The organism is Vibrio injensis, assembly GCF_001895205.1.
Taxonomy (GTDB): domain Bacteria; phylum Pseudomonadota; class Gammaproteobacteria; order Enterobacterales; family Vibrionaceae; genus Vibrio; species Vibrio injensis.
The window spans coordinates 1-52026 of the sequence record NZ_BDJF01000031.1 but is presented as its reverse complement, the minus strand read 5'-3'; the positions used below and the strand labels follow the sequence as shown (position 1 = coordinate 52026).

Below are 52026 nucleotides of genomic sequence, written 5' to 3'. Positions count from 1 at the left end.
CAAGATTACAGCTTTAAAAAGCCGAGTTATTCCTTTGCTCAGCAAGCGCACGGGCAAGGGATAGACTATCAGCGCGACACCTACGAACACTTTGATGCGCCGGGGCGCTTTAAAGACGATGTCAGTGGCAAAGCCTTTAACCAGATACGTTTAGAGTACCTACGTCGAGACGCGCGCACCGCAACGGGAAAAAGTAACCATCCAGCCCTACAAGCGGGCGCTAAGTTTGATTTACAAGACCATCTCGATGAGAGCGTGAACCGTGATTGGGTCGTGGTCCGCGTGCAGCATGAGGGTCATCAGCCCCAAGTGTTGGAAGAAGAAGGGGGCAGCGGCGCGACCACTTACAGCAACCAATTTACCCTTATTCCAGCCGAGGTGAACTGGCGTGCGACGCCTCAAGTGAAACCGCAAATGGATGGTCCGTGTATCGCGATGGTGGTCGGTCCGGAAAACGAAGAAATCTTCTGTGATGAACATGGCCGCGTTAAGCTGCATTTTCCGTGGGACAGATATTCGAACGGTGATGAGCACAGCTCTTGTTGGGTGCGAGTGTCACAAGGTTGGGCGGGCAGTCAATACGGCATGATGGCTATTCCGCGAGTGGGTCATGAAGTGATTGTAGAGTTTTTAAACGGTGACCCTGACCAGCCTATCGTCACCGGTCGTACCTATCACGCGACCAATCAACCGCCTTACCCTTTGCCAGAGCACAAAACCAAAACGGTGCTGCGCAGTGAAAGCCACCAAGGGGAAGGATTTAACGAACTGAGCTTTGAAGACCAAGCTGGGCAAGAGAAAATCTACCTGCATGCGCAAAAGGATGTTGAGGGGTTAGTGCTCAATGATGCGACGATGCACATTAAACACGATAAGCATCTGACGGTAGAGAACGACCAGTTTAGCCATATCCACCATCATCAGCATCTGACGGTGGATGGCGAGCGTCGCTTGAAAGTCGGTCAAGACCAAAGTGTCGAGGTTGGCGGCGCACTACAGCAAAAAGTAGCAACGCTGGTAGCGATAGAATCAGGGCGAGAAATAAGTTTAAAAGCGGGTGCAAAAATTGTGGTTGAAGCGGGTGCTGAAATCACCTTAAAAGCGGGCGGCAGTTTTGTCAAAGTCGATGGTGGCGGTGTGCATTTGGTGGGCGCGGCTATTAATTTAAACTCTGGTGGTAGCGCAGGCAGCGCAAGTCGTTACGCCGGTCAGTTGGCTCAGTTACCTCATCAACTAAAAGAGCAAGAGCCGCCGATGGCTGCTTTACCTTTGCAGCTCTCTGCCAGCATGTTCGGTATGATCTCTGTGGCTAATATTGATAAAGTGAAACTTTGTCAGCGTCAGGCTGATGGTTCTTGTTTACGTGAAGATTGCCCTTGTCTGTCTCAGGAGGAAGCATGAGCGAAAACGCCATCGGATACTGGTTAGTGATCGACACTGTACGCATTCCTGATGCGATGGAAGTCGTCAATCAGCACTTTACCGTTCAATACGCCAGCCCTTTATTTGCTGGCTCTGAATTTTCTCATTTATTAGAACTTAGTCCGTTACTCATCCATATTGGACACGATGCCAGTGTGCGTGAGCGTTGGCCTTTTTTAGTCCGGGGCCATTTTTCCTCAAGTGCGGTTTTATGTCATGTTCCTGAATCCGTTAGTCCAAATCAATTGTTGACGCACTGGCATTCTATTTTGCAGGTGACACTTAATCATCAACGCTACTTTATTCGCCCTTATAGCCCAATGTTTTGGCGAAATCATGCCGCACAGCTTAATCAAGATGACCAAAGTATTTTGCTTGGTCCGATACAAGCTCTGGAATGGATTAATGCGCAGCAACAAGTACAAAGCGTACTTAATCCAGCGCTTGAGGTAAAACAAACGTCCCCTTATACACTAACATCACCTGTTTTCAATGAGGTATCTTGATGAGCGATTTACGTTATGCTGCTTTTACACAAGAGTGTATCGCCCTGTTAAGTCGGCAATTTAATATCGACGAACCAACGTTGAATCAGCTTAACTGCACTCAGTTAAGCCAACTGGATGTAAACGTTAATCAAGACGGACAGCAAACACTAGCGATTCTTCCTGCGGTAGAAACCGAGCAAGAGCGAATCCCCTTGCCTACCGGTTTTGAAGTGTTGCATGGGAGTAACGATACCTGCTCCACGTCGCCTGAATACAGCGATATTTTGTATGTTCCTGCGCACCCTAAAACGGGAAAAAGGGCATGGTATGCTATCAGTGAGGAAGCGAAAGAAAAAATCAATCAAGAGCGAGCTACGTTAGCGGCGGCAGTGGTGGAGAATGATACCCAAGCCACCTTAAATAATTTAGAAAAGCTCGGACTGTTGTCGAAGTTTTCAGCCAAGCTGCATGAGCAGTTTATGACAGCGGAGCAACAAGAGCAGTATCGAGCATTGATTGCGGTAAAAAAAGTGATTGAACTTGATGCCCACAGTGCTGATGAAGCAACCCCCAATGCTTGGCTACTAAAGGTCGTAGAAGATTTTGATTTGGGTATAAGGTATCCCGCTGCTCGAACCCCTGCCTCGGTAAAAAGAGCAAATGCGCGCTTGACATCGCGAGTGCGAAGATCGGTAGAAAAAAAGATTAAAGACCTGGAAAAAACAGCAGAGCGGGCGGCTAGGCAAAGCACGGCGGACGATGGCAGTCGGTTTGTATTTGATCAGCGGCTCGAGTACTTTACGAGTACTCAGCAACAAGCGCTAGCCAACAGTGTGGCAATGCTCTATAAGAATCGTCGCAACGAGCAGGCGCTAATGTTTGCGCAGGATGGTCGCCGTTATCTTGAGCAGTGGCCAGAGCAGCTTAAACAGACCTATCAAGATTTCATTCGATCTCATGAGCTCTCTTTTGCAGAGAAAGAAGCTTTAGTTGCTAAACAAAATGAATTCGTCTGTGCAACTCATCTACGCTTATTAAATGCCGCGGGTTTGGCGATCCTCGAACAGTGCTTAAGCCTAGAGCAGTTAGAAGGTTCGCGCGGTGTGTCTCAAGGCCCCAACACACTGGCTAAGCAACCATGGCGAAATGCTCAATACGTTTTGCCGATTAATGATACGAAACTGATTGATGACTTATACCAAGAAGTGCAAGGTCAGGTTTACGACCGCCCTGACGTGACACCTGAGCATATCACTGGGCTGATTACCAACACCAGCATCGCTGGTTGGTCATACTACCCCGCTAAGGCCTTGATCGCGATAATGGATAACAGCATCGAGACCCATAAAGGGAGATTATCTCAGGTCATCGGGACTCATGTAGATAATACTCCGCTTGGTGAGATGTTTAAAAAACTGCTCTGGGTGAAAAAATTAGCACTCGCCAGAGTGGCCCATTTAATCGATTTGGCGAAGGAGAATGCGCAGCAAGGTGACAATAAACTCCGTTTTACTCTATTCAATGAGGATGAGAAGGCAAAATGGCCAGCATCATTGACTTTAATTGAAGATGAAGCGAACTTCACCCCTTCGCAAAAATCCAATCCTGGGTTTAAAAATCTGGCAGAATTCAATGATATTCAGGTCGTCGAGTGCTGTTTGCTTTCTGAAGGTGATGTCTTTTATTTGCGTGGGCCTTGGTGGTATTTTCCTGAGCAGTCTAATGACCGTTATGATTGGTGCGCCGCTTCACATGTAAAAGATATCACACGTCAATTGGCATTTAACGACCCTTCACACAGTGGGGAAGATACCGTAAAAGCCGAAACCGTGGCGCAAGCAATGAAGGCGTTAACGGAACCTAAAGTCACTATTGAATTGTCAGATATCGCCAAGAGCTTTGACAGTGTCTTTTGGCAAGATGCTTATCATTATCAAAGTGGAGTGGGGCCGAATGGCGATCAGCCGCTCTATACCGCTGATGCCGGCATCCAATTTTTACGCTTTAGTAGCAAAGCCGAAGGTCAGTTAAACAGTCAGCACACCGTGGCGCAACCTTTGATGCTGGGTGGAGAGGGCAAACTCTCGGCCTCTTTAACCGTATTACAAGGCCAATTGAGTGTGAGTGCATGGCTGCCTTTGCAACCTAATCAAGGCTTAACTAAGGAAAATAAAAAGGACGTAAAAGGGCAACCGCTTAATATTCGTTATTTTGATAACCAGTGGCAAGCGCAGAGCTATTCAGCCGGTGAGCTATTCGCGTATCTGGAAGGGAGTGTGTATGGTTTAGCCGCGGCGACGTGTCAATTAAGCACCGATATTCGCTTTGGGCCGAGTGATCAGCGTGAAGGCATCGGTATTAAGGGCAGCGCAGTGGGACTGTTTGATGCCAATATCCATGAGGCTTACCTACTGCCAGGTACGACATTACAATCGGTTGAGCGTGCGCGGTTAGCGGGGCAAGCGAAAGCCGAGGTGGATGTGTTTGCTGGCGTTCAAGCGGGTGGTGTGCTGAGTATCAGTGTCCACTGGTTGCCGCCATCGCCATCTCGTCGCCCAGCCACCGTAAAAAAACTGGGATCAGTAAAAGGCGAACTGGCAGGCTCATTCGGCGTGGGGGCTCATGCGGGGTTTCGTTTGATTGTTCAAGGAGGCCTGTTAGTGGTTGAGGCCTCTGCGGCTTGGGCATTGGGGCCGGGCTGTAAAGGTGGAGTGGCGATTGGGGTTGATGCCTTTGCAGCGGATGAATTTATCGGCTGTTTATTGGGGGCACTAAAACAAAGTGGCTTTAGGCAGTTAGCGGTCTTTGGTGAGGCGGGCGATAACGGCATTAATGACAGTTTTATGATGTTGAATGATATATTAACCTTCGCAGTCGGCATGGGGTTAACTGTCTCACAAGCCCTGCTGATGCCCGTGACCAGTTGGTCGGATTATCGTCAGCAGGTGATGAGCCGTGAGTATGCGCCGGTGTTGGCAGCCGAAATTATTAAAGGGAATAGCAACTCCAATATGCGCTTATGGGTAAATAAGCTACCCCCAGAAACATTAAGTAATCTACTGAATTGTTTAATTAAAAAACAAATAAAAGATAAGTTGGATCTACCAGCATTAGTTGCCAACCAAAGACAAACCCAAGCCATTGTCCAAATTATGCAATGGTTAGCAGCAGATACCCGCCAAGGTGAAGAGAACAGCCAACGGCAGTGGAAAGAGACCTTAATAAGAATGAGTCTTAACCCCGCTGCGGAGGCAGAGAAAAACTACCCCGAAGAATGGGCGGCGTATCTGCACAACTGGCAACAACTGGCTGAGTTGGTTAAAGCGTTTATTTCTGAAGAAGATGATTTAATTAGGGCTTTTAATAATAATTCTCAAACCTTATCTCGTAATATGATTGTGAGTCGTTTTGAGATTGTGGAACACATCAACACGTACTGGGGCGCCACCGAGCGTAAAGTGGCGCAGTATCGCGCGCACCCTATCAGTGAAGTCGCTAACCGAGCCCCTCAAGCTGGGCAGCCCCTGCTTTTACACTCAGGCAGCGAACACCCGAATGAAACCATCGTGAATTGGAGTATTTATGACCTTTTACCGTAATCCTTGGGCGCGCTGGGTAGCCTTAGGTTGCTTATTGATGATGATCACCGCCTGTAAGCCAAATCCGCAGAATGATATTCCCTATTTTCAAGCATTTATTCAAGAAAATAACCATCGTATCGCCGATGACCCTTACATTTCCAGCACGGTCAGGCCGGGCGATAAAATGTATGAGATATTGGTCAATATTCAGCGTGGTAACTGGCCGTTAGTTGAAGAGCTATTGATACCACTGGTAGAGAGTGAAGATCCCGAAGCCATGGTATGGTATGCAAGAATACATATCAATAATATTAATAAAAGACGTGATATTTTATTAATGCTTAATCAATCACTAGCTAAAGGAAATCCACATGCTTATTTTAGATTATCCAGTCAAGCATTTGAGTGTTTGTATTATCTGAAGTCTAGTACATTAAGTAGTGATGTTGCTGAATCATTAGGCATTGAATCGGTTAATGGGGGGCGGAACTGTTCTGATGAATACTTTAATTTGGCGATTAAAGGCTTTGAACAATTAGCCGAACAAGGTGATTTACGTGCCCAGTATTTTTTACTGCAACAAAAGCAGTGGGATCAGTCAACCAAAACCCGTGAACAGTATCTGAATGAAGTGATTCGCTTTGCCAAAGCGCACTATTATCAGCCATTAATGGATTATATTGATACCATTTTAATTCTACCTCAAGGTAGTAATAAATATCAATCTAAAACACCAGAGCAAAATCAGCTAGCCTTAGAACTATTAACCATAGCGGCGAATCATAATTATACACCAGCCATCAATAAGTTGATCCAAATTAAAAGATCTTACATAAAAAAAAATAACGATCTTATTCAACAAGGAGTACAGTTAGGTTCGACGAAAACGATATCTAGAAAATATACATTATTTACAGATTTTGTTGATTTATATCCCTCTCAAGAACAATATTTTGATGCACTACTTTTTAAAAAACTAACAGACAATAATAGATTGATAGGATTCTTTGAGTTTGATGGTTTGAAACTGGCAGATAAAGAGAAACAAGCAATCGAGTATGATGTCGATACTTTTATCAAAACCATCACTCCAATGGTTTATATCGATGGATTTACTCACCAATTTAATTGGGTTGAACAGCCATAATCAATCCCGAGTGGTTGCCTCAACGACTGCGGTTTTAGGTCGTTGAGGGGACTAGGGGCGTAAATGATAACGGGGTTAACTGGAATGGGAGTATTGATGTAACCCTTGGGCACGCTGGGCAGCCTGATGCGAAGGCTTCGACGAGGGCATTTGATCGATGTGGCGAAGTAGCACGCGCAATAAGGTGAAAGTAAACTCCTTTTTAGCCTTAATTGAGCGTGAAGCGAACTTTTCTCCTTAACAAAAATCCAATCCAAGGTTTAAAAATCAAGCAGCATTCAATGACATTAAAGAGGTCTAGTGCTGCTTGCTCTTCGACGGTGAAGTCTTTTATTTACGGATGTTGTGGTGGTCGTTCCCTGAGTAGTCTAATGATCGCTACAGTTTTTGCTTCCCTTTAGTGTTTGAGAGAGGAACATCTTTTAAAACAAGATCTATCGGTTCAGAATATCTTTGAAGATCGTTTGTTTTTGATACTAAAAGTATTCAATAAGAGGATTACAAAGCAATATTACTTAAAGTGGATTTTATAATAACACTGAAATTTTTGTATAAAATAGAGAAAAACAGATAGTTTTAAAAAAATAGCCTACGTTTATAAGAACCATATAAATACCGTCATCGTTGTTATCCCACATTTCGAAATTCGTTTGTTCACCAAGGAGGTGAATTGTGAGTCTGTCGTTAAAAAGTAAACTGATTGGCACTAGCGTTCTCGCGGTCGCCTTTATGGCACTGGTGCTGACGATGCTTGCTGTCAATCAACTAAAGCATGAAACGGCTGTTAGCTTGCAGGCTCGAGTCAATGGCATCACTAAGTCCGCTACCAGCGCAATTAACCAATGGTTAAGCATTCGTGGCAGTATTGTCACCTCGGTGATTCCGCATACCGCGCAGAAAAATACCTTACCTTTCTTACAGCAAGGCCAGCAGGCGGGCGGATTTGATTTACTCTATTTTGGTACTGAGCAAGGCAGTATGCATCGCTCGATTCCTGAGCGTGGGGCTTCTGATACCAGTTATGACCCGCGTACTCGCGGCTGGTATCGCGATGCGAAAGCGCAGAATCGACAGATACTGACTCACGTTTATGCTGATGCGATCACTCGTCAATTAATGGTGACAATTGCTGAACCTATTTCTCGTCATGGACGCCTATTTGGGGTAATTGGTGCCGATGTATTGATTGAGCAACTGGTTAAAGATGTGATTGCTATCGATGCGGGTGCAAAATCGTCGGTGTTATTGGTCAATGGTAATACAGGCAATATTATTGCTCATCGTAATGCTGATTTGATTTTAAAACCGCTCAATACTTACAGCTCGAACCTAACCATGGCTGTGATTAACCAATCCATTAAGGATAATCAGGTTCAAGAAGTGAAAGTCGGCGGCGTTGATAAGTTTTTCTTTTTCGCCAAAGTACCGGGTACCGAGTGGTTATTGGGCATTGAACTTGATAAGTCCGTTGAACTGGCCACGATGAGTAGCTTAATGCGTCAATTGATCATCACGGCCGTTATTATTACCGGTTTGGTGGCCATCCTCGTTGCATGGTTAGTCGGTTTTCTGTTTCGAGATCTTAACCGGGTATCAAGTGCGTTGGCCGAAATCGCTGAAGGGGACGCGGATTTAACTCAGCGTATTGAGCCTCGTTATCAAGATGAAGTTGGTGCATTAGCCAATAACTTTAATAAATTTGTTAATAACATGCATAGCATGATCACCCGATTACAAGAGGTATCGCGTGGCTTAAATTTACAAGCGGAGAGTACGGCAGAACAAGCTCATGAGCGAAGCTTACGGATCACCGTACAACAAGACGAGATTAACATGGTTGCGACAGCGATTAATGAAATGGCGGCAGCCACTCAAGAAATCGCCAGTAATGCGGATAATACTGCCGCTACTGCATTGGATACGGTGAAAATATCTCAGCATGGTGCAGAGCAAGTTGAGCATACGCAAGCATCGATTGGCAATCTTTCTAAAGAAGTCTTGGTGGCGAAAGATGTCATTGAAAACCTCAATCAACATGCACAAAACATTAATGCCATATTATCGGCGATTCAAGGGATTGCGGAGCAAACCAATTTGTTGGCACTGAATGCGGCAATTGAAGCGGCAAGGGCGGGTGAGCAAGGCCGTGGCTTTGCGGTGGTGGCTGATGAAGTTCGAGTTCTGAGCCAAAGAACCCATGACTCAACCCAAGAAATTCAGAAAACTATTGAGACATTACAGAAAACAACAGCCCAAGCCGTGGGCATCATGAATGACAGTAGTAAGCTATCAGAAAGTAGTGTTGAAGATGCCAATGTTGCTGCGCAAAGTTTGGCGCAAATCAGTGCTTCTGTTGGTACGATCAGCGATATGGCGACTCAGATAGCCACTGCGGCAGAAGAGCAAGCCTCTGTCACCGAAGAAATTACTCGTAATACACAAGCCATTCGTGATGTGTCTGATGGCCTCGCCAATGAAGCCAAAGAAGCATCGCATCAAGCGTCGCTGCTATCGAAGTTATCTAAAGAACTACAAAGCGAGATTAACCGCTTTAAGTTGTGAGTCGACTAAGCCTAGGTTTGGGACGACCTAGGTGTTTTTCGTGAATTCAGGTGGTTTTGATATTTATATGTCACTATCACCTGAAACTACACCACTTTTAGTCTCAAACCTATCACTAATTTCCGCTTGCTCAGATTCCACCTGTTTTAGTTATAGATAGGGATAGAAGGCAACTAGAATACGATAGATTAACCATATGTCCTCGACAGTTTTCCTTATATAAATTATGCTCCTTGGTTCATATTTTATATAAATAGGAGTGTATATGAAAAAATATCTTATATTCGCTAGTTTTTTAGCAATTCCAGTGTGTGCAGCCAACGAGTTTTCTCAGTTTTCTGTTGAGGAAGAGAGTGGTTCTCAATGGGTTTCTGGTGTTAATCATGATCGTTCAGCCATTAATGCGTTAATAACAGAGATTACAGTGACACCTTTGCGTGTTTCAGTGTTAAAAGGTAGCACATTACAGTTGATCGCTACGACACAGTACGGTGATGGAACAAAAAACGATGTAGATAATTTAGTGAAATGGGAAATAGTTGGGGATCAGACGATCGCGCAAGTATCACCTTCTGGTTTGTTAACTGGATTGGAGGCTGGAACTACTGAACTTATAGTAAAAAAAGATGGTATTGTCAGTAAAACAGTTACCGTTACTGTCTGCAGCAGTCTATCTGGCCCATGTATTGATATCGTTAATGTCGGGAAGAGTGAAAAACTGTTCACTAGTTCACCATCTAAGGCTTACCTAGACAGTATAGGGGGTAGTCCAGTAACAGGTACCCATAATGAGAAGTATGGAACTTATGGTCCTCTTGGTACTTTTTATATATTTAACTGGCACAATGCAATGGAGTTATGTAATACCTATAATAGAGAAAGTATCGGGGGGAGAACCAATTGGCGTTTAGCAACTCGAGATGAGCTAAAAGAAGAATTATACAATAAATTTGGTAACATGTTTGGTGCACGTGGTTGGCCAACGACCTACTACTCCTGGTCGGCCACAATAGTTCGTGGTGAGACTCTCCTTGTTCGCCTTGATAATGGAGATATTATTGACTACAACATAGGTGTTCCGTTCTATGCATCTTGTGTATCAATGCCTTAGCATTTAACCCTTATTTTTAGAATTTTAATCGTTGTGCGCCTGTTTTATGACTGGCGCATAATTTTGATTGTAATGATGCAGTCAATTGCGACTTTTCATGAGAACAGTTAATCCCCTTATAAAATAAATAGTGACGCTAATCTTATATCTACCCGATTTTCAGGAATTGCTCGTTGTTAAAGGTAGCTCGGTTTTTTCTGCCATCCTAGGTGCTTTGTTGCTTTCCCCTCTCGTTATCCAGTACACTTTCAAGGTCTTTTTTCCTCAATCATTAGAGTGACTATGTTACAGAACCCTTTGCAGCTTCGTCTTGAGAAGTTTGAACCTTGGCAACAGATTACCTTTATGGCTTGCCTTTGTGAGCGCATGTACCCTAATTACGCTCTATTTTGTCAGCAAACAGAATTTGCGGATGCGCGTCGTTATCGTGATATTTTGGATAGCGTTTGGGAATTAATGACGGTGAAGAATGCCAAGATTGATTTCGATCGTCAGTTAGAGAAGCTTGAAGAATTGATCCCAACGACGGAAGCGTTTGAGCTGTATTTAGTCTATCCGGCGATTGACGCTTGTGAAGCGCTGGCGACGTTACTGCACGGCTTACTTGACCGAGATGATCTCTATGAATCGATGCAAAAAGTCAGTCAAATTTCAGTGCGTACGGTGGCTCAGTTAGAAGAGGCGCAAACCGGTGAAGTGATCACCAATGATAACCAAAAAAGCAATGAAGCGGTCTGCGCCGAATGGGATGTGCAATGGGCGATTTTTAGACCCTTGCGTGAAGTTACCGAGCGAGACATTGAATTGATTAAAGACCTGCGCCATGAGCTACGTGATGACTGTATCAGCAATATTGGCTTAACGTTAGGCTAGTTACCCCCGATACTCTGTTTATTTACGGCGCTACGTCGTTTGAGTATTGCGAGCGATATTCATCATCCAACCTCAATCTTAAGGAGTGCCCCATGCTGGAATCAATGGCTCAATGGCTGAGTCAGTATGATATTGAACTATCCCACATCATCCCTGTTGCTGAAGCATTAGGATTGATTGTCCTGATTGCTGCTGCGATTCATGTTGTCCTTCATCGGGGAGTGGTGAGATGGTTGAAACAGCATGCCGATGATTCTCAAGCTTCTTGGCGGCATGTGTTGTTTGCTGGCAACTTATTCAGCCGCATTGCTTTATTGATCCAAGGTGTGGTGATTGGTATCCAAACCCAACTGTGGTTATCACAAGACAGCACGTTACGTGAGGTGATACTGACCTTGGTGGCGTTATGGGTGGTAGTGTATGGGTTGTTAGCCTTTTATTCGCTGCTCAATGTGTTGGAGATCTTACTTGCGAGAACCGCCGTTGGCCGTACGATGCCATTAAGAGGTCTTAATCAAAGCCTTAAGATCATTTTATTTATTATTGCCACGCTATTGGTGATCTCGATATTAATTGGTAAGTCGCCAGTGCTACTTCTCAGTGGTGTCGGTGCCATGACCGCGGTGATTATGCTGGTGTTTAAAGATCCGATCTTGGGTTTAGTGGCTGGGGTGCAGTTATCAGCTAATAAAATGCTCAGTGTGGGTGATTGGTTAGAGATGCCTAAATATGGCGCAGATGGCGATGTGATTGATATCAGCTTAACCACGGTCAAAGTGCAAAACTGGGATCGCACCATCACCACTATTCCTACTTATGCGCTGATTTCCGACTCTTTTAAAAACTGGAAGGGGATGCGTGAGGCTGGTGGGCGGCGCATTAAGCGCAGTGTTTTAGTGGATGCAACGAGTGTTCACTTTTTAACGGAACAAGATATTGAGCGTTTAACTCATGCCCAACTCCTTGAACCATACATTAAGCAAAAAGTACAAGAAATCACCCAATATAATCGTGACCATCATGTTGATGACAGAAGCATAATTAATGGCCGAAGATTAACGAACTTAGGCAGTTTTCGTGCTTACTTAGAGCGTTACTTACGGGCTCATCCAGAGATTCATCAGCAAATGACCTTGATGGTTCGCCAGCTTGCACCGACCCATGAAGGCATCGCCTTAGAGCTGTACTGTTTCACGGCGACCACCGTTTGGGTTGAGTATGAACGCATTCAATCGGATATCTTTGATCACCTTTATGCAGTCTTACCCGAATTTGGTCTACGTGTCTCTCAAGCTCCGACGGGCAATGATTTCCGTCAATGGCAAAAAGCGTCGTAAGTCGACGCTTTTAACGGTCAGAGGATGAGGTTAGCGATTATTTGGCTCATCCTCGTCTCGGCTTTCAATAACGCCATGAGCCTGTTTCCATTGTTCCCAGCGTTCAGTGGCTAATTGCTGCATGTCGGTGACTTTGTCTGCTTCGTCCAAGATCTCTTCACCAACAAGATGTTCAAACACATCTTCTAGGGTCAGCAGCCCTTGTACGCTGCCATACTCATCGACCACTAACGCGAGCTGCTGACGTTTTTTCATCATTTGATCAAACGCTTTGGGTAAGGTTTGTGTGTTAAGCACAACATGCAACGGGCGCATCACATTACCGAGCTTCTGAGCGCCTTGATGGTTTTGTTGCCATTTGAATAGCTCTAGTCTATGCACAAAACCAATCACATTATCGGTTTCACCACTATAAATCAGTGGTCGTGAAAATGGCGTATCACTGTGTTCATGCAAAAACTCATCAATGCTCATATCGGCACTGACTCTAAAAAGTACCGTTCGTGGTGTCATGACTTGAGTGACGGGAACATCGCTAATTGAGAGTAGATTATTGAGTATTTTCGACTCTCCTTCAGCCAACTCGCCGCTTTCATTCGCCATTAATGCCATTGCGGAGAGCTCATCACGTAATTTGACGGGTTGCTGTGGATGAGTAATACGTGTGGTGATTTGTCGCGATAACCAAATAAAAGGTGTTAGCGCCCAAATCATCCAATGCAAGATAGTCGCTGAGACCGGAGCCAGCTGACGCCAATAGGTCGCCCCTAGGCTTTTAGGAATGATTTCAGATAAGACTAAGATCGCTAAAGTGAGTAGTGCGGAAAATAATCCAAACCACTGACTACCAAAAACTAAGGTTGCCTGAGCGCCAGTGCTTGCGGCTCCTACCGTATGGGCGATGGTATTTAACGTGAGAATGGACGCTAATGGACGATCAATATCGGCTTTCATGACCGAGAGTTTCTCAGCGCTGGCATGGCCTTGTACACGAAGTTGCGCTAGGTAACTGGGAGTAATGCTTAGTAATACCACTTCTAGAATCGAGCAGAGAAAAGAGAGACTGATCGTCATCACTATATAAAAACTGAGTAACAGCATAATACCCTTCGTTGTTGATTAGTTTGGGCTACTTGACGTTAATGGACACCCAATATGGCAGCACACATCTCGTTAGAGATAAAAACGCGGGCCTTGGGTGGAGAAAGCTTGATGACACTGCGATCATTCGAAGTGATAGGACTCTCCTCTCAGTGGAGAACCTCATCGTCTTTACCTATAAATAAAGGCATGGGTCGGTTAAAACAAGGTCAAGCAAAGCCCGAAAATACAGCAAATTGTGAGTGAATGCTCATATTATGGTTAAAAGTACGTCAGAGAAGCACAACCGATACGACAAACCTTTGCCAGATAGGGCATTTATGTTTTAGAGTGGGTTCGATTTGATAACCTATAAGAAGGGAAACCTAATGAACAAGACCCAATTAATCGACTTTATTGCAGAAAAAGCAGATCTTTCTAAAGTACAGGCTAAGGCTGCTCTTGAAGCGACTCTTGGTGCGGTTGAAGGTGCACTTAAAGAGGGCGACCAAGTTCAACTAATTGGTTTTGGTACATTTAAAGTTAATCACCGTGCGGCGCGTACTGGCCGTAATCCAAAAACTGGTGAAGAGATCCAAATTTCAGCCGCTAATGTTCCAGCGTTTGTTGCTGGGAAAGCACTGAAAGATTCATTGAAGTAATTTATACTACGCCGAGATATTCTATCTCGGCGTCTCTATCATGAAAAAATTCCTCTCGTTTTTTATCGCCTTTCTCCTCCTTACAGGCTGTGCTTCTTCGGTTCCTCACGCCAACCTTGATCAACTTAATGAGTATGTTGGTGGTCAAATGATGGGCGATGCGACGCATTTCTATTGGTATACCGAATATCAAAATCGTCCGAGTCATGGTGCTGATCAGGTACTGATGGGCGACTATGGCTGGTATCAAACCAATTATCGTTGGGAATCAGGTTCTGTACGCGAAGTGGTGCGTGAAGGTATGCAGCTAAGGAATGCACAATTGGTCCCTTACCGTGTTCATGTGCGCTTTAACCAACAAGGTGAAGCGGTTTATCAGCAATTTCGTGTTGATGGTAAAGTATTGCCGTTGAACTTAGAGCAGCGTAGTGAGTATTTGCAGCAAGCGCAGCAACTGGTTGAAATGAGCAAGCAGCAAGCGCGTCAAGGATGGTCTTTATATCAAGGTGTGTGGGATGGAGAACGCTTAACCAGCTGTTCTGGTCGCCGTTTTTCGCAAGTGCTTTGGCCGTTGACTACGCCAGAGCATGTAATGGAACGTTTGAAAACGCCTCATTATGTTGCCTTGTTGGGTCGAGTGAGCAGTGCTCAGTTGCAAGTCGACAGTGTGTTATCAGTGGCAGAACCTGACAGAGCTTGCATGACTCAACCAGCATTGATTGATGCCGATTAAATTGCTCGATAACAAGACAAGATAAATAAGACAAGCGGTAGAGAAGCTCGATTGAGATAGCCGCGAGAAAATCAAAAAAGCCGCTTATGCGGCTTTTTTGATGATGACTCGGTCGTCAGTGAGGGGAGCAACGCCTACTTTGCTTGCTCACGAGCAATTGCTCGATAGCCAATGTCATGGCGATAGAACATACCTTGCCAATGGATTTGCTTAGCGAGCTGATAAGCGCGCTGCTGGGCTTGAGAGACATTGTCGCCTAATGCTGTAGCGCATAAGACTCGACCACCGTTCGTTAGCACAACGCCAGATTGATCACAGGTGCCAGCGTGAAAGACTTTCTCTCCAGCCACTTCTTCCGTCGGCAGACCAGAAATCACATCGCCTTTACGATAATCGGCTGGGTAACCACCCGCGGCAAGCACAATACCAATCGATGCGCGTGGATCCCACTTCGACTCTACTTGGTCGAGCTTACCATCGAGAGCGGCTAAGCACAGCTCCACCAAATCTGATTGCAGACGCATCATAATCGGTTGGGTTTCAGGATCACCAAAGCGGCAATTGTATTCAATCACTTTCGGTGTGCCTTGGGTATCAATCATTAATCCGGCGTAGAGAAAGCCGGTATAAGGGTTGCCTTCCGCCGCCATGCCGCGCACAGTGGGGTAAATCACCTCACGCATCACACGATCGTGTACGTCTTGAGTAACGACTGGAGCCGGGGAGTAAGCGCCCATTCCGCCCGTATTCGGGCCAGTATCAGCATCACCCACGCGTTTATGATCTTGGCTAGTCGCCATCGGCAGTACATTTTCACCATCGACCATAACGATAAAACTGGCTTCTTCGCCATCGAGAAACTCCTCAATAACGACGCGGCTGCCTGCTTCGCCAAAGCTATTATCCGCCAACATATCTTGAATGGCGTCTTCGGCTTCTTGTAGCGTCATCGCAACAATGACTCCTTTACCCGCCGCCAAACCATCCGCTTTGATGACGATCGGTGCGCCTTGTTCACGCACATAAGCCAGCGCTGGCTCAATTTCGGTAAAGTTAGCGTAAGCGGCAGTCGGAATGTTATGGCGAGCGAGGAAATCTTTGGTGAAGGCTTTTGAACCTTCTAATTGCGCCGCCGCTTGAGTAGGGCCGAAAATCGGCAATCCCGCATCACGAAATGCATCGACCACGCCAAGGACTAAAGGGATTTCAGGGCCAACAATGGTGAGGGCAATCTGTTTTTGCTGAGCAAAGGCGACTAAGCCAGCAATATCTTCTACGGCAATATTGACGTTTTCTAGCTTAGGTTCAAGTGCGGTGCCCGCATTACCCGGAGCGACAAAGACGGTTTCAACTTGAGGATTCTGCGCGACTTTCCAACCTAGAGCGTGCTCACGGCCACCAGAACCAATAACGAGAACTTGCATAAGACTTCCTTAAATTTTAAAGGCTCTATGACCTAGAGCCTAGAACCTAAATCAATGACGGAAATGACGCATTCCGGTAAAGATCATTGCCATTCCGTGCTCATTGGCGGCGGCAATCACTTCATCATCGCGCATGGAACCACCGGGTTGAATGACACACTTGATCCCCGCTTGTGCCGCCGCATCGATTCCGTCACGGAAAGGAAAGAAGGCATCAGAAGCCATTACGCAGCCTTCCACTTGCAGACCTTCGTCAGCGGCTTTAATTCCGGCGATTTTAGCCGAATACACCCGGCTCATTTGTCCTGCGCCGACACCGATGGTCATATCTCCTTTGGCGTAAACAATTGCGTTCGATTTAACGTATTTCGCGACTTTCCAACAGAATAACGCGTCTTTGAGCTCTTCTTCAGTCGGTTGACGGCTGGTGACTACTTTTAGATCGTTAAGGCTAACCATGCCTTGGTCGCGATCTTGCACCAAGAGACCACCGTTAACTCGTTTGAGATCAAAGCCCGTGGTTTTACTCGACCATTCACCACACGCTAACAAACGAACATTTTGCTTGCTGGCGACAATCTTCGCCGCTTGTTCAGAAACCGTTGGGGCAATAATCACTTCGACAAATTGGCGTTCAATAATCGCTGTTGCAGTCGCCGCATCGAGCTCACGGTTAAAAGCAATAATGCCACCAAAGGCTGAGGTTGGGTCAGTTTGGTAAGCGCGCTGGTAGGCTTCAAGAATATCGCTGCCTAAGGCGACGCCGCATGGATTTGCGTGTTTGACGATCACACAGGCTGGTTCAGTAAATTCTTTTACACATTCCAGTGCAGCGTCGGTATCGGCAATGTTGTTGTACGACAATGCTTTGCCTTGAATTTGACGCGCGGTCGCCACCGAAGCTTCTTGAGGATTAGCTTCAACATAAAACGCTGCCGCTTGATGGCTGTTTTCACCATAACGCATGTCTTGTTTTTTGATGAACTGCGCATTAAACGTTCTTGGGAACTTGGATTCCTCGTCCCCTTCTTTGTTGTCGCCATAGGAGGGAACCAGCGTGCCGAAGTAGTTGGCTATCATGCCATCGTAAGCGGCGGTGTGTTCAAAAGCGGCAATGGCAAGGTCAAAACGGGTATCTAAGGTCAGAGCGTTGTCATTGGCGTCCATTTCGGTAATGACGCGTGAGTAGTCGTGTGCATTCACCACGATCGTCACGTCTTTATGGTTTTTCGCCGCAGAACGCACCATAGTTGGCCCACCGATATCGATATTTTCAACGGCGTCCGCTAATGTACAGCCCGCTTTAGCCACCGTTTCAGCAAAGGGATAAAGGTTTACCACCACCATATCGATTGGCTGAATGCCATGTTCTGTCATGATGGCATCATCTTGACCGCGGCGACCAAGTACCCCGCCATGAATTTTAGGATGCAGGGTTTTTACTCGTCCATCCATCATTTCTGGAAAGCCAGTATAATCCGATACTTCAGTTACCGTGAGGCCATGCTCTGCTAAAAGGCGAGCGGTACCGCCCGTTGAGAGAAGTTCTACGTCACGTTCTGCAAGTGCTTGCGCGAATTCAAGAATACCCGTTTTATCTGAGACGCTGATCAGAGCGCGGCGAATAGGGCGAGCGTTGTTCATGCTTCCACTTTCCTTTCATTGATGGAGTGTATTTGCCCAAGCAATCGGCGATGACTCGGGTATAATCAGAATGTTTTACCACAAAGGGTACGTTCATCCCAAGCGAGGTTACCTAGTACGCCAGTGATGAGTATTTTGCTTATTTAACGATGGCGCACATTCTAGCCAAAATCTGGCTAAAGGTCTTGCGCAATCGTTTGGCATCGGGAAAATAATCGTTAAAAGTCATTTTTTCAAGTAAAAAATCCATTGGCTTTACGGAGAAGAATCAATGTTTCAGATCGGCGAACTCGCTAAGCGTTGTGGTGTATCGAGCGATACTCTACGTTTTTATGAGAAAAATGGCTTACTTAAGCCTGCTGGACGCAGCGAATCAGGATATCGTTTATACGATGAGTCTAATCAGCGCCAAGTGAGTTTTATTTTAAAAGCCAAAGCACTGGGTTTGAGCTTGGATGAAATTAAAGAATTACTGGAAATTAAACTCGAAGCGACCGAACACAGTTGTGCTGAAGTGAAATCGATCACTAGCGCGAAACTGCAGTTAATTGATGAGAAAATTGCTGAATTAACGCGAATTCGTATGGCATTAAAAAAGATCAATGATGCCTGCTGTGGCGACTCCGATGATGATGCCAGTCACTGTTCCATTTTAGCGGCGTTGGAATAATCAACCTTAGTTTGCATTTTTAGTTTACCGGATAATTAGTCGGTTGATCTAAATCTTTATATAATCCCGCCCTTCTTGATTAAGTGATACAAATATCACTTAATCATTGCCTATCCCTCCATGACTTGATGTCGTCGTTGTGCTGCCGTAGTCAACAGCTCAGCGATGTCAGGTTGGAAGGAGATACTGATACTTCATGGTACACACATGGTTGGAATACATTTTCAAATCAACGATTGGAGATTAAACGTTGATGAAAATAAATTGTATCGCCAAGATAGGGAAGTTTCGGTCGAGCCAAGATTAATTAACCTTCTGTATTTTCTTGCAAAAAATCCAGGAGAAGTCTTTTGTCGTGAGCAGTTGATTGAGCATGTCTGGGGCGGTGCGATTGTGACCGACCAGGTGGTGACACAATCGATTTTTGAGTTAAGAAAGCTATTACGCGATGGGCGTGAAGAAAACATTCATTATTTGACTACGGTGCCCAAGCGTGGCTATAAACTGGTTGCGAATGTTACTGAGATGGCTCCTGACCCAACCTTTGAGTCGAAGCCTATCACTGTCGATGATTGTTCGGAAAATGGCGTTGATCTTCATCACAATATGCAAGCACCATCAGCGGATATGGTTTTTCCTGCTGGGCCGTTAACTCGTGCATTAAATAGCCGTAATAGCCCCCCAGTGCGGGGTAAGATGACGATCCGTCGTTGGACATCGCTGGCTTTCGATGTGCTTTGGATTGGTATCTTGATCATCGCTTTGGGTTTGTTTACCTACTATCAATCCGCCACCAATATTACCCAAGCGATCGATACCCATCTGATTGAGTTTACTTTCCAAGAGGCGATGATTCAGGATGCTAACCACCTTGAGTTATCCGATGGCTTAGTACAAAAACTGGCGGCCGATATTGCGCAAACGAGTCATTATCGAGTGCGGCTTAGTAAAGCTCACTTTGTGTCAGGCATTTTACCGGGCAAAACGGTCACGGTGAAGATTCAAGAACAAGCGGGGCATACCTATTTAGACGTAGAGTATCGGAACAATGCTTCAGGGACGGTGCTGTTTAATCGTCAATATCCATTACTATTCCCGCAAATCAGGCAGGTAATGGAGAAAGCCTCGTTGGATCTGATGCAGGCTTTAGCCGTACCGGACGCAGAAAAGAAAGCGCGATGGTTGATGGTGGGTATGCCTGAGAATCAGCAAGCATTATTGAAGCTTGTCCGTGCGCATCATTATTTGAATCTGTCTCAAGCCGCCTCTTTTAAAGAGGGGATCAGGCTTTTGGAAGAGGCGTTGCAAATTGAGCCCGTTAATCACTATTTACAAGCGGAACTGTTGGTGGCTTATCACGTACAAACAGCCCTCGATCCTAGCCAAACACTGAGCGTTGAGCGTAGTAATCAATTAACGCAGCAATTACTATTGGCGCAAGAGCAAGGCTATCCGCTGCAGCAACCACGTATTTTTGAAGCCTTAGCGTTACATGAGATTATTCGTGATAATCCGCAGCAAGCAAACCGATATTTGCAAGAGGCGTTAAGTCGCCGTGAGTCGGTGTTTGGTCATGTATTACAAGGCAAACTGGCGGAGTTACAAGGCGATTCAGAAAGTGCAAGTGAAGCCTACAGTGAGGCGTTTTATGGTGATATTTCGCTCGAAACCTATATGTTGTGTGAAAATTTGGCTTTTTATAGCAACCTTAAATCGATTGATTATGCGCTTTACCGTGCGGTACACCCTTCAGTGACGACGGTGCTATAAACGCAACGTCTAGGTTTAGATGACACGATAAACCATGATGGTATAGCACGTAGGTTGTGATGTTGATTTATTTATATTAGGAGCAATTTGCTCTGGTTGAGGCGATGATGCAAGGTATTCTTTCTATCCAATCTCATGTGGTCTACGGCTGCGCAGGAAATAGCTCAGCCGTTTTCCCTTTACAGCGCTTAGGGCATATCGTCTGGCCGATTCATACGGTGCAGTTTTCAAACCATACCCAATATCAACAGGGTTGGCGTGGTAAAGTAATGCCATCAGGCAGTATTACAGAACTTATGGATGGCTTAACCACTATTGATGTGACCCGCGACGTGAAAGCGATCATCTCTGGTTATATGGGCAGTGGTGCGCAGGCTGATGAAATTTTAGAGACCGTTGAGCGTGTGAAAGCGGCCAATCCTCACGCATTATATATCTGCGATCCCGTCATGGGCGATCCGTTAAAAGGCTGCGTTGTCAGTCCTGAGGTGACGGAAGCGCTCTGTGAGCGGATCATGAAACAAGCGGATATTATTGTGCCTAATCAGTTTGAGTTAACCCATTTTACTGGAATTGAAATTAACGATTTACCATCGGCGATCAAGGCGTGTCAACGCGCTTTGACCATAGGACCGAAAATTGTCTTAGTCAAGCATCTACATAGTGCATCAGAAGATGAATTTACGATGCTGATGGGCTGTGCGGATGGATTGTTTATTGTTACTCGGCCGTTACTGGACTTTGTCCGTCAACCTGTTGGCGTGGGTGATTTAATCACCTCGCTGTTTACCGGACATTATCTGAATAATCATGATCCTGTAAAATCATTCGAGCTGTGTAATCATGCGGTTTATCGTGTTTTACAAGCCACTGCGCAGCGTGGAGAATGGGAACTGCAAATTATTCCGGCTCAAGAGGCATTTGTTGATCTTTCGGTGGTTGATTTTACGGCGAGGCCATTATTGGCGAACGCAGATAAATCGTCGATTTAATCACGAAAGGTCTACAGACCCTAAGGATGGCATCGGCTGTCCTTTCTCTACTTTGTTCTTATCTTTTATTTTTTATCTCTTATCTCTTATCTCTTAATCCCTCTTCGCTAAATCATGCTCATCAGAAAAACGCGGTTCGGTTTTATTTTGGTGTGCATGATTTTCCTCTTTGTCCTTTCAATCGCTTGATCACGTCAACTTATCTCAGTAGTGCAAGACCTTTATCCTGATCTTTATCTTTTTACCTTTTGTTAGGTTTGGTTGTTATTGTTTTTATCTATATGAAAAATATAGAGGTTTATTTTTATTTTCCTTGCCCTTATCTAAAAATATACGGATTCAGTCATTGTTTTATTGATAACCATATCCTTATTTTTTCTGTGCTTTTTCGGCGTAAGCTGCAGCCAAATTCAGTAAGGCGTTGCGGTGGCTTATTCGCCAATCACGACTCTTGCTCATTATGGTTTGAGCTTATCGCTCGTAGAAAATATCGGGAGACGTTATGTCATCGAATACCAAAAAAATTGGCGTCATCGCCTGTACCGGGGTCGTCGCGGGTAACATGATGGGCAGTGGTATTGCCTTGTTACCCTCAAGCCTTGCTACGGTTGGCTCTATTTCTTTATTCAGTTGGATCATTTGTATTATTGGTGCGCTGAGTTTGGCGTTTGTGTTTGCTCGCTTAGCCACTAAAAATCCACAACAAGGTGGTCCGATTGCCTATGCTGGTGAAATTTCACCGGTGTTTGGTTTTCAAGCTGGGGTGCTTTATTACCATGCTAACTGGATTGGTAATTTAGCGATTGCCATCACTGGGGTGTCTTATCTTTCCGTTTTCTTCCCCATTTTGAACAACCCTGTTCCTGCCGGTCTAGCGACCATTGCTGCAGTATGGTTGTTTACCTTAGTGAATCTATTAGGTGGGAGCTGGGTTAGCCGTTTATGTACCTTTGGTTTGGCATTAATTCTTATTCCGGTATTAGGCACCGCTTTACTGGGCTGGACTCACTTTGATATGGCGACCTATCAACAGAACTGGAACGTCTCTGCTGGCAGCGATAACCATGCGATTATTAGTGCGGTGCTGATTTGTTTGTGGTCTTTTGTTGGTGTCGAATCGGCGGCGGTATCCTCCGGTATGGTGCACAATCCCAAGCGCACTGTGCCATTAGCAACCATGTTAGGCACGGCATTAGCTGGGGTTATTTATATCCTCTCTACTCAGATGATCAGCGGTATGTTCCCTGCGGCAGAAGTGGCGGCATCCGGTGCTCCCTTTGCGCTTGCCACCACAGCGCTCTTCGGCAGTTGGTCTGCGCCATTTGTTTCTGCGTTTACTGCATTAGCATGCTTTACGTCATTAGGCTCTTGGATGATGTTGGTTGGCGAAGCGGGAAAACGCGCCGCGAGTGATGGCAACTTCCCGAAAATTTACGGTGATACGGACAGCAATGGTGTACCAAAGAAAGGCTTAATTCTCGCATCAATCAAAATGACAGCGTTGATGAGTATCTTGATGGTCTTTAGTTCTCAAACGGCCCACGCCGCCGATATCTTTAGTCAACTCACAACCGATGCGGTGTTGCTCACCATGCTGCCGTATTTCTATTCCAGTATTAACTTGATTCGTTTTGAAGGTATGACGACTCGCAATGGGTTTGTGATGTTGTTCTCCGGTGTGGCTAGCGCATTTTGTATGGTGGCGTTAGCGGGAGCGGAAGGAACAACGTTAACTGCCACCTTTATCATGTCATTAGTGATTTTGATGTTCTACAGCAAAAAAGCAGGGCTGGCTCAGTACATGGAATTACATAAAAACGATCAGCCCGTGTCAGCGGCTTAATTTCCCTCGCTAGGGCATGGTTAACATGCACCGCTAGCGTTCATTTACCCCTTGGTGCTTCTTCTCCTCACTATCGCAATGGATAGGGAGCGCCTTTCTTCGTCTTGGAGATGTCCAAATGAATATTTTTGCTATTTTGAACCACATGGGTGTGTTCTTTAAAGAAGAGCCAGTTCGTCAGTTGCATGCGGCTTTAGAAAAGGCTGGTTATGACGTGGTTTATCCGGTTGATGATAAAGATCTGATCAAATTGATTGAGATGAATCCTCGAATTTGTGGGGTGCTATTTGACTGGGATAAATACTCTCTGGAGCTTTGTGAGCGGATCAGCGACGTTAATGAAAAACTGCCTGTGCACGCTTTTGCTAACGAACAATCCACCTTGGATATTTCACTGACGGATTTGCGTTTGAATGTCAGCTTTTTTGAGTACGCACTAGGCATGGCTGATGATATCGTTGTCAAAATTAATCAGGCGACGCAAGAATACAAAGACGCCATTATGCCTCCGTTCACCAAAGCGTTGTTTAAATACGTCGAAGAAGGAAAATACACCTTCTGTACTCCGGGACATATGGGCGGAACGGCATTTCAAAAAAGCCCTGCGGGGAGTATTTTCTACGATTTTTATGGCCCGAATACCTTCAAGGCGGATGTTTCTATTTCGATGCCTGAACTTGGTTCGCTATTGGATCACTCTGGTCCACACAAAGAAGCTGAAGAGTATATCGCTCGTACCTTTAATGCCGATAGCTCATACATAGTGACGAACGGAACGTCGACATCGAACAAAATCGTGGGTATGTATTCTGCACCAGCAGGAAGTACGGTGTTGGTGGATCGTAACTGTCATAAGTCTCTGACCCATTTGATGATGATGACGGATGTCACGCCGATTTATTTCCGTCCGACCCGTAATGCTTACGGTATTTTAGGCGGTATTCCACAACGCGAATTTAGCCGCGAAGTGATCGCAGAAAAAGTGGCGAAGACTCCGGGTGCAAGCGCGCCGAGCTACGCTGTTATCACCAACTCTACTTATGATGGCTTACTCTACAACACGCAATTCATCAAAGAATCGTTAGATTGTAAACACATTCACTTCGACAGTGCTTGGGTGCCTTACACTAACTTTAACCCTATTTATGACGGTAAGTGTGGTATGAGTGGGCAGGCGATGCCGGGTAAAGTGTTCTATGAAACACAATCAACCCATAAGCTGCTGGCCGCATTTTCACAGGCTTCGATGATTCACATCAAAGGTGAGTTTGATAAAGAGTCATTTAATGAAGCCTTTATGATGCACACCTCGACCTCACCTCAATACGGAATTGTGGCATCAACCGAAACTGCAGCGGCGATGATGCGTGGCAATACAGGCCGTAAGTTGATGCAAGATTCTATTGATCGAGCAATACGTTTTCGTAAAGAGATCAAACGGTTAAAAGGTGAAAGTGACAGCTGGTTCTTCGATGTATGGCAGCCAGAAAACATTGATACGACCGAATGTTGGAAACTAGACTCTAACGATAACTGGCATGGTTTTAAGGACATTGATGATGATCATATGTACCTTGATCCCATTAAAATTACGTTGTTAACCCCGGGAATGAACCAGCAAGGTGAGCTTGAAGCCTCAGGGATTCCAGCGGCCTTAGTGGCTAAGTTTCTTGATGAACGCGGCATTGTAGTTGAGAAAACGGGCCCGTATAACCTGCTATTCTTATTTTCTATTGGTATCGATAAATCGAAGGCGATGCAACTGTTGCGTGCGTTAACTGAGTTTAAACGTGGTTATGATTTGAATTTAACCATTCGCTCGATTTTGCCTGCCTTGTATCAAGAGGACCCGAATTTTTATGAAGGAATGCGTATCCAAGAATTGGCTCAAGGCATTCATCATTTGATCCATAAATACTCACTACCAGAATTGATGTACAAGGCGTTTGATGTTTTACCAGAAATGAAATTGACGCCTCACGCGGCATGGCAACAAGAGTTACGCGGTCAAACGGAAGAGATTTTGCTGAATGAGATGGTCGGTCGGATTAGCGCCAATATGATCCTGCCTTATCCTCCTGGTGTGCCTTTGGTGCTGCCTGGTGAGATGGTGACAGAAGACTCTCGTCCAGTTTTAGAGTTTTTGGAAATGCTCTGTGAAATTGGTGCCCATTATCCCGGGTTTGATACCGATATTCATGGTCTGTATCGTCAAAAAGACGGTACTTACACGGTGAAAGTATTAAAAGCCTAGTGAGCTAGCTTTATGCCTTGCTGGCTATTGACGGTGAATACGGTCGCTAGCCACTAAGGAAGGGCCTTTTATATAACCAAGAGTCTTTTCAGGCTCTTGGTTATTTTTTTGCTTTAATTATACGCTTTAGCTACTCGGCCTAAAGAGCTTAACTGGTAGTGCTCGGTATGAGTATGACTAGCGATTTATTTCAGGTGGTTAAAAAGAGTATTGAGCACTTAAGTAAAACTCACGTGGTGCGCCGGGCATAATTTGCGTTGCTCCGGTGGCACTGACGTAGTAGTCCTTATCCAATAGGTTTTCGACACTCAACTGAGTTTTCCAATCTTGCCATTGATAACCGATGCGCGCGTCAAGGCGGGCGTAACCGGGCAGCGTGGTGGTGTTATTGCTATCAGCAAAACGATCGCCTACTGCCGTTATGCCCGTTTCACCAAACCAACCTTGTCCATGTTGGTAAGCAAGGAAAAGCTGACCATTAAGTTTGGATACCGCACTTGGGCGATTACCTTGGGTATTGGCCTCTGATTTGATGATTTTGGCATCTTGCCAACCGATCCCGCCGCGCAGTGACCATTGGTCGTTAAGATAAGCTTTGATGTCTAACTCGACGCCATCAGTGCGTTGTAAACCGGTGAGGATGGTTACCTCAGGATCGAGTGGATCTTTCATGCGCCGATTGTACATTTCTAAACGATATACCGATAACGTAGTGGCGATTCGGCCATTGAGCCAATCACTTTTTACTCCCGTTTCATACAAGCGACTGTTCTCTGGATCGAGTTCATTGGCTGGGTTACCCGGAGTAATACCAATCAATCCGCCGCCAACTGGTGAGAAGGTTTTACTGTAAGAGACGTACAGGGCGTGATCGGCGACCGGATTCCACACCAAACCTAAGCGAGGGCTGAGTGTATAAGAGGTTTGGGTCTCTTGTTTGTTGGTATCAATACGCTGAGTATTGACGTAAAACTCATCGTAGCGCAGGCCCATTAATAGGTGCCAATCATTGATACTGAGCTGATCTTGCACATACACGCCACTGGTACGAACCTTGTGCTTAGCATCACTTGATAAGGCCATCTCTCCTTGGTAAGTGGGCAATTGATCTGGTTGGTAGAGATCGCCAGCGGGAATGGATTGCTTATTACGATAGAGTGTCGGTGTGCGTTCTTGCCAACTGTGCTCAATACCCGTTAATAGACGGTGACTGATTGGCCCTGTCGTAAATTGGCCTTCCATCTCGAGTTGGTTGGTTAAGGTGTTCGCCTTGAGAAATTGTTGCCAGCGATTTCTTACCACTTGATCGCCTTTGACTTGCACGACATAGGTGTTATCAAATTCACTATCGAGCTTAATGTAACTGAGTTGCTGGCGCAGTTGCCAACTATCGTTGATCTGCCAGGTTAAACGTGAACGAGTCGCTTCACTAACGTCGTTAATAAAGTCACGTGAGGTATCACTGTATACGGCACTGTTAGCGACCTCTGCTGGGCGACCATTAACACTAGGAATGCCGCGATCTGGCGTTCGGTCATGAGCGTTGCGCTCATATTGGATTAACCAGTTAAGATAGTCGTTGATGGTCCAAGCCAACGAAGGAGCAAATAGCGTGCGTTTGCTGTTGACGCCATCACGAAAGCTGTTGTTATCTTCTTGCGCCATGTTTAAACGCACTTGTACGTCATCATGCCACTCACCGTTTAAATCGACGGCTAAACGTTGATAATCATGGCTACCGATCCGAGCATGGATACTGGACTTTTGGTCTTTGTGTGGTGTTTTACTGACCCGATTAATGATGCCGCCACTACTGCCTCGACCATAGAGTACCGCGGCTGGCCCTTTAAGAATTTCCACACTTTCAATATTGCCTAAATCTCGGGTGTATTGCATATCATCACGAAAACCATCGAGATAAAAATCGTTACTGGCGCCAAAGCCGCGAATCATTACGCTATCAAAACGAGCATCGTTGACCGCATCAATACCAGGAGTACCAACCAGTGCGGTACTTAACGAGGCGGGTGCAAAGGCGGTGAGTTGCTCGGCAGATACACTGTTGATGGTCTGTGGTATCAACTTAGCGGGGGTTTCGGTACGCGTCGCCGTTGACACTATTGGATGTTGACTACTTTGACTGGTAATCGTTATGGTTTCAGGTTGACTGTCGGCTTGCGTGAACGTTGAGACGATAGCAAGGCACAGCAAGCTCGGGCGAAGAGAATGAGAGAAAAAAGGCATATAAGTACTGACTAAAAGTTGTTTATCTCTTACCCACATCATCGACGACGAGTGAGGATTATTGACTCGCCTAAGTATTAACGTTATGAGTTATCGACGTAGCGTAAGAGTAATGATCAACGGGTTAATAACAAGGTTGTGAATAATAATTGTTATTATTTACATTTCAAGTGTTAATTTATCTTTGAGGCTTAATTGATACGAGCGATGTATGAATGACAAGGAGGGAGTGAGGAGCAAGCGGCAATGATATCGACATCCGGTGGCATCTTGCGCCGATACCACCGAACGGTGTAATTCAGATAAACATTAGCGGTAGGTCATCAGATTCATATCTTCAAACCATTTAGTCAGCTCAGCTTTGGAAAGGTGTGCGGTTTGTTCGATCATTGTTCGAGTTAAATGAGGGGCGAATTTAGCAATAAAATCATACATGTATTGCTGTAAAAATAGGTTTTTGCTGTAGCACAACCAAGCATAGCAATCTGGTACTAAGCCTTCGAGAGAGCGAACGACAATACTATCGCTCATCGTGTGAGTGGCAACAGAGGCGATAAGCCCGACTCCCACCCCCAGCCTAACGTACTCTTTGATCACCTCAGCATCCATAGCGGTAACGATGTACGTTGGAGTCAGTCCGCGCTTGGCAAATGCGTCATCGATGGCCATGCGACCAGTTGATTTTAATTCGTAGCTGATTAATTTTTCTTGAGCCAGCTGCTCAAGAGTAATGTTTTCAACGTTCGCTAGAGGGTGGTTGAGTGGCAAAATTAAGCTCAGTGACCATTTATAGGCGGGCAGTACTGCTAAATCCGCTTGTTCGTCAATTTCTTGGGCAACGACAGAAAAGTCATACGGACCTGTTGGCAACGTATTACCGCGGCTATCGGGTTCGATAGTGCCCATGTGCAGCGAGACTTTAGGATACTTGTTCATAAAGTAGCGCACGGTTTCGGGCAATAAAAATTTCGCGATAGCGTTGGTGGTATGAATGTTCATTCTTCCGCGATCGGGGGCGGTAACGCTAGCAGAGATGGCTTTAATTTTTTCTTCAATTTCGAGCATTTTGCTCGCTTCTTGAATGATTTGTTGACCAATTTCGGTGGCACCAGACAGATGCTTACCTTGTCGCTCAAAGATTTGTACGCCGAGCTCTCCCTCAAGTAATGCCACCTGTTTACTGATCCCCGGCTGTGAGGTAAACAGTTTTTCTGAGGTTAACGAGATATTATAGCCATTGCGCTGTATCTCTCGGATGTAGCGCAGTTGCTGTAATTTCATGGGTGATCTCCTGAGGTTGGCTCGGTGGTATTATCGGGCATCGCCAGTTCTTGGCATGCTTTTCAGTTATATCGATAAGGGATTGTTATAACAATATTTATCTTATCAGAGCAAGTGAAGAATCAATAAAAAAGGCTTACCGTAGTAAGCCTTGATGAATTTTGTAGCCTGATGCTGAAATTAGTTCATGCCGTATTTTTTCAGTTTCTTACGAAGAGTGCCGCGGTTGATACCCATCATGGTTGCTGCGCGAGTTTGGTTACCGCGAGTGTATTGCATGATGATGTCTAATAGTGGCTGTTCAACTTCGGCTAGAACTAATTCGTAGAGTTCAGTCACTTCCTGACCATTTAACTGGGCAAGGTAGTTTTTAAGAGACGCTTTAACGGAATCGCGCAATGGTTTTTGCGTGATTTGATCTTGTGAAGTTACGGTAGTTACGGTTAAAGCTTCTGAAGTCAGATTTTGTTCGAACATATTCGGTCTAGCTCTTCTCTTAATTATGATGCAACGTTATCAAAATAACCTTCAAGTGCTTCTATCTGCAGCGGAGCTGCTTCAAGCGCATTGAAGATACGGCGAAACTCACTGGCTTGTTCATGTTCTTTTAGGTACCAGCCTACGTGCTTACGCACAATTCTAGGCCCTAAATACTCACCATAAAACTGATGGAGAGCGTGCACATGACCAAGCAAAATGTCTTTTACTTCCTGAGCTGGAAGTTCAGGCATGGTGGTACCGCTTTCCAAATAGTGTTGGATTTCCTGAAAAATCCATGGACGACCTTGGGCAGGCCGACCAATCATTAAAGCGTCAGCACCGGTATAATCCAGCACCTGTTTCGCTTTTTGTGGAGAATCAATGTCCCCATTTGCGATGACAGGAATGCTGATCGCCTGTTTAACGGCTTTAATGCTGTCGTATTCTGCCTCTCCTTTGTACATACAAGTACGAGTTCGCCCATGAAGCGCAAACGCCTGTATGCCGCAGTTTTCGGCTAATTGAGCGATATAAACACAGTTTTTATTGTCTGTGTCCCAGCCCGTTCGGGTTTTGAGGGTGACAGGAACCTTGACTGCATCGACGACCGCTTTAAGAATGTGTTCAATCACATCCGGATAACGGAGTAGTGCAGAACCCGCGAGCTTTTTATTCACTTTTTTTGCCGGACAGCCCATATTGATATCGATGATTTGCGCACCGTTTTCAACACTGAACTGAGCGGCTTCTGCCATCTGCTGTGGATCGCTACCTGCAATTTGTACTGAGCGAATGCCCGATTCGCCTTGATGCACCATGCGGTTTTTCGATTTATCGGTTTTCCATAGTGCGGGATTGGAGGACATCATTTCACTGACGGCCATTCCTGCACCATAACGGAGACACAACTCACGAAACGGCCTATCGGTGACTCCAGCCATCGGAGCGACGATGAGGTTATTGTTAAGTTGATGATTTCCGATTTTCAAAACGTCTTCACAGCTTCATACCAGTAAGGGCGCGCATTTTACGCATTTTTTCACGGTGTGAAAAGACTAATATTTGAGCATTGGACAATTGTTTTTGTAAATTGTCCATATTTCAATCAATTAACTGATAAACTCTTCATTAATCTTGCTTGCGACCAGTAATCCGACACCACTCTTCTTGCTCAATAATTGGGTCTATGTCTAATTGATCACGGTAATAGGTCGCGACGTCTTCGGCTTGTGTATTCAGCACACCAGACATTGCCAACAGACCACCTGGTTTAATTAAGCTTTTAATTACTGCAGAAAGCTCACGTAATGGGCCCGCTAAAATATTGGCAACTAGGACATCAGCGACCAAATTCTCTGGTTGATTTTGCGGTAGGTAAACTTCAATTTTATCAGCGACACCATTGCGCTCAGCATTGTCTCTGGATGCTTGCAGTGCTTGCGGATCGATATCAATACCGATCACTTTCGCGGCACCGAGTTTAATCGCGGCAATCGCAAGAATGCCGGAGCCACAGCCAAAGTCGATCACGGTTTTGCCGCTCAGATCGAGTGAATCAAGCCATTGTAAACACAGTGCGGTAGTTGGGTGTGTGCCGGTACCAAAGGCTAAGCCTGGGTCAAGTAGAACATTGACGGCGTTAGGATCGGGGATCTCGCGCCAGCTTGGGCAAATCCATAACCGTTCACCAAACTTCATCGGGTGGAAGTTATCCATCCATTCCCGCTCCCAATCTTTGTCTTCTATTTGCTCGATTTTGTACGAGAAGTCGTCGGCAAGCAGTTGGCTGTCACGGATTTGAGCAAGGATACTTGGGGTATCGACTTCGGCGTCATACAAGGCTAATAGGTCAGTATCGCCCCACAAACGAGTCTCACCCGGTAGCGGTTCAAAGACAGGGGTATCTTTTGCATCGAGTAAGGTGACTGATAGAGCACCGGTCTCTTCCATTAACATATCGCTGATCGCTTCAGCATTTTCATTAGTAGCATTCAGTTTAATTTGAATCCAAGGCATGGCATGGGCTCTCTTTTATTCGCGGTTATTGGCGCAGAGTTTAACAGGTTTGTCGGCTCGCTTCCTACCTGAAGTTATCTTGAACAAAAAGGCGTCGTCGATCCTCATGGACGGGGAAGGAGAGATAATCAATAGCCAGAAAAAAAATGCCCACCGAAGTGGGCATTATGTTCATTGAGGCGCGATGCGACTATTTCATGCCGAGTTTCTTTTCAAGATAATGGATGTTGGTGCCACCATTTTGGAAGTTTTCGTCATTCATGATGATCTCTTGTAAAGGAATATTGGTTTTAATTCCTTCAATAATCATTTCATCGAGCGCGTTACGCATGCGGGCTAGCGCGACATTACGGTTTTCACCGTAGGTGATCAGTTTGCCGACCATCGAATCGTAGTAAGGCGGTACGGTATAACCTGCGTAAATGTGTGATTCCCAACGAACGCCCATGCCGCCTGGAGAATGGAAACGGGTGATCGTGCCCGGAGAAGGTAAGAATCGCTCCGGATCTTCAGCGTTAATACGACATTCGACGGCATGGCCGCGGATCTTAATGTCGTCTTGCGTAAAGGAGAGTGGTTGGCCTGCAGCAATACGTAATTGCTCTTTGATCAAATCCACTCCAGTGATCATTTCTGTCACTGGGTGTTCAACCTGAATACGGGTGTTCATTTCAATGAAGTAGAACTCGCCGTTTTCATACAGAAACTCAAAAGTACCAGCGCCGCGATAGCCAATTTCAATACAAGCACGTGTACAGCGCTCACCGATGTATTTGCGTACTTCTTCGGTGATGCCCGGTGCTGGTGCTTCTTCGACCACTTTTTGGTGACGACGTTGCATTGAGCAATCGCGTTCACCAAGATGAATCGCATTACCTTGACCATCAGCCAGTACTTGAACTTCAATATGACGTGGGTTTTCGAGGAATTTTTCCATATAAACCATGTCGTTATTGAAGGCGCCTTTTGCTTCTGCACGGGTCATGTTGATCGCGGTGATCAACTCGGCTTCTGAGCGTACCACGCGCATGCCTCGACCACCGCCGCCGCCAGAGGCTTTGATGATCACGGGATAGCCGATGCGTTTCGCGTGAGCTTTATTTTTCGCTTCATCACCATCAAGAGGACCGTCTGAGCCTGGTACGCAAGGTACGCCGGCTTTTTTCATGGCATTAATGGCTGACACTTTGTCACCCATTAAGCGGATAGTCTCGGCTCTAGGACCGACAAAGATAAAACCACTGCGCTCGACTTGCTCAGCAAAATCGGCGTTTTCAGACAGAAATCCGTAACCAGGATGAATGGCAACCGCCCCTGTCACTTCGGCAGCAGAAATAATGCGTGGAATATTAAGATAACTGTCGATGCCTTTCGCAGGACCGATACAAACCGTTTCATCTGCGAGGAGAACGTGTTTTAGGTCGCGGTCTGCGGTAGAGTGAACCGCGACCGTTTTAATCCCTAATTCTTTACAGGCGCGAAGAATACGAAGCGCAATCTCGCCTCGGTTCGCGATAACTAATTTATCTAGCATAACCATTGGCCTCGATTATTCGATGACGACAAGAGGTTGATCAAATTCAACCGGTTGACCATCTTCGACAAGAATTGCGGTAACGACGCCAGATTTATCTGCTTCGATTTGGTTCATCATTTTCATCGCTTCAACGATACATAAAGTATCACCTACAGAAACACTTTGGCCGACTTCAATAAAGCTTTTTGATTCTGGGCTCGGTGAGCGATAGAAGGTACCAACCATTGGTGACAGCACTTGATGACCCGTAGGTACTTTGGCGACAGGAGCCGCTTCAGCCGTTGCAACGGGGGCCGCTACTGGTGCTGCGACAGGAGCCGCCGGTGCTGCAGCGTAATGAACCTGAGTGGTTGGTGCTGGGCTGTGACGACTGATGCGTACCGATTCTTCACCTTCAGAGATTTCTAACTCAGAAATGCCAGACTCTTCCACTAATTCAATCAATTTCTTTATTTTACGAATATCCATTGGTTCTTTCTCTTTTATCTTGTGAGTAAGACAGCCCTATTAAGGACTGTAGAATGTTGTGTGTTACTTTGTTTGCAGTGCGTGAATCGCTGCCGACAAAGCAAATTCATAGCCTTGTGCACCTAGGCCACAGATCACCCCTTGAGCCTTATCAGACAGATAGGAGTGATGACGAAACGGTTCGCGTGCATGTACATTAGAGAGATGCACTTCGATAAACGGTATCGCGACACCCAGTAAGGCATCACGGAGCGCTACACTGGTATGAGTAAAAGCGGCTGGATTGATAATGATGAAATCCACCTGATTGTGCGCCTGGTGAATGGCTTCAATCAATTCATACTCACGATTCGATTGCAGATGATCTAATGCTACATCGGCCAGCGCGGCTTGTTGGCGTAACTTATCAATGATCTGCTCAAGGGTCTGTGCGCCGTAATGTTCCGGCTCACGTAAACCCAGCAGGTTTAAGTTTGGACCATTAAGAACAAGAATGCGTAATTTTGCGGTCATTATGTAGCTATCGTCCTCTATCGTGAGATGTAACCTGATAATTTCATATTATGGCACTTTCGACCTACTTTTTTTGTCAAAAGTTCGCTGTTTTTATGAAATTGACCACGATTATAGCTAATTCGTCGCAAATGGCAGCAATTTACTGGTCTAATGACTATGGTGGCTGTTTTTTGAACGACTATTGTTAGTCAAGGCTAGCTTTAAGAGGTGAAGCTTGAGGCTTTAAGAACTGAGATTCTAGGTTCGAGGAAAGGCAGGTAATAGGGAAATAAAACTAAGATCCTAGGGCTAGGCCCTAGAATCTCATTGACGGTTCTTTTACAACTGCGCTTGTTCAGCAATCAACTTATCAACCACGCTTGGATCGGCAAGCGTTGAGGTATCGCCTAAGTTACTGGTATCACCAGTGGCAATTTTACGTAAAATACGGCGCATGATTTTACCTGAGCGAGTTTTCGGTAGCGAGTCGGTCCAATGCAGTACATCGGGCGTGGCGATAGGGCCAATCTCTTTACGCACCCAATCTTTGACTTCTTTGTGTAGCTCAGCGCTAGGGTAGACGCCATGATTAAGGGTAATGTAAGCGTAAATGGCTTGTCCTTTGATATCGTGCGGGATACCCACAATCGCCGCTTCGGCAATTTTATCAAACGCAACTAGGGCCGATTCGATTTCTGCGGTACCCATCCGGTGGCCAGAGACGTTCAAGACATCATCGACTCGTCCGGTTATCCAGTAATAGCCATCTTCATCACGACGTGCGCCATCGCTAGTAAAGTACATACCTTGGAAAGTAGAGAAGTAGGTTTGTTCAAAGCGTTCATGATCGCCGTAGACGGTGCGCATCTGCCCTGGCCATGAATCGAGGATCACTAAGTTGCCTTCACTTGCCCCCTCGATAAGGTTACCCATGTTGTCTACTAATGCGGGTTGAACACCAAAGAAGGGACGTGTAGCTGAACCTGGTTTTAAAGCGGTTGCGCCAGGCAGAGGACTGATTAAAATGCCGCCCGTTTCCGTTTGCCACCAAGTATCGACAATCGGAGATTGCTCGTTACCAATGGTTTTGTAATACCACTGCCAAGCTTCGGGGTTAATCGGTTCGCCTACCGAGCCCATGATGCGTAGGCTGCTACGGTGGGTCCCTTTAATGGCTTCATCACCTTTTGCCATCAAAGCACGAATCGCGGTTGGTGCCGTATAGAGGATATTAACTTGGTGTTTATCGACCACTTGGCTCATACGATTCGTGTCGGGATAATTCGGCACACCTTCAAATAAAAGGGTTTTTGCTCCATTGGCTAACGGACCATAGAGGAGATAAGTATGGCCAGTTATCCAGCCGACATCTGCGGTGCACCAGAAAGTTTCTTGGGGTTGATAATCAAAGATGTATTTAAAGGTCATCGCCGCATACACCAAATAGCCACCAGTGGTATGCAATACACCTTTCGGTTTACCTGTTGAGCCTGACGTATAGAGAATAAACAGTGGATCCTCTGCCTTCATCTCTTCTGCTGGGCAGTGATCAGAGACGTGAGCCATGGCTTCATGCCACCAGACATCTCGATGCTCGTGCCAGTCGACTTGACCGCCTGTGCGTTGGAAAACAATCACCTTATTAATGGTTTTAATTTCAGGATGAGTCAGCGCTTCATCGACGTTTTTCTTCAAGGGGACAGCTCGGCCAGCTCGCACACCTTCGTCAGCGGTGATCACTAAGGTGGCATCGGAATCGATGATCCGTCCCGAGAGAGCTTCCGGCGAAAAACCACCAAAAACCACAGTATGTACGGCACCAATTCGGGTACAGGCTAACATCGCCACAGCCGCTTCCGGCACCATGGGCATGTATAAGCACACCACATCGCCTTTACGTACACCTTGAGCTTTTAATACGTTAGCAAATCGGCAAACTTGTTGATGGAGCTGGCGATAAGTCAGGGTGGTATCATTCGCGGGATCATCGCCTTCCCAAATAATGGCAATCTGATCGCCCCGCTCTGCTAGATGGCGGTCAAGGCAGTTTGCCGAGACATTCAAGGTGCCATCTTCAAACCAACGAATATCGACGTGTCCGGTATCAAATGAGGTGTTTTTCACTATGCTAAAGGGTTTTATCCAATCAACAATTTTGCCATGTTCACGCCAAAATCCTTCAGGATCGGTGACAGATTGTTGATACATAGCGAGATAGGTATCGTTGTCGGCATGGGTACACGCTTTGATGTTCTCTTTAACTGGATAAATGTGGGCATCGCTCATGACTAACTCTCCTTGTGTAAGCGGTCAATTCCCTTGTGCTCTTAAACCAACTTGATGGGGAATATCGTTTTATTTAAAACGCTTTAATGGGTTGGCTGAACATCATTAATGGGAAGCTTTTATGCCTTTAACTGTTAGTCACCAGCAAGATTTACACAATTAGACTTTAGCATGAGGCCTCGATTAGCTAAGAGCTGGGCTGTGTTGATAAGGGCTTTTTAGCTTCGGTAATCCGCCTTTACTGAGGCGCACAAAAACTAATGCGGCGGTAATCGCATCTTGCAGAGCATCGTGCTTGTCTTGCATTGGCAAGTCGAGATGATGGCAAATCGCCGCGAGACTCAGATCAAAGTAGGCATTAGGCAGTTGTTTTTCCAACTGTTGATGATAAAGCTGGCTGACTTCGATCAGTGGATTTGGCAGTGGGAAGCCCAGTTGCTTGCGACAGGCGATATCAAGAATCGTTTTATCATAACGAATATGATAACCGACCAAGGGACGATTACCGATAAACGCGAGCAACTGTTGTAAAGCTTGCTGCTCCGACAAACCATAGGCGAGATCTTGATGACGTAACTGATGAATGCGTACCGATCCTGAATCTAAAGATGGTGGAGCGGCGAGGCGAACGTGGAAAGCTTGACTGGTGAGTATTCGATTATCGATGATTTTTGTCGCGGCGATACTGACTAGCTCGGCACGTTGTGGATCAAGGCTGGTGGTTTCACAGTCCAAAGAAACCAATTCGCTTTTAAGGGGCGTGGTAAACAGATCTTGATAAGGCGACCCCGTTAATTTGTGATGCCAATAATATCTCGCTAGCCAGTTCATCAGCGTTACTCCCTAATTTGGTAATGATAACTCAACCATTGCTTAAACTTTTTCACGACATGCAGACTGTGACGCAGTAAGTCTCTTTCGGTGCGTTCGAGCTGACCAAGCTGAATATGGTTGGCGTGATGTTGGTTAGTGATTTGTTGCGCTAGGCGCAATTTTAAAAACAGTTTTAACGCTTCTCTTAAGTTATCAGCAGTCTGTTTTTCTAATGCCTGTTGTGCCTGCAGTGCTTCAATGCGTTGAAAGGTGTTCGTGCTGCTGATTTGATATTCAAGACTTAGCGCCCGTATGCCATGAACAATAGGAAAAATACCGCCTTTCTTGATGTCCAAGCCGGATTTACTCGATTTAAGATGGCCAAATAAGGTCAGGGGTAGCGAAAAATTCAGTGCCGGACGAGTAAACTCAGCCAACACCGCATATTGCCCGTAGACGCTGGTCTGTAAATGGTGTTTTACTGGTTCGAGTAAGGTTTTATTTCCTGCTATAGGATAGGCATCAGCAAAGATAGCGAGGTTGAGCATGTGCTCGGGCCGTCTTGTCTGAATCCATTGGCTGATGGTCGTTTGCCAATCGGTTTGTGATTGTACCCAGTCAGGATTATTGACCATGACTTTCCCTGGACAGAGCGGGTAACCAAGCTGGACTAAAGTGTGGGTGAGCGTTTCTAGCCATGGGGTTGAATGGGACCATTGAGCCTCATCGGCGATGATTAATGCATTGTCTTGATCAGTTTTGAGGATCTGCTCACCGCGCCCTTCTGAGCCTAAGACGACAAAGCAGCACTGCTGTTGTGCTTCACTGGGTACGATCAATTGGAAGGCTTTTTCGATGATCTGCTCATTAACTGCAGCAATCAGTTCCATGATAAAGCGGGTTCTTATTCCTCGGTTGAGTAAGCTTTCGACCAATTGCTGCTGCTTGTTCGCTGCAAAAGCTAACTCATCAATGCTCGTGGCACGAGCAATAGTCAATGTCAAAACGTGAGAGTGGGTCGAAAAAGCACTTAAGATCTGAACCATGGATAAAATTCCCACGGCTTTAAGCCCTTCGCAGACCACCAGACGTTTTATCTTGTGCCTAGTCATGCTGATCATTGCGTTAAACAGGAAGTCGCCTTGTTGGATATGCAGCACGGGGAAGGCTGCTATTTCGCCGACTTTCGTTTCCGGCGTGTACCCTTCTAGCATAATCGCATGTAAAAGATTACTGCGGGTAACGATACCATAAGGAGGCGTGTCTGCTGCTTCAGCACGCGAATCGCCCTTTGGCCATTCGACTAAGGCCGCATCCACGCGGCGACGTTTCATTTCTTGAGTAACCGCAGCTAAGGTCTGCTCGGGATTGACCAACATTGGTGGTAGATAGATCTCGGGTTCTATTTTGGTCAGGATGAACTCAGCAAGATTTTTCTGTTGCTGGGCGACTTCAATGAGCTCTTGACGCTTGGCTAAATTGGTTTCGAAATACGCCGAAAATTGGCGATTTTCACGGCATAAAGCCAGAAAAACTTTTTTTGGCAACAGATAACTTAAGGTGTCTTCTAGTGCGATGTATTGATGCTTGGCGCCAGTTTCAAACAGAGCTCTCACGTCAAACATATCTTCATTAGTGTAGTGAGCATAGAGGGTTTTGCCATCCACCGAGCGCTCTTCTACCGTGCCTTTGATCAGAATCCACAGTTGATTACACGCTTGTCCTTGTTGGATCAATACGTCGTGCTCACGGTAGTAAGCAATATCTAAAGCGGTGCGTAATCGCTGTTGTTGCGCCTCGGTTAAGCTGTCAAACGGAGGAGCGAGCATATTAAATTTATCTGGCATGGTACTGACCTTAATAAGCAGAGTATCTGCGCTTTGTCTTTTCTGCTCAGTTTTAGTGTCCAATGAGCTTGGCGTGCGAAGAAATACGCTACGTTTATCGCTAAGTGTGGCTGCTTTTCACCAGCTCTCCAGACGACTTTGGTCTAATGTGAACCTAATTGAATGGTGAGCGTTGTCTGACTCTTGGTGGCCATCTGTTTTTATTTCGCGAGACTCTGAGTTTGTCGCGTTTATCCAATAACCGGGAAATCGACAAGGCGATGAAAGATCCCTTTTTAGTTTTAGGGACTTATTGCATAATCGCCGATTATTATCGATGCCCGATGTGTTTTCTCTGCAACGGATGTCTAGCCGCTGTTGGCGGCGAGTGACTCGTTAGTAGGGGAGGCTTTGGGCGATGAATTATTTAGGATCTGTTATGTTGAACCCTTCCCCGTTTGGGTGGATATCCCAATACTTTATTGGTTTCTTTTTTGCTTACGGGGTGTATTTACCGTTTTGGTCATTATGGTTTGCTGATCAAGGTGTCTCTGCCACCGATATTGGTTTGTTAGTCGGGATTGGTTTTGCAACCCGCTGTGTGGCGAACTTAGTGTTTACGCCACGGATCCATAAAGTCGAACATTTGTTACCTGCTTTACGCTGGCTCAGTTTGGCAGCGTTATTATTTATCGCGTTTCACTTTTTTACTGGCGGTAGTTTTTGGCTAATGGCCTTAGCAACGGTGTTATTTAACCTCTGTTGTGGGCCGATTGTTCCGCTTTCTGATGCAATGGCTAATTTTTACGCGAAACATCAATTACTCGATTACGGACGTTCTCGCTTATGGGGCTCGGTGGCTTTTATTGCTGGGTCGACAGTGGTTGGCTATTTAGTGGCGTTATACGGCAGTAGCATGATCCTCTATACCGCCTTATTTGGTGCAGCAATCACCTTACTGCTTAGTTTACGTAACCCGCAGGTGATGCCAGTCACGGAAAGTCACGCTCACGCAGTACGCCCTAAATTAACGCAGTTATTGCGTGAATTACCAGTCATCAAATTTTTGCTATTGATGGCTTTGATTCAAGGCAGCCACGCCGCTTATTATAGCTTTAGTGCGATTCACTGGAAGCAAGCTGGGCACTCGGAAGCGATCATTGGCTATTTGTGGAGCTTGGGGGTGGTGGCTGAAGTGTTGGTATTTGCCTTAAGTAAGCGTTTATTTGCCGGATGGACTCTACGATCTTTGTTCGTGGTGGCCGCCCTTGGGGTAATGTTACGCTGGGGACTGACCGCGTCGACAACGGCGATCATCGCGTTAGTCGCGATTCAGTTGCTGCACGGTGTTACGTTTGCAATGGCGCATATTGCCGCGATTCAATATATTCAACATTCGCCTCAAAATAAAATGGTTGCTTTACAAGCACTGTATAACGCTATTCCTCTTGGTGCGGTTATTGCGTTGCTGACCACGCTCAGTGGCTGGGGATACGATCACTTTGGTGCGGGAGTATTTTGGATAATGGCGGCGATGGGGGCTGTAGCACTCTTGATTAAAGTTGAGCTGCCGAGCTCAGTCTTACAGGATGGACAAACGCTTAAAGCCGAGCCTGAAGCACAGAATTGATGCTTAGTGATTGAGTTGTGAGTCTATCCTTTGTTAAATAACCTCTCCTTATGGAGAGGTTTTTATAGGCGCAGGAAAAAGGGTAGCCAATGCATGGATGGATAGTGATCCCAGTCTCGCTGATGTATTTAGGCGTACTATTTTTGATTGCCTGGTATGGCGATAGACAAACGCGTTGGTTAGCGCACTGGCGACCATGGATCTACAGCCTATCCATTGCCGTTTATTGCACATCATGGACCTTTTATGGCACGGTCGGTCAAGCCAGTGCCAATCCTTGGGCTTTTTTACCTATTTACCTTGCACCGATGCTGGTGTTTATTTTTGGTTGGCGTGTTTTGGCGCGACTGATTTTGATTGCTAAGCGTGAACACATTACCTCAATTGCCGATTTTATCGGCGCACGTTACGGAAAATCACAAGGATTGGCCGTAGCCGTCACCTTAATCGCTGTTACCGGAATCTTACCTTATATTGCTTTGCAGCTACGTGGTATCACCATGGGGCTGAATGTCGTTGCGCCGGATCTATACGCTCAATTTGGTTATCAAGATGACCATATTTCTTGGTTTGTGGTTTTGGCCTTGGCGTTATTTACCATGTTGTTTGGTACGCGCCATATTGATAACACCGAGCATCATCGTGGCATGATGATGGCGATTGCGTTTGAATCGATAGTGAAATTGGTGGCCTTTTTAGCGGTGGGATTATTCATTGTTTATATGATCTTTGCTGATCACACCATCGACGTATTGGCGATTGCCAAGCAAACCTATCAGGCTCCTAACTGGCCAACGTTATTAGTACACACTCTGTTAACTATGCTAGCGATTATCTGTCTACCACGTCAATTTCATACCATGGTAGTAGAAAATGAGCGACCGCAAGACTTGCACACCGCTCGCTGGCTTTTTCCTCTGTATTTAATGTTGATGGGGCTATTTGTTTTACCGATTGCTTGGGTTGGTCAAGCGCTACTACCTAATGCTCCTGCTGATACCTTGGTGTTGAGCGTTCCGATGCACGTCGGGGCTGAGCAGATTGCCTTATTAGCCTTTTTAGGCGGAACTTCCGCAGCATCAGGGATGGTGATTGTGTCGACGATAGCGTTGGCGATCATGGTCTCGAATGATCTGGTGATGCCTCTTTTATTACGTCGGATGCGTTTAACGCATCGCAATCACCGCCATTTCTCTGGTTTATTGGTGATCATTCGCCGCACTCTGATTTTATTATTACTATTGGGCGCGTGGGGATTTTATCTTGCTCTCGATAGTATTCCGTCTTTGTCAGCGATTGGCTTTCTTTCTTTTTCGGCAATTACTCAATTTGCCCCGGCTTTGCTCGGAGGAATGTACTGGCGAGATGGTAATCGTAAAGGCGTTTACGTAGGCTTAGCCGTTGGCTTTACTTTGTGGCTTATCACTCTCATGAGTGCAACACAGATGCTCGCTGGGGATGCGCAAAATAACATTTTATTATGGTTGATCACGCCTCCCCAGTGGTTATATGAGCAGGGAATGAGTCGCGTTGACTGGGGAATGCTACTCAGCGTATCACTCAATACGCTGTGCTATGTGGTTGTCTCGCTAGCCACTCGCTCAAGTTTAAGTGAGCGCTTACAATCGGCGTCATTTATTGGTACGCCGCTGCCTGAAAATGAAAACATGAGCCTCTACCAAAGTCGGGTTACGGTGGCTGAGTTAGAAATGCTTGCTGCGCGTTTTGTCGGTCGCTCCCGGGTGCGCAGTGCTTTTGCTCAATTTTGGGCTCAGCAAAACGTTAGCTTAATGCCAAACCAACAAGCGCCAGCAGGGTTAATTCGTCATACAGAGCGTGTACTTGCAGGTGTTTTTGGTGCTTCCTCGGCTAAGTTAGTGCTGACTTCGGCTCTGCAGGGACGAAAAATGCAGTTGGAAGAAGTTGCAACCATCGTTGATGAAGCTTCTGAGCTGTATGATTTTAGCCGGGGTTTGCTACAAGGGGCGATTGAGCATATCGGACAAGGCATTGCGGTGGTCGATAAACAGTTGAGGCTAGTGGCTTGGAACCAACGTTATTTAGAGTTGTTCCATTTTCCTGCGGGACTAATCCAAGTCGGACGGCCGATTGCTGATATTATTCGTCATAATGCCCAACAGGGACTCTGTGGCCCTGGTGAGCCTGAAGATCATGTTCGAAAGCGCGTCGAGTATTTACAACAAGGTTCAAGGCATACCTCATCAAGAATGCGCAGCGATGGGCGTGTGATTGAAGTGCAAGGCAATCCTATGCCCGGTGGTGGGTTTGTGATGAGCTTTAGCGACATCACCGTATTTCGCAATGCTGAACGGAATTTAAAAGAGGCTAATGAACACTTAGAAGAGCGAGTCGTTGAGCGGACGAGAGAGTTAGAAAAACTGAACCAACAGTTGGTTGTCGCCACGCAAAAAGCTGAGCGTGAATCACAATCTAAGTCACGTTTCTTGGCAGCAGTGAGCCACGATTTGATGCAGCCATTAAATGCTGCCCGTTTATTTGCTTCCTCTTTATCTGAAGTGGCGAAGGAACAAGAATCTCAACGGTTAGCGCATCATATTGAAAGCGCCCTTAGTGCTGCGGAAGACTTAATTGGTGATTTACTGGATATTTCACGTTTAGAGTCAGGCAAGTTGGATATTCATCAGCGTACCTTCCCGATCCATACCATATTAACGAACTTACACGCCGAGTTCAGTGCATTAGCTAAGCAACAACAGATACTCTTCGATACGGTGCCTTGTAGCTTATATGTTCAGTCTGATCCTAAATTGCTGCGTCGCGTTATTCAAAATTTTCTCACCAATGCTTTTCGATACAGCCCGCAAGGACGAGTTGTGCTTGGAATACGTCGCACGAAAAGTAAGGTGCGTATTGAGGTGTGGGATAACGGCTTTGGTATTGCTGAGGATAAACAGCAGGAAATTTTTGAAGAGTTTAATCGCGGCGGACAAATTCGCTCTGATCAGGGATTAGGGTTAGGGTTAGCGATATCAAAAGGGATTGCTCAGGCGCTAGGCCATGAAATTACTATGCGTTCTTGGCCTGGTAAAGGGAGCGTTTTTTCGCTGACGTTACCTCGCTCGCAAGCGATGTCTATTCCGACACCTCAACAGAATATGTCAGAAACGTTATCTGATCTGAGTAATTTGCGAGTGCTATGTGTTGATAATGAACAGGACATTTTGATCGGGATGCGACAATTATTGGAGCGCTGGGGCTGTGAGGTAAAAACCGCCGTTGATTTACTATCAAGCTTACAAGCGTTAGAGGGGCAGTGGGTTCCCGACGTTATTTTATCTGACTATCGACTCGATCATGGCCGAACTGGCTTAGAAGTATTGCAGCAGTGTCGTTTAAGACTCGGTGATTGTTTTTGGGGGGTGATCATCAGTGCTGATCGTACGCCGGATATCCTAGAAGGCGTCGAATCCTCTGGTTTCAGTTTTCTGGCTAAACCCATTAAACCGTTGAAGTTGCGTGCTTTATTGAATCGATGTCGATAAGCCCTCGCGCCCCTAAGAATTAGGGACGCGAGAGTTTTATTGGCCGCGTTAGTTACTGATCACCATTGATTGTTAATGGCCAGCCAATATCCGTTTGACGGTTAGCTTCTAGCTCTAACTCACTGCAAGTTAATGGATTGTCTTGTAGCCATTGCTGATTAATGGTTAACGTTAAACTATCGCCTTGCGCCTCAAGTTGTACATCAGGCTCTAAGTCGGGATGACGTCGATGGCTAAGTAATACTGCCAAACGTAATAAGCGCAATAAGCGTTTTCCTGTCGTTCCAGAAAGAGCATGTTGTTCCGGTAGGGAAGTGAGTTGCTCTCGATACCGCCGGGTAAGTTCAGCTAAGTATTGTTTTTGTGCACGGGTATAACCGGGTAAATCCAGATGTTGAAGCAAGTACGCGCTGTGCTCACCACCTTTACGAAAATCAATCGCTAAACCAATTTCATGCAATTGTGCGGCACTACGTAATAACATTTCCGCTTGTGGTTCAGGAGCCCAGCTTTCTCCACCGCATTGAGCAAGCAGTTGACTGGCGAGAGTGGCTACCTGTTGAGCGTATTGACGGTCAATTTGATAACGTTTTTGGATGCTTTGAATGGTTCGAGCTCGGATATCTTCTTGGCGAAGCCCATCGACCATCTCATAGACTAATCCTTCGCGCAACGCACCACCAGCAAGTGTCATGGCTTCAATATTGAGAGACTCGAAAATAGCAATCAAGATCGATAAGCCACTTGGAAAGACCAAAGCCCGCTCTAACGTTAAACCTTCAATATCTAACTCTTCGAGATGATCTGCTAGCATTGCCTGTTTTTGTAAGCGCTTGAGTTTAGGGAGGGTGATAATCTCATCCATCCCTTGCGCCAACATGATTTCTTGTAGTGCTTGAACGGTACCACTAGCTCCGACGCAAACATTCCAGCCCAATTGACAATAAGAATCTAAAATGGGTTCTAGCATTTGCTTTGCTGCATGAATGGCATTATTAAAGTTGCTGGTATTGAGTTGACGATCCTTAAAGTGTCGCTCTAGCCACGTAACACAGCCCATTTTTAAGCTGGTTAACGCATTAGCTTCAAACCCTTCACCAATAATCAACTCTGTGCTAGCTCCACCAATATCGACCACTAACCGTCGACCCATGCCACCAGAGGTATGGGCTACACCTTTATAAATAGTTGCCGCTTCTTCTTCTCCAGTAATGACTTCGATAGGATGACCTAAAATAGCATTCGCTTTTTGCAAGAATTGCTCGGCATTAATCGCGGTGCGTAGCGTCGCGGTGCCGACAATCTTGATATGTGACGCAGGAATGTCTTGTAAGCGCTCGGCAAACAAACTTAAACAATCCCAGCCACGCTGCATCGCTTCTTGACTTAATGCATTCTGTTCATCCAATCCAGCAGCTAAGCGAACCTTGCGTTTAATTTTCGCTAAGGTTTGCACGCTGCCATCGACGTGGCGAACTACCAACATATGAAAGCTGTTAGAACCTAGGTCGATAGCCGCATAGAGCGGTGAAGAAGTGTGGTGACTCATAGATAAATTACGAATCCTTTTTCGGTCGTGGTGCACGCGGACGACGTTGTGGTTTTCGGTTACCTGGACGTGATCCTGTGGTATTAGTTCGACGTTGTTGCGATGAAGAACGCAGAGTTAGCGGTTTAGGTAAATCCGTTAACAGTGCCGTTGGATCATAATCCGACATCGGAATCGAGTGCTCAATGTACTCTTCAATCGCAGGTAGATTGACGGCGTACTCTTCACAAGCAAAACTGATTGAAGAACCACTTTCTCCCGCTCGCCCTGTCCGGCCAATACGGTGGACATAATCTTCGCTATCGTCAGGTAAATCATAGTTAAAAACATGAGTAACCAAAGGAATATGCAATCCACGAGCGGCAACATCGGTCGCGACCAGAATATCCAATTCACCTTGAGTGAATTGTTCTAAAATACGTTCACGTTTTTTCTGCGGTACATCGCCAGTCAGTAGACCCACTCGATGTCCATCGGCAGCTAAACTGCCCCAAACTTGTTCACAGCGGTGTTTAGTGTTGGCAAAAACAATCGCTTTATCTGGCCATTCTTCTTCAATCAGCGTCTGTAACAGGGCCATTTTATGTTCATTAGAAGGGTAGAAAAGCTCTTCTTTGATGCGATGTCCCGTCTTTTGCGTCGCTTCTACGACCACATGTTCAGGGTTATGCATATGTTCAAAGGCCAACTCTTGCACGCGATAAGATAATGTCGCTGAAAACAGCATGTTTAAGCGGTCTTTAGGCTCAGGCATACGACGGAATAAGAAGCGGATATCCTTGATAAAACCGAGATCAAACATCCGATCGGCTTCATCCAACACGACCGCCTGAATGTGGTTTAGATTAAACGCTTTCTGTTTATAGAAATCGATAATACGCCCAGTGGTACCGATTAATACATCGACACCTTCTTGAATTTTAGCCAACTGCTTATCGTAACTTTCACCGCCATAGGCTAATGCGGTTTTTATGCCCGTGGTAGCAATCAGTGATTCAGCATCGTTATAAATTTGAATCGCCAATTCCCGTGTCGGGGCCATGATGATTGCCCGGGGCTGGTTAGGTTGCCGCCCTTCCGCTTCAGGGGTAGTCAGTAAGTGGTTAAAAGTAGCAGTAAGAAACGCAAGGGTTTTACCAGTGCCCGTTTGGGCCTGGCCTGCAATGTCTTGGCCGGTGAGCAGGACCGGCAACGCCAAGGCTTGGATCGGGGTACAATATTCGAACCCTTTTTTATCCAATCCTTCAATAACTTGCGGGTGTAAACCGAAGTCGGCGAACTTTTGCTCTGTGATATGTGTCTTTTTCATTGCTATAGAATATCAGCTTACACTTGCAATACGGAAGTAAATACATTCCAATAGAGCATCTAATTTACTGGTTGTTATGCAATCAGTTCAGAAAAACACATTGGAGTGGAAGATGAGTGATAAAATTTTGCAGCTTTCTGATGAAAGTTTTGAGAACGATGTGATCAAAGCTGCAGGCCCGGTTCTAGTCGATTTTTGGGCAGAATGGTGCGGACCATGTAAAATGATCGCCCCGATTCTTGATGAAATCGCTGAAGAGTACCAAGGCAGACTCACTATCGGTAAACTGAATATCGACCACAATGCAGGAACGCCACCTAAGTTTGGTATCCGCGGTATTCCTACCCTTCTTTTATTCAAAGATGGTAGTGTCGCAGCAACTAAAGTTGGCGCGTTGTCTAAAACTCAGTTGAAAGAGTTTTTGGACGCCAATCTGTAGCGCAAAGCGTAAAACCGCACTTCACGTGCGGTTTTATTTTGCAAAAAACATTTTCTAGACTACGCTTATTTTTAGTGTTAGTTTATCGCACGTTAATTAAACAAGTGTTCACTTCTTGGTCAATCCTGAGACCAAATCCATCTTAACTAGAAAATAGATCCTATTTTGACTAAACAAGTATCCACCACAATGAATCTAACAGAATTGAAGAGCAGACCTGTGTCTGATCTTGTGAAACTTGGTGAGAGCCTAGGCCTTGAAAACCTCGCGCGTCTAAGAAAACAAGACATCATCTTCGCTATCCTTAAAGCACATGCGAAAGGTGGTGAAGATATTTTTGGCGACGGGGTCTTGGAAATTCTTCAAGACGGTTTTGGTTTCTTACGCAGCGCAGACAGCTCCTACTTAGCGGGTCCTGACGACATCTATGTGTCACCGAGCCAAATTCGTCGCTTTAACTTGCGTACGGGTGACTCGATTGCTGGGAAAATCCGTCCTCCCAAAGAAGGTGAACGTTATTTCGCACTGCTCAAAGTGAACACGGTTAACCACGACAAGCCTGACAACGCCCGCAACAAAATTCTTTTCGAAAACTTAACTCCTTTACATGCTAACGAACGTATGGTGATGGAACGTGGTAATGGTTCTACGGAAGATATTACTGCTCGAGTTCTTGATCTTGCCGCTCCAATCGGTAAAGGACAGCGTGGTTTGATTGTTGCTCCGCCAAAAGCGGGTAAAACCATGTTGCTGCAAAATATTGCCCAGAGTATTGCCAGTAATCACCCTGAATGCGTATTAATGGTACTACTTATCGACGAACGTCCAGAAGAAGTAACCGAAATGCAACGCCTTGTTAAAGGAGAAGTGATAGCTTCTACTTTTGATGAGCCGGCATCGCGTCACGTACAAGTGGCTGATATGGTTATAGAAAAAGCCAAGCGTTTGGTTGAACATAAAAAAGATGTCGTTATCTTACTTGATTCAATCACTCGTTTAGCTCGTGCTTACAACACAGTCGTTCCTTCATCAGGTAAAGTCTTGACGGGTGGTGTTGACGCCAACGCGTTGCACCGTCCTAAACGTTTCTTTGGTGCCGCGCGTAATGTCGAAGAGGGAGGCAGCTTAACCATTATTGCTACCGCTCTTGTTGATACGGGCTCAAAAATGGATGAAGTGATTTACGAAGAATTTAAAGGTACAGGTAACATGGAACTGCACCTTAATCGTAAAATTGCTGAAAAACGCGTCTTCCCAGCGATAGATTTTAACCGTTCAGGTACACGCCGTGAAGAGTTGCTCACGAAGACTGATGAGCTGCAAAAAATGTGGATTCTGCGTAAGATTGTTCATCCTATGGGTGAAACTGACGCAATGGAGTTCTTAATTGATAAGTTGGCAATGACCAAAACCAACGATGAATTCTTCGATGCGATGCGTCGTCAGTAAAGTGAAGTAAAATCCTCTAAAACACCACACTATTAGCGTGGTGTTTTTTTTGGAAAAAATCTAACTTCGTACGCTGATTTTGACTAAATAGACTGAGAGGTGGTGGAAAGAGCGCTGAAATAAAGCGCTTTTTTGTTATACTAAGTTCAAGGTAATCAACGACAAGAAAGCTTATGAATTTTAAGGATTTACGTGATTTTATTGACTATCTCGAACAGCGTGGTGAGTTAAAACGCATTGCTCATCCAGTTGATCCTCATTATGAAATGACCGAAATCAGTGATCGTACACTACGAGCGGGCGGTCCTGCGCTGTTATTTGAAAACCCAATAGGCTATGACTTGCCAGTGTTGACCAATTTATTTGGTACTCCTGAACGTGTTGCAATGGGGATGGGGCGAGAAAGCGTACAAGACTTGCGTGAAGTCGGTAAATTGCTTGCTTATCTTAAAGAGCCTGAACCACCACGTGGTTTTAAAGATGCCTTAGATAAACTGCCTGTTTTCCGGCAAGTACTTAATATGCCAGTTAAGCGTTTACGAAAAGCACTCTGCCAACACATCATCTGGCAGGGTGAGGAGGTTGATTTAGATAAAATCCCAGTCATGAGTTGCTGGCCTAATGATGTCGCACCTTTATTAACTTGGGGATTAACGATTACTCGTGGCCCCAATAAAAAACGTCAGAACTTAGGTATTTATCGTCAACAAAAAATTGCTAAAAATAAAGTCATCATGCGTTGGTTAGCGCATCGTGGTGGCGCACTCGATCTGCGAGATTGGATGGAAACGAATCCAGGAGAGCCTTTCCCAGTTTCGGTCGCTTTTGGTGCTGATCCTGCAACGATTCTTGGTGCTGTCACTCCCGTACCCGATAGCTTGTCTGAATATGCCTTTGCTGGCTTATTACGCGGCAGTAAAACTGAGGTGGTTAAATCAATCAGTAACGATTTGGAAGTCCCCGCGAGTGCTGAAATCGTTCTTGAAGGCTATATTGATCCGAATGAGTTCGCTGATGAAGGCCCTTATGGTGATCATACTGGTTATTACAATGAAGTTGAGCGTCATCACGTCTTTACGGTGACTCATGTCACCATGCGTCAACAAGCGATTTACCACAGTACGTATACTGGACGTCCACCTGATGAGCCTGCCGTACTAGGGGTTGCATTAAATGAAGTGTTTGTCCCGATACTGCAAAAACAGTTTCCTGAAATTGTTGATTTCTATTTGCCACCGGAAGGTTGCTCGTATCGCATGGCGATAGTAACGATTAAAAAACAATATCCAGGTCATGCTAAACGAGTGATGATGGGGGTTTGGTCGTTTCTCCGTCAATTCATGTATACGAAGTTTGTGATTGTCTGCGATGAAAGCGTTGATGCTCGAAATTGGTCATCGGTCATTCAAGCGATGTGTGAGCATATGGATCCGGTTCGCGATAGTTTGATGATTGAAAATACCCCTATCGATTCGTTAGATTTTGCGTCACCGGTAGTAGGATTAGGTTCGAAAATGGGCTTAGACGCAACTCGTAAATGGCCTGCAGAGTCAGTCAATAATAAACCCAACCCATCCAATACATTTGCATCGTTAACAGAGCAGAACATTGCGGTATTCAAAGATCAGTATCCACAAGTGATCGATTTGTATTTACCTGAAAGTGCTGATAATCAATTTGCGCTTGTGGCAATGAAAAAAGTCCAAGCTGGGCAATCTCAGCAAATACTTGAGGCGGTATGGCAATTTTTATCTCAGTTTGCTGACGTTAAATTTGTGGTACTTTGTGATGATGATGTTAATGTTCGTGACTGGAATGATGTTATCTGGGCGATTACCACCCGTATGGATCCTGCACGCGATACGGTGAGCGATAAGAATCACAATACCTTTGCCAGTAGGTTGGGTTTTGATGCCACTAATAAATTTGCTGGGGAAGTCGAACGTGAATGGGGGACTCCGATTAAGAAGGAGCCTCTATTGGTTGCTAAAGTCGATCAAATGTGGCCTTTGTTAAAGATCGATTAACCAATCATCTGCGTATTTGTCAGGCCTTGATCATAAAACATCAATTATTTTTATCGGTGAAGTCAGTCATCACCTCAGCAAGGATATCTACTAAGAAAAGGCCGCTGAGGTAAAGGTTACTGACTCATTCTTTTTACGTCATATAGCACTTACTTTGGTTAAGTAAGGAAGAGGAAGTCATGACTATTCAATGTAAAGTGAAGTTGATTAAGCCTTTAGCCAATCATACTTATCAGATTCTACTGCAACCGACCACATCAATTGCTTTTAAAGCAGGCCAGTATTTGATGGTGGTAATGGGAGAAAAAGATAAGCGACCTTTCTCAATAGCCAGTAGTCCATGCCGTGATGATGGTGAGCTGGAGCTTCATATTGGCGCTGCCGAACATAATGCTTACGCGCAGGAAGTAGTGCAGGTTATGCAGCAAGCATTTGAACAGCAAGGCGAGATCACGATCGATGCGCCTCATGGTGAGGCATGGCTGCAAGAAGATGTGGAGCGACCATTACTGTTAATTGCCGGCGGCACAGGATTTAGTTATGTTCGCTCGATTCTAGATCGTTGTCTAGCACTAGGAAATATCACACCGATTTATCTTTATTGGGGAGCCAGAGATGAATCTCAGCTCTATGCTTTGCAAGAGTTACAAACGATAGCGGATCAATATAGCCATGTTCATTTTGTTCCTGTCGTAGAAAAAGCACCGACAAAATGGTCAGGCAAAATTGGCAATGTATTACAAGCAGTGATGGCAGATTTTGACTCATTAGCAGAATTTGATATCTATATAGCAGGTCGATTTGATATGGCGGGGGCTGCGAGAGAGCAATTTACTCAACATAAACAAGCAATCAGTGAGCGGATGTTTGCCGATGCTTACGCTTTTATATAAGAATTGGTATGTGTTGATTGAAATACGCACTGCATTGTTCAATAGTTAGTCGCTTGTGCGTTTTTTTTAAATTTTTTATAAAAAGCACTTGCCAAGTCAATCGAACTCCCTATAATGCGCCCTCACTGACACGGCAGACGCCACAAGGCTTCAGGCAGTGTTAGTTG

At 45.5% G+C, this 52026-nt stretch carries 37 protein-coding genes; 21 read left to right on the top strand and 16 right to left on the bottom strand.

The genetic code is table 11. The features are described 5' to 3' along the window. The 8 genes from BSR11_RS15890 to BSR11_RS15855 form a co-directional block, all read left to right on the top strand. Positions 1-1401 (top strand): type VI secretion system Vgr family protein (locus tag BSR11_RS15890; protein ID WP_139299865.1); only part of this gene is annotated, 1401 nt, incomplete at its 5' end. After that, positions 1398-1928, top strand: coding sequence for a DUF4123 domain-containing protein (locus tag BSR11_RS15885; RefSeq protein WP_072671312.1), 531 nt, complete (start codon positions 1398-1400; stop codon positions 1926-1928). The genes BSR11_RS15890 and BSR11_RS15885, both read left to right, overlap by 4 nt. Next, the gene (locus BSR11_RS15880; RefSeq protein WP_072671311.1) at positions 1928-5509 is read left to right on the top strand and encodes a hypothetical protein; all 3582 of its coding nucleotides are present in this window, start codon (positions 1928-1930) and stop codon (positions 5507-5509) included. The genes BSR11_RS15885 and BSR11_RS15880 overlap by 1 nt, the downstream gene beginning before the upstream one ends. A 37-nt stretch (positions 5510-5546) precedes the next feature. Further along, positions 5547-6638, top strand: a complete 1092-nt coding sequence (locus BSR11_RS15875; RefSeq protein ID WP_139299864.1) for a sel1 repeat family protein — start codon at positions 5547-5549, stop codon at positions 6636-6638. Between the two features lie 672 nt (positions 6639-7310). After that, positions 7311-9200, top strand: a complete 1890-nt coding sequence (locus tag BSR11_RS15870) for a methyl-accepting chemotaxis protein (RefSeq protein WP_072671309.1) — start codon at positions 7311-7313, stop codon at positions 9198-9200. Between the two features lie 265 nt (positions 9201-9465). After that, on the top strand, positions 9466-10311 hold the full coding sequence (locus BSR11_RS15865; protein ID WP_072671308.1) for an Ig-like domain-containing protein: 846 nt from the start codon (positions 9466-9468) through the stop codon (positions 10309-10311). Between the two features lie 282 nt (positions 10312-10593). Then, the gene (locus tag BSR11_RS15860; protein ID WP_072671307.1) at positions 10594-11184 is read left to right on the top strand and encodes a YjaG family protein; all 591 of its coding nucleotides are present in this window, start codon (positions 10594-10596) and stop codon (positions 11182-11184) included. 92 nt (positions 11185-11276) lie between these two features. Next, a complete protein-coding gene (locus BSR11_RS15855; RefSeq protein WP_072671306.1) occupies positions 11277-12521 on the top strand; it encodes a mechanosensitive ion channel family protein in 1245 nt (414 codons plus the stop codon). Positions 12522-12551: 30 nt separating this feature from the next. Here BSR11_RS15855 and BSR11_RS15850 read toward each other — a convergent pair whose 3' ends face one another. After that, positions 12552-13622: a CNNM domain-containing protein gene (locus tag BSR11_RS15850; protein WP_072671305.1), complete on the bottom strand. Its 1071-nt coding sequence runs from the start codon at positions 13620-13622 to the stop codon at positions 12552-12554. A gap of 368 nt (positions 13623-13990) precedes the next feature. On the opposite strand from BSR11_RS15850, the gene hupA reads away from it, so the two are divergent. Both hupA and BSR11_RS15840 read left to right on the top strand, forming a co-directional pair. Beyond that, a complete protein-coding gene (hupA, locus tag BSR11_RS15845; protein WP_004397369.1) occupies positions 13991-14263 on the top strand; it encodes a nucleoid-associated protein HU-alpha in 273 nt (90 codons plus the stop codon). A gap of 40 nt (positions 14264-14303) precedes the next feature. Then, complete coding sequence (locus BSR11_RS15840) at positions 14304-14996, top strand: DUF1481 domain-containing protein (RefSeq protein ID WP_072671304.1); 693 nt, start codon at positions 14304-14306, stop codon at positions 14994-14996. A gap of 134 nt (positions 14997-15130) precedes the next feature. On the opposite strand, the gene purD is transcribed toward BSR11_RS15840, so the two are convergent. Beyond that, entirely contained in the window at positions 15131-16420 is a 1290-nt protein-coding gene (gene purD / locus BSR11_RS15835; RefSeq protein WP_072671303.1) for a phosphoribosylamine--glycine ligase, read from the bottom strand. 51 nt (positions 16421-16471) lie between these two features. Next, positions 16472-18064 (bottom strand): bifunctional phosphoribosylaminoimidazolecarboxamide formyltransferase/IMP cyclohydrolase, encoded by a 1593-nt coding sequence (gene purH / locus BSR11_RS15830; RefSeq protein WP_072671302.1) that lies wholly within the window; start codon positions 18062-18064, stop codon positions 16472-16474. A 271-nt stretch (positions 18065-18335) separates the two neighbouring features. Between purH and zntR the strand changes: the two genes are divergently transcribed. From zntR to BSR11_RS15805, 5 genes are all read left to right on the top strand, one after another. Then, entirely contained in the window at positions 18336-18734 is a 399-nt protein-coding gene (zntR, locus tag BSR11_RS15825) for a Zn(2+)-responsive transcriptional regulator (RefSeq protein WP_072671301.1), read from the top strand. 207 nt (positions 18735-18941) lie between these two features. Further along, the gene (gene cadC / locus BSR11_RS15820) at positions 18942-20504 is read left to right on the top strand and encodes a lysine decarboxylation/transport transcriptional activator CadC (RefSeq protein ID WP_072671300.1); all 1563 of its coding nucleotides are present in this window, start codon (positions 18942-18944) and stop codon (positions 20502-20504) included. A gap of 107 nt (positions 20505-20611) precedes the next feature. After that, on the top strand, positions 20612-21496 hold the full coding sequence (pdxY, locus tag BSR11_RS15815; RefSeq protein WP_072671315.1) for a pyridoxal kinase PdxY: 885 nt from the start codon (positions 20612-20614) through the stop codon (positions 21494-21496). Positions 21497-21998: 502 nt separating this feature from the next. Beyond that, positions 21999-23339 carry a cadaverine/lysine antiporter gene (cadB, locus tag BSR11_RS15810; protein WP_072671299.1) on the top strand — a complete coding sequence of 447 codons (1341 nt, stop codon included), beginning with the start codon at positions 21999-22001 and terminating at the stop codon, positions 23337-23339. A 118-nt stretch (positions 23340-23457) separates the two neighbouring features. After that, entirely contained in the window at positions 23458-25593 is a 2136-nt protein-coding gene (locus BSR11_RS15805) for a lysine decarboxylase CadA (RefSeq protein WP_072671298.1), read from the top strand. 198 nt (positions 25594-25791) lie between these two features. On the opposite strand, the gene BSR11_RS15800 is transcribed toward BSR11_RS15805, so the two are convergent. The 11 genes from BSR11_RS15800 to BSR11_RS15745 all read right to left on the bottom strand — a co-directional run bounded on the left by BSR11_RS15800 (position 25792) and on the right by BSR11_RS15745 (position 39060). Beyond that, positions 25792-27837 (bottom strand): TonB-dependent siderophore receptor, encoded by a 2046-nt coding sequence (locus tag BSR11_RS15800; protein WP_072671314.1) that lies wholly within the window; start codon positions 27835-27837, stop codon positions 25792-25794. Between the two features lie 309 nt (positions 27838-28146). Then, positions 28147-29118 carry a LysR substrate-binding domain-containing protein gene (locus BSR11_RS15795; protein ID WP_072671297.1) on the bottom strand — a complete coding sequence of 324 codons (972 nt, stop codon included), beginning with the start codon at positions 29116-29118 and terminating at the stop codon, positions 28147-28149. A 180-nt stretch (positions 29119-29298) separates the two neighbouring features. Beyond that, positions 29299-29595, bottom strand: coding sequence for a DNA-binding transcriptional regulator Fis (gene fis, locus BSR11_RS15790; protein ID WP_004397332.1), 297 nt, complete (start codon positions 29593-29595; stop codon positions 29299-29301). 23 nt (positions 29596-29618) lie between these two features. Continuing rightward, a complete protein-coding gene (dusB, locus tag BSR11_RS15785; RefSeq protein ID WP_040905646.1) occupies positions 29619-30587 on the bottom strand; it encodes a tRNA dihydrouridine synthase DusB in 969 nt (322 codons plus the stop codon). A gap of 139 nt (positions 30588-30726) precedes the next feature. Next, on the bottom strand, positions 30727-31614 hold the full coding sequence (gene prmA, locus BSR11_RS15780; protein WP_072671296.1) for a 50S ribosomal protein L11 methyltransferase: 888 nt from the start codon (positions 31612-31614) through the stop codon (positions 30727-30729). A gap of 190 nt (positions 31615-31804) precedes the next feature. Continuing rightward, positions 31805-33148 carry an acetyl-CoA carboxylase biotin carboxylase subunit gene (gene accC, locus BSR11_RS15770; RefSeq protein ID WP_072671313.1) on the bottom strand — a complete coding sequence of 448 codons (1344 nt, stop codon included), beginning with the start codon at positions 33146-33148 and terminating at the stop codon, positions 31805-31807. Positions 33149-33163: 15 nt separating this feature from the next. Beyond that, positions 33164-33619: an acetyl-CoA carboxylase biotin carboxyl carrier protein gene (gene accB / locus BSR11_RS15765; RefSeq protein WP_072671294.1), complete on the bottom strand. Its 456-nt coding sequence runs from the start codon at positions 33617-33619 to the stop codon at positions 33164-33166. 63 nt (positions 33620-33682) lie between these two features. Beyond that, positions 33683-34132: a type II 3-dehydroquinate dehydratase gene (gene aroQ, locus BSR11_RS15760; RefSeq protein ID WP_072671293.1), complete on the bottom strand. Its 450-nt coding sequence runs from the start codon at positions 34130-34132 to the stop codon at positions 33683-33685. Between the two features lie 321 nt (positions 34133-34453). After that, positions 34454-36400, bottom strand: coding sequence for an acetate--CoA ligase (gene acs, locus BSR11_RS15755; protein WP_072671292.1), 1947 nt, complete (start codon positions 36398-36400; stop codon positions 34454-34456). A 183-nt stretch (positions 36401-36583) separates the two neighbouring features. After that, positions 36584-37231 (bottom strand): 3'-5' exonuclease, encoded by a 648-nt coding sequence (locus BSR11_RS15750; RefSeq protein WP_072671291.1) that lies wholly within the window; start codon positions 37229-37231, stop codon positions 36584-36586. A 5-nt stretch (positions 37232-37236) separates the two neighbouring features. Then, positions 37237-39060, bottom strand: coding sequence for a DUF294 nucleotidyltransferase-like domain-containing protein (locus BSR11_RS15745; protein ID WP_072671290.1), 1824 nt, complete (start codon positions 39058-39060; stop codon positions 37237-37239). A 418-nt stretch (positions 39061-39478) separates the two neighbouring features. Between BSR11_RS15745 and BSR11_RS15740 the strand changes: the two genes are divergently transcribed. Both BSR11_RS15740 and BSR11_RS15735 read left to right on the top strand, forming a co-directional pair. Continuing rightward, the gene (locus tag BSR11_RS15740; protein WP_072671289.1) at positions 39479-40669 is read left to right on the top strand and encodes a 3-phenylpropionate MFS transporter; all 1191 of its coding nucleotides are present in this window, start codon (positions 39479-39481) and stop codon (positions 40667-40669) included. An 89-nt stretch (positions 40670-40758) separates the two neighbouring features. After that, positions 40759-44193 carry a hybrid sensor histidine kinase/response regulator gene (locus BSR11_RS15735; protein ID WP_072671288.1) on the top strand — a complete coding sequence of 1145 codons (3435 nt, stop codon included), beginning with the start codon at positions 40759-40761 and terminating at the stop codon, positions 44191-44193. Between the two features lie 52 nt (positions 44194-44245). Here BSR11_RS15735 and gppA read toward each other — a convergent pair whose 3' ends face one another. Further along, entirely contained in the window at positions 44246-45742 is a 1497-nt protein-coding gene (gene gppA, locus BSR11_RS15730; RefSeq protein ID WP_072671287.1) for a guanosine-5'-triphosphate,3'-diphosphate diphosphatase, read from the bottom strand. A gap of 7 nt (positions 45743-45749) precedes the next feature. Continuing rightward, positions 45750-47051 (bottom strand): ATP-dependent RNA helicase RhlB, encoded by a 1302-nt coding sequence (gene rhlB, locus BSR11_RS15725; RefSeq protein WP_072671286.1) that lies wholly within the window; start codon positions 47049-47051, stop codon positions 45750-45752. Between the two features lie 112 nt (positions 47052-47163). Between rhlB and trxA the strand changes: the two genes are divergently transcribed. The 4 genes from trxA (at position 47164) to fre (ending at position 51859) form a co-directional block, all read left to right on the top strand. After that, positions 47164-47490 (top strand): thioredoxin TrxA, encoded by a 327-nt coding sequence (trxA, locus tag BSR11_RS15720; RefSeq protein ID WP_072671285.1) that lies wholly within the window; start codon positions 47164-47166, stop codon positions 47488-47490. A gap of 189 nt (positions 47491-47679) precedes the next feature. Further along, a complete protein-coding gene (gene rho / locus BSR11_RS15715) occupies positions 47680-48939 on the top strand; it encodes a transcription termination factor Rho (RefSeq protein WP_072671284.1) in 1260 nt (419 codons plus the stop codon). A gap of 173 nt (positions 48940-49112) precedes the next feature. Continuing rightward, positions 49113-50966, top strand: a complete 1854-nt coding sequence (ubiD, locus tag BSR11_RS15710) for a 4-hydroxy-3-polyprenylbenzoate decarboxylase (protein ID WP_072671283.1) — start codon at positions 49113-49115, stop codon at positions 50964-50966. A 179-nt stretch (positions 50967-51145) separates the two neighbouring features. After that, positions 51146-51859: an NAD(P)H-flavin reductase gene (fre, locus tag BSR11_RS15705; RefSeq protein WP_072671282.1), complete on the top strand. Its 714-nt coding sequence runs from the start codon at positions 51146-51148 to the stop codon at positions 51857-51859. Positions 51860-52026 lie beyond the last annotated feature (167 nt).

Excerpts from the sequence above, each read along its gene's own strand:
- BSR11_RS15885 (WP_072671312.1), top strand. The coding sequence starts at position 1,398 with ATGAGCGAAAACGCCATCGGATACTGGTTAGTGATCGACACTGTACGC.
- BSR11_RS15880 (WP_072671311.1), top strand. The coding sequence starts at position 1,928 with ATGAGCGATTTACGTTATGCTGCTTTTACACAAGAGTGTATCGCCCTG.
- BSR11_RS15875 (WP_139299864.1), top strand. The coding sequence starts at position 5,547 with ATGATGATCACCGCCTGTAAGCCAAATCCGCAGAATGATATTCCCTAT.
- BSR11_RS15865 (WP_072671308.1), top strand. The coding sequence starts at position 9,466 with ATGAAAAAATATCTTATATTCGCTAGTTTTTTAGCAATTCCAGTGTGT.
- BSR11_RS15860 (WP_072671307.1), top strand. The coding sequence starts at position 10,594 with ATGTTACAGAACCCTTTGCAGCTTCGTCTTGAGAAGTTTGAACCTTGG.
- BSR11_RS15855 (WP_072671306.1), top strand. The coding sequence starts at position 11,277 with ATGCTGGAATCAATGGCTCAATGGCTGAGTCAGTATGATATTGAACTA.
- BSR11_RS15850 (WP_072671305.1), bottom strand. The coding sequence starts at position 13,622 with ATGCTGTTACTCAGTTTTTATATAGTGATGACGATCAGTCTCTCTTTT.
- hupA (WP_004397369.1), top strand. The coding sequence starts at position 13,991 with ATGAACAAGACCCAATTAATCGACTTTATTGCAGAAAAAGCAGATCTT.
- BSR11_RS15840 (WP_072671304.1), top strand. The coding sequence starts at position 14,304 with ATGAAAAAATTCCTCTCGTTTTTTATCGCCTTTCTCCTCCTTACAGGC.
- purD (WP_072671303.1), bottom strand. The coding sequence starts at position 16,420 with ATGCAAGTTCTCGTTATTGGTTCTGGTGGCCGTGAGCACGCTCTAGGT.
- purH (WP_072671302.1), bottom strand. The coding sequence starts at position 18,064 with ATGAACAACGCTCGCCCTATTCGCCGCGCTCTGATCAGCGTCTCAGAT.
- zntR (WP_072671301.1), top strand. The coding sequence starts at position 18,336 with ATGTTTCAGATCGGCGAACTCGCTAAGCGTTGTGGTGTATCGAGCGAT.
- cadC (WP_072671300.1), top strand. The coding sequence starts at position 18,942 with ATGGTTGGAATACATTTTCAAATCAACGATTGGAGATTAAACGTTGAT.
- pdxY (WP_072671315.1), top strand. The coding sequence starts at position 20,612 with ATGCAAGGTATTCTTTCTATCCAATCTCATGTGGTCTACGGCTGCGCA.
- cadB (WP_072671299.1), top strand. The coding sequence starts at position 21,999 with ATGTCATCGAATACCAAAAAAATTGGCGTCATCGCCTGTACCGGGGTC.
- BSR11_RS15805 (WP_072671298.1), top strand. The coding sequence starts at position 23,458 with ATGAATATTTTTGCTATTTTGAACCACATGGGTGTGTTCTTTAAAGAA.
- BSR11_RS15800 (WP_072671314.1), bottom strand. The coding sequence starts at position 27,837 with ATGCCTTTTTTCTCTCATTCTCTTCGCCCGAGCTTGCTGTGCCTTGCT.
- BSR11_RS15795 (WP_072671297.1), bottom strand. The coding sequence starts at position 29,118 with ATGAAATTACAGCAACTGCGCTACATCCGAGAGATACAGCGCAATGGC.
- fis (WP_004397332.1), bottom strand. The coding sequence starts at position 29,595 with ATGTTCGAACAAAATCTGACTTCAGAAGCTTTAACCGTAACTACCGTA.
- prmA (WP_072671296.1), bottom strand. The coding sequence starts at position 31,614 with ATGCCTTGGATTCAAATTAAACTGAATGCTACTAATGAAAATGCTGAA.
- accC (WP_072671313.1), bottom strand. The coding sequence starts at position 33,148 with ATGCTAGATAAATTAGTTATCGCGAACCGAGGCGAGATTGCGCTTCGT.
- accB (WP_072671294.1), bottom strand. The coding sequence starts at position 33,619 with ATGGATATTCGTAAAATAAAGAAATTGATTGAATTAGTGGAAGAGTCT.
- aroQ (WP_072671293.1), bottom strand. The coding sequence starts at position 34,132 with ATGACCGCAAAATTACGCATTCTTGTTCTTAATGGTCCAAACTTAAAC.
- acs (WP_072671292.1), bottom strand. The coding sequence starts at position 36,400 with ATGAGCGATGCCCACATTTATCCAGTTAAAGAGAACATCAAAGCGTGT.
- BSR11_RS15750 (WP_072671291.1), bottom strand. The coding sequence starts at position 37,231 with ATGAACTGGCTAGCGAGATATTATTGGCATCACAAATTAACGGGGTCG.
- BSR11_RS15745 (WP_072671290.1), bottom strand. The coding sequence starts at position 39,060 with ATGCCAGATAAATTTAATATGCTCGCTCCTCCGTTTGACAGCTTAACC.
- BSR11_RS15740 (WP_072671289.1), top strand. The coding sequence starts at position 39,479 with ATGTTGAACCCTTCCCCGTTTGGGTGGATATCCCAATACTTTATTGGT.
- BSR11_RS15735 (WP_072671288.1), top strand. The coding sequence starts at position 40,759 with ATGCATGGATGGATAGTGATCCCAGTCTCGCTGATGTATTTAGGCGTA.
- gppA (WP_072671287.1), bottom strand. The coding sequence starts at position 45,742 with ATGAGTCACCACACTTCTTCACCGCTCTATGCGGCTATCGACCTAGGT.
- rhlB (WP_072671286.1), bottom strand. The coding sequence starts at position 47,051 with ATGAAAAAGACACATATCACAGAGCAAAAGTTCGCCGACTTCGGTTTA.
- trxA (WP_072671285.1), top strand. The coding sequence starts at position 47,164 with ATGAGTGATAAAATTTTGCAGCTTTCTGATGAAAGTTTTGAGAACGAT.
- rho (WP_072671284.1), top strand. The coding sequence starts at position 47,680 with ATGAATCTAACAGAATTGAAGAGCAGACCTGTGTCTGATCTTGTGAAA.
- ubiD (WP_072671283.1), top strand. The coding sequence starts at position 49,113 with ATGAATTTTAAGGATTTACGTGATTTTATTGACTATCTCGAACAGCGT.
- fre (WP_072671282.1), top strand. The coding sequence starts at position 51,146 with ATGACTATTCAATGTAAAGTGAAGTTGATTAAGCCTTTAGCCAATCAT.